Origin of the sequence: Novosphingobium sp. NBM11 (assembly GCF_015390225.1) — a bacterium.
In the GTDB taxonomy this organism is placed as follows: domain Bacteria; phylum Pseudomonadota; class Alphaproteobacteria; order Sphingomonadales; family Sphingomonadaceae; genus Novosphingobium.
On sequence record NZ_VUOG01000001.1, the window covers coordinates 1 to 56,388 of the forward strand.

The window sequence follows — 56,388 nt, forward strand, 5'->3', positions numbered from 1 at the left end:
CCACCACGATCTGTCGCCCATGCTCGCCTCGTCGAGATTGGCGACCGCGCGGCGCAGCACGAACCGATCGGGCAGGTGATAGGCGATATCGCGCACGCGCGTCAGCGCGAGGCGCTCCAGCGGACGGGCCAGCCCCGGCCCCACGCCTTTCAGGCTGGCGGCCTCGGCAAACAGCGGGTTGAGCAGATCGGGGCGCATCGCTGCCGACATAGTCGGCGTGAAGCCGGAGCGCCAGCGCGGCGGCAGGCCTTCCGCCGGACCGGTCGGCTTTTGCCCCCAGTCCGCGCAATTTTGACCCAGCGCATGGAAACGATCGCGATCTGCGCGCTTGTTCACTCCCGATAACAAAGGGAGTCGAAAACCAATGCTGCTTCCCCATGGTGCCGTGATCGTGCTTGCCGATGGCAAGGCATGGGAGATTTACCGCAACGCCGGGAACGAGGCCGCGCCGGAGCTCACTGCCCTGCCCGTGCCGCATCTGGTGGAGCAGAATCACGGCTCCGGCACCCGGCACGGTTCCAGTTCCGGCAATCCTTCGGGCCACCAGTTGGACGAGGACGCCCACGCTGCCGCCGTCGCCGCATGGCTCAACGCCAAAGTAGCCAGCCGTCAGATCGAACACGCCGTGGTAATCGCCGCACCGCGTACGCTGGGCGAACTGCGCCACCACTATTCGCCCCAGACCCGGCAGGTTCTGACGGGCGAATTGTCGAAAGACCTGATCGGCAGGCAGCCGGGCGACATCCTGGCGGCGCTGCGCGCCCGCTGAAGCCCACATTCGCACCCTTCCAGATCACGGGGGCAAGGACCCGTGTGGCACCCGGCGGTATGGGGGAAGGACGCCGCCGGGTGCTTTCGTGCGCGAACATGCATCGATCGCCGGGATTCTTTTCCAGCATTGGCCGAATACGGCGCTCAAAACGCCCGCCGCGCTTGAGTCCTACGCGGCGATGGCCTAACCGCCCGCATCATGACTGACGACGCCCGCCTCCGCCGCCTGCAGTTCCGCGCCTGGCATCGCGGCACGCGCGAGGCCGATTACATGATCGGCTGCTTCTTCGATCGCTTCCACGCCAGCTGGAGCGAAACCGAAATCGCCCTGTTCGAGCGCCTGATCGACGAGGACGACGTGGACATCATGGCCTGGGCGCTGGGCACGCAGATCATTCCGGACGAATACGCCGGCCCCATGATGGAAGCCATGCGCAAGCTCGACTACGTCGACATTCCGCGCTGATCCGCTCTTCCCCTAGCGCCGCTGCTCTTCCATGCCCGATCTGAACCGCATCCTTTCCGCCACCTTTCCGCTGACGCTCGCCTCGGTCGCGCGCGGGGCGCAGCCGCTGGTGCTGGGCGATCTGGCGCGCGCGGCGAAGGGCCGCGCGGTGTTCATCGCGCCGGACGACGCGGCGATGCGCGCGATCGCCGAAAGCGCGCCGTTCTTCGCGCCCGACCTTGAAGTCGTCGAATACCCGGCGTGGGACTGCCTGCCATTCGATCGCGCGTCGCCCGCGCTATCGGTCAGCGCGCGGCGGCTGGCGGCATTGCAGAAGTTGCAGCAGAAACGCGGCGGGCCGCAGCTGATCGTCACCACGATCAACGCCGTCCTGCAACGCGCGCTGACGCCTTTCCGCATCCGCGAATCCACCCGCCTGTTGACGCCGGGCGTGGAGATCGGGCGCGAGAGCCTGATCGCGCTGCTCCAGCGGCAGGGCTATTCGCGCACCGATACGGTCGTCGATGCCGGCGAATATGCCGTGCGCGGATCGATCTTCGACATTTTCCCGAGCGGGCTCGACCACGGGCTGCGGCTCGATTTCTTCGGCGACGAGCTGGAAACGCTGCGGCTGTTCGATCCGAACACGCAGCGCAGTGTGCAGCCGGTGGAAACGCACCTGCTGCTGCCCGCCAGCGAGGCGCTGCTCGACGAGGACAGCATCAAGCGTTTTCGCGGGCGCTATCGCGAACTGTTCGGCGCCAACGCCACCGGCGATCCGCTCTATCAGGCGGTCAGCGAAGGCCGGCGGCTGGCCGGCATGGAGCACTGGCTGCCGCTGTTCGAAGACCGGCTGGTCACGCTGTTCGATCATCTGGGCGACGATGATCTCGTGCTGATCGACGGAGCGGCGGCCAAGGCTGCGGAAACGCGGCTGGCCGACATCGCCGACTACCACCAGGCGCGGATCGATAGCGCCCAGCGCAGCCCCGGCACCTATCGCCCGCTGGCCGAGGACGCGCTGTACCTGACGCGCGACGAGTTCGACCGCGCGCTGGCCGGCTGGCCGGTGCACCGCACCTCGATCTTTGCCGAACCGGAATCGGGGCAGGTCGTCGATTTCGGCTTTTCTAGCTCGCGCGATTTCACCCCGGAACGGGCGCAGGCTAGCTCTGGTCAAGCGGGCGCGGCATCGAGCGGCAACATCTACGAGGCGGCGGCGAAGCACCTGGCCGCGCTGGGCACGCGCGGGCTGAAGCCGGTCATCGCCGCCTATACCGCCGGATCGCGCGCGCGTCTGGCCTCGCTGCTGGGCGAAGCCGGCAAGGCGCCGCCCGCGCTGGCGGAAAGCTGGCAGGAAGCGCTGGGCATTGCCGCCTCCGGCCGCCCCGTCGCCGTGGTGCTGCCGCTGGAGCAGGGCTTCGCCAACGCCGAACTGGAGCTGCTGACCGAGCAGGACATCCTCGGCGACCGGCTCGTGCGCCGCAAGAAAAAGCGCAAGGACGCCGACGCGTTCCTGGCCGAACTGTCCGCGCTCAATCCCGGCGATCTGGTGGTCCATATGGACCACGGCATCGGCCGCTATGAAGGGCTGGAAGCGATCAAGGTGGGCGACAGCCCGCACGATTGCGTGCAGCTCACTTACGCCGGCGGTGACAAGCTCTATATCCCGGTCGAGAACCTCGACGTCCTTTCGCGCTATGGCAATGAAAGCGACGGCGTCGCGCTCGACAAGCTGGGCGGCGAGGCGTGGCAGCGGCGCAAGGCGCGGATGCGCGAGCGCATTCTGGAGATGGCCGGGCAGCTGATGGCCACCGCTGCGGCGCGCGCCCTGCGGCAGGCGGACGTGCTGCCGACCGATCCCGCCAGCTACGGTCCCTTCGTCGACCGCTTCCCGTGGGACGAGACCGAGGACCAGGAACGCGCCATCGACGACGTGCTGGGCGATCTGGTGGAAGGCAAGCCGATGGACCGGCTGGTCTGCGGCGACGTGGGCTTCGGCAAGACCGAAGTCGCGCTGCGCGCCGCCTTCGTCGCGGCGATGGCGGGCAAGCAGGTCGCCGTGATCGCGCCGACCACGCTGCTGGCGCGCCAGCACTATGCCAATTTCGTCGAACGCTTTTCCGGCTTCCCGCTCAACATCGGCCGCCTTTCGCGCCTCGTTCCCGAAAAGGAAGCGCGCGAGACCCGCGCCGGGCTGGCAGACGGCACGACCGATATCGTGATCGGCACCCACGCGCTGCTGTCCAAGCAGGTGCAGTTCAAGCGGCTGGGCCTGGTGATCGTGGACGAGGAACAGCGCTTCGGCGTGGGCCACAAGGAAAAGCTCAAGGAGCTGAAGACCGACGTCCACGTCCTCACGCTGACCGCCACGCCCATCCCGCGCACCCTGCAGATGGCAATGTCGGGCCTGCGCGAACTGTCCACGATCCAGACCCCGCCGGTCGATCGCCTGGCCGTGCGAACCTATGTGATGCCGTGGGACGACGTGGTGATGCGCGAGGCGCTGATGCGCGAACACCAGCGCGGCGGGCAGAGCTTTATCGTGGTGCCGCGCATCGCCGACATGCCCGAGCTGGAGGAGTGGCTGCGGCTGAACGTGCCCGAGATCCGCTTCGTCACCGCGCACGGCCAGATGAGCCCGACCGAGGTCGAGGACCGGATGGGCGCGTTCTACGAAAAGAAGTACGAAGTGCTGCTTTCGACCACCATCGTCGAAAGCGGGATCGACATTCCCAGCGCCAACACCATCGTCCTGCACCGCGCCGACCGCTTCGGACTGGCGCAGCTGTACCAGCTTCGTGGCCGGGTGGGGCGCGGCAAGCTGCGCGCCTATGCCTATCTCACCTACCCGGAAGACATGGCGCTGTCCGAAGTCGCGGAAAAGCGGCTGAAGGTACTGGGCGATCTCGATTCGCTCGGCGCCGGCTTCCAGCTCGCCAGCCACGATCTGGACCTGCGCGGCGCGGGCAACCTGCTGGGCGACGAGCAATCGGGCCATATCAAGGAAGTGGGCTTCGAACTCTACCAGTCGATGCTGGAAGACGCGATCCTGGCCGCCAAGGCGGGCGACATCGGCCTGGCGCGCGAACGCGAGGCGCTCTCCCCGCAGATCACGGTCGATGCGCCGATCATGATCCCCGAGGACTACGTGCCCGATCTGGCGGTGCGCATGGCGCTCTATCGCCGGATGAACGACGCTGAAGGTGCGGACGCGGTGGAAGCACTGGCGGCCGAAATGATCGACCGCTTCGGCCCCCTGCCTGGCCCCACACAGAACCTGCTCAAGCTGATCGAGATCAAGCGGCAGGCGATCGCGGCGCAGATCGCCAAGATCGACGTCGGCCAGAAGGGCGCGCTCGTCTCGTTCCACAACGACAGCTTCCCCGATCCGGCGGGCCTTGTCGCCTATGTGGAGCGGTTGAAGGGCACCGCCAAGCTGCGGCCGGACATGAAGCTGGTGATTTCGCGCGCATGGGGCAACGCCGAAGCGCGGCTGAACGGGTTGGTGCAACTGACCAAAGGCCTGTCCGCGATCGCCCGGCGCGGCGCGAAGGGCTGAAGCCCTGCGTCAGTCGCGTGCCATGGCCACCAGCGCCGCGCCATCGACCGGGCCGGAGCGCAGAAAGCCCTGGAACACCGCGCAGCCTTCCTCATTCAGCACGGCCAGTTGCGCCGCGTCCTCCACGCCTTCGGCCACGACCTTGAGGTCCAGCGCGCGGGCCATCGCCACGATAGCGCGCAGGATCGCCCGGTCGCGCGGGTCCTGCGCGATATCGCGCACCAGCGACTGATCGAGCTTCAGCGCATCGAGCGGCAGCGCGCGCAGGGTGCGGAAATTGGCGAAGCCGGTGCCGAAGTCATCCAGCGCGACGCGCATGCCCATCCCGGCCAGATCGCGCAGCGTTTCGGCGCAGGCCTCGAAGTCGGCGATCAGCGTCTGTTCGGTGATCTCCAGCGTCAGCCGTTCCGCCGGGAAGCCCGATGCGGCGACAAGCGCGCGCATCGCGGCGGCCAGATCGCCCACCGCGAAGTCCTCGGCCGTCACGTTGAGCGAGAGGCGCAAGTCGTCCGGCCAGTCCGCGGCCTCGGCCAGCGCGCGTTCGGCGATGTGGTGGGAAAGCTGGCTGATGTGATCGCCCCTCTCGGCGATCGCGAACAGCGTTTCGGCGCCGACGAGTCCGAGTTCCGGATGGCGCCAGCGCGCCAGCGCCTCCGCGCCGATAAGGCGGCCATCGGCCACGGTGAACTGCGGCTGGAACAGCAGCGATATCTCCGACCGGTCGAGCGCGCCGATAAGGTCCGCTTCCAGCCGCGCGGCGCTGCGGCCACGCACCGCGTGGGAGCCATCCGCCCACAGGATGCGTCGCCCCGCCCCGCGTTGCAGGCTGAGCAGGGCCTGATCGAGCCGGTCGAGCATCGGTGCGCCGCGTTCGCCCGGCTGCCCGCGCAGCAGCGCCGTGCGCGGGGCGAGCCGCAACTGGTCGCCGGCCAGCGGGATCGGCCGCGCGATCGATCGCGCCAGGGCTTCGGCCTGCCATTGCCAGCGCTCCCGGCTGGCGGCGACGGTGGAAGCCACCAGGAACTCGCCGCCGCCCATCCGCGCAACGAAGCTCTGCGCCCCCAGTTCCTCGCGCGCGAAATCAACGATCCGCCGCGCGATCTCCGCCAGCACGCGATCGCCCGCCGCCTTGCCATAGGCCAGGTTCACCGACTGAAACCGGTGCAGGCCCACCAGCATGGCCTGGGCAAAGCCATCCTGCCCCGTGCGATCAAGCCACGCGCAGGCTGCATCGACGCCGGGCAGTCCGGTCAGCATGTCGCGATCGTCGACCGGTGCGGGAAGCGGTTTGGGAAAAGCGTCCATTGCCCGGCTTGTGCCCGAACAATCTTGCCAAACCGTTCCGATCCTGCGGCGACCCGTCCGTTTTGCATTGCAACAAGAGGCCGCGCTCCATATCACGCGCAGCGAGAGAAACCGGGGATCGAGGACCAATGTCGGAATCCGCTCGACTCGCGCTTTGCGCGTCGCCTACCGACCGCGCTCAGGAAGCGGAACGCGATCTGCGCGCGCTGTGCGAATGGGTACCCTTCGAGGAAGCGGACACGGTCGTCGTGCTTGGCGGCGATGGCTTCATGCTCCAGACGCTGCATCACATGCTCGATACCGGCCGCGTCGTTCCGGCCTATGGCATGAACCTGGGCACCGTCGGCTTCCTAATGAACCGCTACAAGAGCAGCCGCCCGCTGGAGGAACGCATCGCCCGCGCGCGCCGCATCGCGGTCTCCCCGCTGAAGACGAAGGCCATCACCAACGCCGGTACCGAACACGAATTCTGCGCCATCAACGAAGTCTCGCTGTTGCGCGAAACGCGCCAGACCGCGAAGCTGGAAGTGACCGTGAACGGCAAGGTGCGGATGCAGGAACTGGCGTGCGACGGCGTGCTGGTGGCCACGCCCGCCGGCTCCACCGCTTACAACCTTTCCGCCAACGGCCCCATCCTGCCGCTCGGCTCGAACATGCTGGCGCTTACCCCGATCAGCCCGTTCCGGCCTCGCCGCTGGCGCGGCGCGATCCTGCCCGACAACGCCCGGATTTCGTTCCGCGTGCTCGAATCCGTGAAGCGCCCGGTGGCCGTGGTGGCCGACCAGAAGGAACTGCGCGACGTGGCCCACGTAGAGGTGCGCGCCTGGCCCGAACACCAGTTGACCCTGCTGTTCGACCGGGGCCGATCGCTCGACGAACGAATTTTCGCGGAGCAGTTTCTCGCCTGAAAAAACATCAATCGAGCGCTTGCAAAACCGGGATCGCCTGCTATTAGCGCGCTCCTGCCCCGGGCAACCGGGGCTGCTCCCTGATAGCTCAGCGGTAGAGCTCTCGACTGTTAATCGAGCGGCCGTAGGTTCGAATCCTACTCAGGGAGCCATTTCGGATTGAAACTGCGAAAGCCGATTCCCGCAGTTTCCACTCTACGGTTTCCTCCAGACGCCACGAGCGTCTGGAGGAGCGTGGGTTTCGAGCCTTTGATCCTTATTTCGTCAGCTCCGACCTCGACACGCTGGACAAGCGTCTGAACGTGGTGCCGTCGGAAGCTCCCATCTTTCGCCCTGATCTGACGCCGGGCCTCGCTTGCGAAGGCTTCCAGTAGCTCAGGTGTGATCTGGTTCGTCTTTCCTTCGCCGCGATCCTCAGCCCTGTCGGCGTCGGCGCGCGCCGAGTCTCGCATCCGCTTCAATTCCGCGATTCGTCCCTTGAGGTTGGAATCGTCCAGTTCCGCGAGTCCGTTCTCGATGGCCTCGTATAGACGGGTCAGCTTGGCCTCAGCGTCCGCAGCCTGCTTCCGAAGGGCGACGATTCGATCCTTGAGATTGTCGGCGTGCGCCTCCCGACGCTCCAGCACGCCAGCGAGCAGCTTTTCGAGGTGCCCCTTTTCAAGAAGCAACTCCTCTAGGCAGCCCACAACTTTGTCATCTAGGACGTCCATCGGGATGGTTCGGCCCTTGCAGCCCGTCTTCCCCTGTCGGGCGGTCGTGCAGCACGTGTAGTAGCGGTATTGATTCCCCTTGCCTGACGTCCGCAGTGTCATCGCTCCACCGCAGTCGGCGCAATAGCAAACGCCGCCCAGGAGCGTGCCGGCCGCTACAAAGCGCGGAGCCTTCAGTTGGGGGCTGCGAGACCGCATGATCGCCTGAACTTCGGCAAATTCGTCGGCATCGATGATCGGATCGACCTCGACATCGACGATCTCGTCCTCCGACTTGCGCTCTCCCCGACGCTTTCCGGATACATTGAAGCGGTGCCGACCGATGTAGGTCTCGCGCGTCAGGATCTGGTGAACTGCGCCAACACCCCAGCGGCCTCCCGTCTGGGTGCGTATCCCTCGAATGTTGAGATAGTCCGCAATCTGCCGGGACCCCATGGGCCCGTCTTCTCCCCCGAGGCGCGCCAGCCGGAACATGAGCCGCACCGTCTCCAACTGCATGGGATCGGGCTCGATGCGCTTCTTGACCCTGATGCCTCTCTGTTCCGCGGAGACAATACGATATCCGAACGGAGGACGTGAGCCGTTCCAAAAGCCTTGCCGCGCATTCTCACGCATCGCCCGCAGCGTATGCTTCGCGTTCTCTTTCGACTGATATTCGTCAAAGAGCGCCATGATCTGGCGCATCATCACGCTCATCGGATCGTCGCCGAGATCCTGCGTGATCGAAACGAGGCGGACACCGTTCTTCGCCAAACGGCGGAAATGAAATTCCAGTTGGAACTGATCGCGAAAAAAGCGGGAGAAGGAGTGGACGATGATCGTATCGAACAGCGCCGGCTTTTGCGTGGCTGCGTCCATCATCTTTTGGAACTCGGGACGGCGGTCGTCGGTGGCGGAGGCCCCCGGCTCCACGAACTCCGCCGCGACAGCCAGACCCTTCGCCTGACAATACGACTGAAGCTGCCGGCGCTGGTCCGGGATCGAAAGGTCATTCTCGGCCTGCCGCCCCGTCGAAACCCTCAAATACAAGGCGGCGCGTCCTGTCGACGCCAAGGCAGGTGTCGCGTTGGCGTTCATGACAATCCTCCGTTCAAGATTTCAGTCTTGCGGCCCCAGCAGATCATCAAGGAACGGGCCGAAATGCGCTTCGAACACATCCAGCTCGGCCTCCGTGACCGGCATCCCTGCGGTCCAGTCGTGGGTGACTTTCGTATTCCGCTCCAGAGCGCGCGGGCGGCGAACAGCGGCGGCCGACGAACGGCGCCGCTTCCTGGGCTCGACGTCGTCAGAACCAACAGGATAGTAGTCGTGGAGACTGACGATGATGGCCGATGCCAGATGTTCTCTTTCGTTTGACATAAGCGCATAATCGCATACTCCTATCTAAACTTCACCGATATCAATGATTTACTGGCATTCTTAGCATCGGGAATTTGGATACTCCGGACGCCATGCGGTTACGCCTGCCGTCGTTTTCGGGCTCTGGAATAGTGCAAATTCCAAGAATCGGCGACGTTTGGCCTCGGTCTGCGTCGGTGATTGAAGTTTCCATTTTCATGAGATATATATAGCAGGACAATTGAACATTCTCAAGGGATCTCATCTCATGACGCCTCCCGCTTCAGCCGGTACTCAGCGTCGTCGCAGCCGCGCAACGAACTTCACCGGCGAACCAACCTCTGCCGCGTCGACGCGTGTCCGGCGCCCCGAACCCGGATCAAGTGAGGATCTCGTAGCGGCTTTCGTGCTGCGTAGCGGCAGGGCCCTCGCGCGCATCGCCGAGCGCATGCCGCGTGATCGGCTCCTGGCGGCGGTCGGCGCGTCAACGGACACGGACGTTCTCTTCAGCTCACTTCACGAGGCGGCAGCCATCGGCGCCGAGATTCTGCCCGATCGGCCCGACCCATTGACCGAAGCGCTATTGCGCGGCTCCGAAATGAAGCGGGAAATGCTCAAAGCCGAAGGCGGTGTTCTTTCCGCGCAGCAGCTCGCTGAGCACCTTGGCATCACGCCGCAGGGTCTCGGCCGTAAGCGCGAGCGCAGCCAAGTGTTCTGGCTCGATGTAGGCGACGGCTATGTCTACCCCGCGTTTCAGATCGGCAAGAATGGGCTATTGCGGGGCATCCGCGACGTGCTGGACGCCTTCACCGTCGAAGATGCCTGGATGCGAGTCAACTTCATGCTGACTGGCGACGCCAGGCTCGAAGGCCAGCGACCGATCGATCTGCTCCGCAAAGGTCAGACAGATGAGGTTGTCAGGGCGGCAGCGGCTTACGGCGAACATGGCGCCGCCTGATCCGAGACCGCTGCCGCCCGCCGATTTCGCCGCCCGCGATCTGCCCATAGAGATCATCGATAAAGGCGCTCGGCTGGTCCGCATCCATCGCACGGAACTTAGCCCGATCTTTTTCGGGTCCTCTGGCGGCAACCGCTTTGATGATCCGACACGCCAGTATGGCGTCTCCTACCTCTCACAAACGATTGAAGGCGCGTTCGCCGAAACGTGCCTTCGCTCTATCGGCGCCCGTTTCGTTGCACTGAGCTTTCTTGAGGCCCGATCATTCTGCGAGATCGAGGTCACATCGCCTTTGCGGGTCGTCTCGGTTCACGGCCCTGGCCTGGCTCGCATCGGTGCTACAGGCATTGTAACCAGCGGTCCGCACTCGGTTGCGCAGGAGTGGTCGCGCGCCATCCATGATCATTCGGCTGGCGCCGATGGCGTCGTTTACCGCTCCAACCACGACAACGGGGAACTCTGCGTCGCGCTGTTCGAGCGGGCGCACGACCGTCTGGCTGTGATCGCTTCCACGCCCATACTATCAAACCGCGACCGTCTCGGCGAACTGTTTGCCCGATATAAGGTCGGTCTGGGATAGCTCCCTCACCCGTGATCGGAAACGTGATCGAATCCGCGACCACCTTGACTCTTCCAATCGAAAAGTAGAACAAATAGCGAACATGCTTGTCAACCCGCCCTTGGAGGTCAGGAACGAACTTGCGGCCCGAGCCCGCCATAGAATCCTTGCGCGCGCAGATCGAGAAGATCGAAGGCAAAAGCCGGCGCGTCAAATCGGTGCTTCCCTTTGGAATTGCCGAGGTGGATTCACGACTCCCCGGCGAAGGCCTGGCGCTCGGCGCGCTGCACGAGATCGCGGGCGGCGGTAACGGCGCGATCGACGGTGCCGCCGCCGCGCTCTTTGCCGCCGGAATTGCTGCGCGCACCAAGGGCAAGGTGCTGTGGTGCGTCACCCGTCCCGACCTCTTCGCACCGGCGTTGGCCCAAGCCGGCCTCCCGCCAGATCGCGTGATCTATGTTGAGGCCGGGGACGACAAGACCGTCCTGGCCTGTGTCGAGGAAGGCCTGCGTCATGGCGGACTCGGCGCCGTCGTCGCAGAAATCGGCCGCCTGTCGATGACCGCCTCGCGTCGCCTTCAACTCGCCGCCGAGGGCACCGGTGCAATCGGCCTGGCGCTACGCCGCTGGCGGCGACAAACGGAGGCCACGGACTTCGGCCAGCCAACCGCCGCCATGACCCGCTGGCGGGTCTCGGCCCTGCCTTCACCCACTTTGCCCGTTCCGGGAGTCGGCCGACACCGCTGGCTTGTCGAGCTGATCCGCGCTCGCGCGGGCGAGAGTGCTGATTTCGAATTGGAGGCGTGCGATGACACGGGTCGTCTCGCTCTTCCTGCCCACATGGTCGACAGATCGCGTGCGCAGGACGGCCGGCGACGCGGCGCCTCCGGCTGAGGCGCCGCTCGTCCTGATCGGCCATGACGGGAGAAGGCGGGTGGTGGTCGCGGCCGATGGCGCGGCCCAGTCCGCCGGCCTGCGCGTGGGGATGCCGGCGACCAGGGCCCAGGTCCTCGTCCCGGGCCTCCTCGTTCAGGACGCCGCTCCCACGGCCGACGCCGAGGCGCTCGACCGCCTCGCGCTCTGGGTCCTGCAACGCTACGCCCCGATCGTCGCCGCCTGCCTGCCTGACGGCATCGTCATCGACACGACCGGCGCCGATCATCTGCACGGCGGCGAACACGCCATGCTGTCGGGCATGGTCGACCGCCTAGCGGGCTCGGGGATCGTCGCCCGCGCCGCCGTCGCCGACACCTGGGGCGCGGCGCACGCCCTCGCGCGATACGCCGGCCGGTCGCCCCTGATCTCCCCGCCGAGAGCCGTCGAAGCCGCGATCGCGCCGCTGCCGATCGCGGCGCTCCGGCTGCCGCCGGCCCTGGTCCACAATCTGCGGACGCTGGGCTTCGACCGCATTGGCGATCTAGTCGCGCAGCCGCGCGCCCCGCTCACGCTTCGCTTCGGACCCGAGCTAGGCCGCCGGATCGACCAGGCGCTCGGCCTCGCGCCCGAACTCATCGACCCGATCCGGCCGGACGACCTGATCGAGGTCCGCCGCAGCTTTCCTGAACCGATCGGCGCGGCCGAGACCATCGCCCGCTATATCGGCAAGCTGGTGGTCCAGCTCTGCGCGGCGCTCGAAGAACGCGGCCTCGGCGCGCGGCGCCTCGACCTGCTCTGCCATCGCGTCGACAACATCATGCAGGCGGTCCGCGTCGGCACGGCCTTGCCGGTGCGCGACGTCAAGCGCCTGACCCGGCTTCTGTGCGACAAGATCGAGACCATCGAACCCGGCTTCGGTATCGAAATCCTGACGCTCACAGCGACAATCGCCGAACCGATCGACGGCAAGCAGACCATCACCTCCCTTATCGACGACACCGTGCCGGACGTCTCCGATCTCGTCGATACGCTCGCCAACCGGGTTGGCGGCAGTCGCATCTATCGCGCCGCGCCGGTCGCCAGCGACGTCCCCGAGCGCTCCGTCTGTCGCGTGCCCGCCATGTCGCCCGAGACCGGGGCGACATGGTCCGGCGACTGGCCGCGACCGCCGCGTCTGCTCGATCGTCCCGAATTGATCGAGATCGTCGCGCTGCTGCCCGATCATCCTCCGGTGTCCTTCACCTGGCGCGGTGTCCGGCGACGCGTGAAGCGCGCCGACGGCCCCGAGCGCTTGTTCGGAGAATGGTGGAAGCGCGACGCCGAACTGGTCGCCGTGCGGGACTATTTCCGGATCGAGGATGACGCCGGCGAACGCTACTGGATCTACCGCGCCGGCGATGGTGAGGATGCGGCCACTGGATCGCACCGCTGGTTCCTGCATGGGGTGTTCGGATGAACGGCCCCCGCTATGCCGAACTCCAGGTCACCTCCCATTTCAGCTTCCTGCGGGGCGCGAGCGGCTGCGACGAGCTGTTCGCCACCGCAGCCCTGCTCGGCATCGAGGCGCTGGCCATCGTCGACCGCAACTCGCTGGCCGGCATCGTCCGCGCCCATGAGGCGGCAAAGACGACGGGCGTACGCCTCGTCGTCGGCTGCCGTCTCGACCTCGCCGACGGCATGTCGGTGCTGGTCTATCCGACCGACCGACCAGCCTATTCGCGGCTCTGCCGTCTGCTGTCGCTCGGCAAGAAGCGCGGCGGCAAGGCGAAATGTCATCTCGAATGGGCTGATCTCGTCGCCTATCGCGAGGGCCTACTTGCCGTTCTCTTGCCGGACCACGCCGACGACGGATGCGGCCTGCGCCTGCGGCGGTTGCGCGAGGCCTTTGGCGACCGGGCCTATATGGCACTGTCGCTGCGCCGCCGGCCGAACGACCAGCTCCGTCTGCACGAACTGTCCAACCTCGCGACCCGGATGCGGGTGCCGACCATCGTCACCAACGACGTGCTGTTCCACGCGCCCGACCGCCGCATCCTTCAGGACGTCGTCACCTGTATCCGTCACAACGTCACCATCGATGCGCTGGGCGAACGGCGTGAGCGGCACGCCGATCGCTACCTCAAACCGCCGGAGGAGATGCACCGGCTGTTCGGCCGCTATCCCGAGGCCCTGGCCCGCACGTTGCAGATCGCGGAGCGTTGCCGCTTCTCGCTCGACGAGCTGGCCTACCAATACCCCGAGGAACGCGACGACCCGGCGCTGACGCCACAAGAGACGCTGGCCAAGCTGACCTGGGAAGGTGCCGCAGAACGCTACCCCGAGGGCCTGCCGGACAGCGTCCGCGCCGCGCTCGAGCACGAGCTGAGGCTTATCGAGAAGCTGCAATACGCCCCTTATTTCCTGACGGTGAACAGCATCGTGCGGTTCGCGCGCTCCAAGGACATCCTGTGCCAGGGCCGCGGCTCGGCCGCGAATTCGGCCGTCTGCTATGTGCTCGGCATCACCTCGATCGATCCCGGCCGTAACGACCTCCTGTTCGAGCGCTTTGTCAGCGAGGAGCGGCGCGAACCGCCCGACATCGACGTCGACTTCGAACATGAGCGGCGCGAGATCGTTATGCAGTGGGTCTTCGAGACCTATGGCCGCGACCATGCCGCGCTCTGCTCGACCGTCATCCGCTACCGCTCAAAGGGTGCGCTGCGTGACGTCGGCAAGGCGCTCGGCCTCACCGAGGACCTGATCAAGACCCTGTCCTCGCAGGTCTGGGGCTGGTCGGAGGAAGGCGTCGAGCCCAAGCACGTCGAAGAGCTGAACCTCAACCTCGGCGATCGCCGGCTTCGCCTCGCTCTCGATCTCGCCCGCCAGCTCATGGGCGCGCCACGCCATCTCTCCCAGCATCCCGGCGGCTTCGTGCTGACCCATGACCGACTCGATGAGCTGGTGCCGATCGAACCCGCCGCCATGGTCGATCGCCAGGTTATCGAGTGGGACAAGGACGACATCGATGCGCTGAAATTCATGAAGGTCGACGTCTTGGCCTTGGGCATGCTGACCTGCATGAAGCGCGGCCTCGACCTCCTGGCCGACCACAAGGGGGTCCAACTCGATCTTGCGACCATCCCGGCTGAGGACCCGCGCACCTATGCGATGATCAGGAAGGCGGACACCCTCGGCACCTTCCAGATCGAGTCCCGCGCGCAGATGTCGATGTTGCCGCGCCTCAGGCCGCGGACCTTTTACGATCTCGTCGTGCAGGTCGCCATCGTCCGGCCCGGCCCAATCCAGGGCGACATGGTGCATCCCTATCTGCGCCGCCGCGAGGGGCTGGAGCCGGTCCACTATCCCAAGCCCGAACTGGAGAAGGTGCTCGGCAAGACGCTCGGCGTCCCGCTGTTTCAGGAACAGGCGATGCGCGTCGCGATCGAATGCGCCGGCTTCACGCCCGGCGAGGCCGACATGCTGCGCAAGTCGATGGCGACCTTCAAGTTCACCGGCGGCGTCTCCCACTTCCGGGACAAGCTCATCAACGGCATGGTCGACAACGGCTATGAACCGGAGTTCGCCGAACACACCTTCAAGCAGCTCGAAGGCTTCGGCAGTTACGGGTTTCCGGAAAGCCACGCAGCCTCTTTTGCGCTAATCGCCTACGCCTCGGCGTGGCTCAAATGCTGGCACCCCGACATCTTCTGCGCGGCGCTGCTCAATTCCCAGCCGATGGGCTTCTATGCCCCCGCTCAAATCGTGCGCGACGCCCAGGACCATCACGTCGAGGTCCGGCCGGTCTGCATCAACGCCTCGCGCTGGGACTGCACCTTGGAGCCGACCGGCGACGATGGCCGCTTCGCGGTCCGTCTCGGCCTGCGCATGGTCAAGGGGCTGGCGAACGCCAACGCCGCCGCCATCGTCAGCGCGCGGGCTGATACGCCCTTTGCCTCGATCGACGATCTATGGCGCCGCGCCGGCGTGCCGGTCGCCGCCCTGGTGCAAATCGCCGAGGGCGACGGCTTCCGCCCGTCACTCAGCATGGCGCGGCGTGAGGCGCTCTGGGCAATAAAAGCGCTACGCGATGAACCCTTGCCCCTCTTCGCGGCCGCCACCGCCCATGAACAGCAGCTCGTGCCCGAGATCAGCGAGGCCGCCGTCAGCCTTCGGCCCATGACGGCAGGCTCGGAGGTGGTGGAGGACTACGGCCATATCGGGCTGTCGCTGCGCAGCCACCCGGTCGCCTTCCTGCGCGACGATCTGCGCCGACGGCGAATCTTCACCTGTCAGCAGGCGATGGATGCCCGCGACGGCCGTTGGCTGGAGGCCGCCGGCATCGTGCTGGTCCGGCAGCGGCCCGGCAGCGCGAAGGGCGTGATGTTCATAACCCTCGAAGACGAAACCGGCATCGCCAACCTCGTCGTCTGGCCGCAGGTCTTCGAGAAGAACCGCCGTATCATCCTGTCGGCCGGAATGTTCGCCGTGCGCGGACGCATCCAGCGCGAGGGCGAAGTCGTGCATCTGGTCGCGCAGCGCCTCACCGATCTCTCGGCCGACCTGGCCAGCGTCGGTGATCGGGATGCGGCCTTTCCGCTGCCGCACGGACGCGGCGATGAATTCCATCACGGCTCGCCGACGCCCGATCCGCGTGGACTGGCGCCAAAGGGCCTGCGCACGCGCGACATCTACATTCCCGACCTCCACATCGACTCGATCAAAGTGAAGACACGGGATTTCCGGTAGAACGCGTCATCCAACCTGCTCCACTTGCAGCGTGCCGGCCGCCAACGGACGGATCAGTGATTGAGCCGGAACCGAGGGGTCAAGCCAATCGGCCCAGGCGTCGCGTTCGAGGATGACGATCTGCCGATCATGGTAGGGCGCGATGTCGGGTCCGGGCTCCATCGTGAGCATGGTGAAGGCCTCGCCGACATCCTTCGTGGCGCGCCAGATGCCGGCGATGCAGATGATCGGCTGGCCGCGCTTGGTGAACAGCCACTTGTCCTTCCGCTTCTTTCCCTTCTCGGCGGGGTCCGTGAACTCGTAGAAGCCATCAGCCACGATCAGGCAGCGGTTCGAGGTGAATTCGCGGTCGTCAGAGCGGAAATTGTAGACCGGGCGCTTGTTCTGGCCTGGCCAGCTCCATCGCCGCTGCAGCATGTCGCCGTCACCCCGAACGCCCTCGACCGTTCGGACGATCGGACCCATGTCGGTGATCTTGATGTCCTCACGCGCTTCAATGTTCGGCGTGCCTTCGCCGAAGCGGATCTTGATCTTGAGGTCGGCGAAGTCCTCAACGATCGACGCCACGTCCACCATAAGTCGGTAGTCATTGCACATGTGTCCTCCGCTTCGACCGCTCTTGTCCGGCCGCTGTGTTCTGGCTATGTTCACAGATCATGAGCGCGACGGTATTCGATTCCGAAGCATCCCTCAGCGAACGCCGGGTAATCATAAGGCGCGACGGCGGCGATGTTGAGATGGTGGAGCTGCCGTGGGGACTTCAGCCCCGCGAGAATGGCGGGCGGCCGTTCACCGTCACCCGGGCGGAGAGTCGGACTTTCCGAGCCATCGCTGCCTCATCCCTGCGTCCGAATTCCGCCATCGCAGCCGGGGTAAGCACTACAGTTTCTCGCTGACGAGTGGCGACTGGTTCTATTTCGCGGGCATCTGGCGGCCGGTGACGCAGGATTGGCCGGAGGCCTATGCGATCCTGACGACCACGGCGAACGACGATGTCGCGCTCTATCATGATCGGCAGATGGCCGTCCTACGACGCGATCAGCGCTTGGCCTGGCTCGATCTCACCACGCGGGAAGAGGACTTGCTGAAGCCGCTGCCGGCAGGGGCTTTCGCCGTTTCGCGGCTGCGGGAAAAATCGGCGCAAGCCACCTTTGCAATCTGAACGATCAGCTTTTCGAAGCGGCCGAAGGGGGAAAGCCTTCCCCTGCGTCCGAGCCCTCGGTCTCGGCCGACCCCTTCTGCGGGGCGGCTGCCCCGCAACGCCCCGCTGAGAGTGAGAGAGTGGACCGGTTTTCCGTGACGGGTGGAAGGTTGGAGAAGAGGTCTCCGACGCCCGTCATGGAGATTGATCCCATGAACATGCAAGTCCTCGACGCTCGCCGCGACTCGAACGGCGGTTACAAGGTCGATGTCAGCCGGGGGGAGCGGATCGGCCGCGTCTCTTCGGAGTGGTTCTCGCGTCCGGCCGACGAGCGCTACCTCTCCCTGTCGGAGCTGGCCCATACGGTTCGTGACCGTACCGAACGCAGCCGGACGCGGGTGGTGGAGAGCGCGCTCATCCACGTCGAGGCGAACCGCAACGATTCAGAGCGGCTGGCGCTGATCCTGCCGGGCACCGATGCGGCAATCGCGCCTACACACTGGTCCTTCGGCCAGCTCGCCAGCCTGGTCGGTGCGCCCGCCGCCTATTTGCGACAGCTCCCTGCCGCACTTGCCGCCATCAACCTGCAGTATGGCCTCACCTCCAATCGGGCCGAGCAGATCAAGACACTCGAAACCGACAACGGCCGGGTCGAGCTGCGCGCCGTCACCGGGCCGGATTATGGGCGCATCTTCGACCACGAGCTGGTCGAGGCCGTGCAGCGCATCGCCGGCAACGGCACGGGCGACACCCGCTGGAAAGTGCCGGGCGTGCTCGACTGGTCGACCGGCATCTACAATCCGCGCGTGGACATCACCAAGGATACGACGACCCTCTATGCCTCCGACCGCGACGTCTTCCTGTTCCTGGTCGACGACTTGAATCCGATCGAGGCCGGGCGCCTGCCAGACGGCTCGCCGGATTTCTACTTCCGGGGTTTCTACTGCTGGAACTCCGAGGTCGGCGCCAAGACGCTCGGCATGGCGAGCTTCTATCTCCGCGCGGTCTGCCAGAATCGGAATTTGTGGGGCGTGGAGGACTTCGAGGAGATCACCATCCGCCACAGCAAATATGCAGCCAACCGTTTCGCCCATGAGGCGGCGCCAGCGCTGGCGAACTTCGCCAATTCCTCACCCCTGCCTTTCGTCAATGGCATCAAGGCCGCCCGCGAGCGGATCGTCGCCAGGACGGACGAAGACCGCACCGACTTCCTGCGCCGACGCGGTTTCTCCAAGGCCGAGACCGGCAAGATCATCGACACAGTCCTGGCAGAGGAAGGCCGTCCGCCCGAGAGCATCTTCGATTTCGTGCAGGGCATCACTGCCGTCGCGCGCGACAAGCCGCATCAGGACGCCCGCCTCGACATGGAAGGCAAGGCCAAGAAGCTGCTCGATCGAGCGGCCTGATTTCCGCGAAGTCGGGGATGCGGTTTTCCGTGTCTCCGGCTTTGCGCTTCCGTCTCTTTCCGGTTTGCCGGTCCGTGGCGCTGCCCCCTTTAGAGGAAGAGGGCGGCGCTTCGCTTTGTGACGGGTTGGAGGCTGAGAGAGAGTCTTTCGGCCGCCCGTCGTGGAGTATCCCGACATGGCAACCGCTGTTCAGAAGATCGCGTCCCTTGGCGAGCGTCGCGACATCCCCTTCAACAAGCTCATCCTGAGCCAGGCCAACGTCCGCAAGACCAAGGCCGGCGTCTCGATCCCGGAACTGGCCGAGGATATCGGCCACCGCGGCCTTCTTCAGAACCTCAACGTCCGCCCTGTGCTCGATGGCGAGGGCGTGGAAACCGGCATCTTCGAGGTCCCGGCCGGCGGTCGCCGGTTCCGGGCGCTCGAACTACTGGTCAAGGCCAAGCGACTGGCCAAGACCGCGCCGGTCCCCTGCAACGTCCGCGACGCTGGCTCCGCGATCCCCGCCGAGGAAGACAGCCTCGCCGAGAACGTCCACCGCGAGGCGCTGCATCCGCTCGATCAGTTCAAAGCCTTCCAGGCCCTGATGGAACGCGGCATGGGCGAGGAGGATATCGCCGCCCGCTTCTACGTCACCCCGGCCGTGGTCCGTCAGCGGCTGCGCCTCGCTTCGGTCGCCCCGGCGCTGCTCGACGTCTATGCTGAGGACGGCATAGCGCTCGACCAGCTCATGGCCTTCACCGTGTCGCACGACCATGCGCGGCAGATGGAGGTGTGGGAGACGATCCAGCGATCCTACAGCCGCCAGCCCTACGAAATCCGCCGCATGTTGACCGAAGGTGCGGTGCGCGCTTCCGATCGCCGTGCGCAGTTCGTCGGGATCGAAGCCTATGAGGCAGCCGGCGGCGCAACGCTGCGCGACCTGTTTCTGGCCGACGACGGAGGATGGCTGCAGGACCCGGCTCTTCTCGACACCCTCGCCACCTCGAAACTCGGCGCAGCGGCCGAGGAAATCGCGGCCGAGGGCTGGCGCTGGATCGATGCCGCGCTGGACTTCCCCTACGGCCACACCACCGGTTTGCGCAGGATCGCGGGCGAACGCCCCGAACTCTCCGCCGACGAACAGGCCGCCTATGAGGCCCTGACCGAGGAACTGGACCGGCTCTACGCCGAGCATGACGATGGCGAGGACCTGCCGGAGGCGGTCGATCTGCGGCTCGAGGAGATCGAGACGGGGATCGCCGCCTTCCAGAACCGGCCGACCCTCTACGATCCGGCCGAGATCGTGCGCGCTGGCGCCTTCGTCAGCATCGACAGCTCGGGCCGGCTGACCGTCGAGCGCGGCTATGTCCGTCCCGAAGACGAGGCGCCGATCGAGCCCCGGACCGATGGCGACGGCGAAGCCGAAGGAACGACGACGACCTCGGAACCTATGCGAGCGGTCATCACCATCGGTGGCAAGCCCGAACCGGAGGATGACGAGGACGATGTCGTTAAGCCGTTGCCCGAACGCCTGGTCAGTGAGCTGACGGCCCACCGCACCCTCGCGCTGCGGGATGCGCTGGCACGCAACCCGCACGTCGCCATCACGGCGCTGCTGCACAAGCTGGTGCTCGACACCTTCCACCGCACCTCGTCTTCCGGCGGGTGCCTGGAGGTCTCGGTCCGTCACGTCTTCTTCTCTGTCCAGGCCGCCGACCTGAAGGACAGCACGTCCGCCAAGTCGGTGGCGGAACGGCAGGAAGGCTGGGAGGCCGACATCCCGCAGGATGAGGATGCCTTGTGGAACTGGCTGGTCGATCTTGACGACGCCAGCCGGACGGCCCTGCTGGCGCATTGCGTCTCTTACGGCGTCAATGCCCTCTCCGAGAAGGTCGACCGCTACGGCGGCTCCGGCATCTCTCAGCACGGGTTGGAGCGCCGGCTGAAGCAGGCCGATCGGATCGCACGCGCTGTCGGTCTCGACATGGCGGAAGCGGGATGGCGCCCGACCGTCGACAATTATCTCAGCCGGGTGACCAAGCCGCGCATCCTCGAAGCGGTGCGTGAAGCCAAGGGCGACGCGTCAGCGCAGCTTATCGATCATCTGAAGAAGGGCGACATGGCCAAGGAGGCCGAGCGGCTGTTGGTCGACACCGGCTGGCTGCCCGAACCGCTTCGACTCGCTGATCTCGCAGCCGATCCTGCATCGGATGCTCAGAGCGGCGGGGAAGCCGAGGTGGCCGAGCTGCCCGACTTCCTGAGCACTGACGAAGATCCGGAAACGCCGGCCAACGGCGAGGACGACGAACGTCACCTTGTCGCCGCCGAATGATGGGCTCGCGGGGCGGTTTCGGCCGCTCCGCACCTTCCTCCAATTGAAGGACCTTCCGCATGGCGCAATCCAGCCCTACGCCAACCCGGCACGTCGTCTTCCAGTACCTCGTGCCGGTCCATGTCGAGGTCGAGGATGACCTCGTTGTCCGAGTGACCGTCATCGACGAGACGCCTGTCCGCGACCCCACCGTGGTCGAGGGCAATCCCGAGTACCTGGCTCAAGCCGTGGCGGCCGCCGATGACGGCCAATCCTGGCCGTCCTGGCAGTTCGGCTACTGACCCTTCCAACCACCATCCCGACCCATCCGAGCCCGGCCCAGCGCCGGGCTCTTTTCGTTTCAGGAGCCCGACATGCCCGATTTTCTCACCCGCTTCTCCTGCCTGCTCGACGTCGGCTCGGTCGCCAATGTCGCGCGGGCCTTCGACCTCTACATCGCGCTGATGGCCGAGAACGGTCACGAGGACCCGCCCGCCGAGCCGTTCCTGCTCTCCCTGACACCCAAGCACGGCGCGACGCGCCTCTGGCTTCGCGACCCCGGAACCGCCGATCCGCAATTGCTGATCACCTTCGTCACCCGCTGCGCGGAGACGTTCGGGCTCACCGGCACCTGGGGCTTTCAGTGGGCCGGCGTCGCCTCGGAACCTGTCGTCGACGGTTTCTCCGGCGGCGCCCATCTGCTCGATCTCTCCACCGGCCGCACGATCGAGTGGATCAGCACCGGCCGCTGGCTCGCCGAAGGAGATGCGCGATGATCCCCGACCATGCGCGCGCCAATTTCCAAACCCTGCTGCGCGCCGCGGAAAGTGGCGATCTGGCGTTGATGGAATGCACGGACGCCGCGACCGGCGAGCCGCGCTATGTCATCTGTGCGGTCGGCCGTGACGGTGGCGACTATATATTCACGCCGTTCGGCCATCTGGCAGATGGCAATCCCTACGACTCCTACCTTCCGCCCAATACGGGCGGCGAAATAGCTGCCTGAATTCTACCAGACAGCCACTTCCCATTGCCCGTTGACGCGCGCGAAGCCGACTGGCCGGTTCTGCGGCGTAGCGTTCGCCCGCGTGGCATCCATCGTGAGCTGCGTCATGCACGTCACGCCAGGTCCAACACCGCCCGGCGAACATTCCCCGAGCTTGAGCGTCGCATTGGCCAGCGACGTCCCCGTGAAAAGGCGATGGCGGCGGACGGCCGCGATGGCCTCGTCCTCGGTCGGCTGTGCGACACCAGCGACAGCGGCGGCCGATGCGCCGCCGGGCGTGATCACCGGGCGGAGCAAGAAGCCTACGCCAAAGCCCACTACGAGGCATCCTCCGGCCACCATGCCGATCACACTTCCCTTCATCACCGTCTCCCTTCGGGGCCTCGCTCGGTCGGGCGGACATGCGTCCCCGATCGCCGGGGCCGAGTTTCGCCATGTGCTGGATGGAGGAGTGTAGCGCCGCGCCGCCCACCTCGGAAGGCCGCGCGGTCAGGCGGTCATACCGCGCGCCAGAGCGAGAGGTTGGCCGGGACGGGTTCGAGCCGGTCCGGTCGAGAGAGAGCGCCGCCGGTTCGTCCCGATCCGCTCTCCGAGGTTCTTCCCATGACGATGATCCCTGCATCAGCGGCAGCTCCGCTGGCCGCGCCGCTTCCCCTCAGCGGTCTCCCTGATCCTTCTGCTGCTATTTTCCGAGCCGCACAGCTCTTGCTTCCCCATCTCGAACGCGGTCAGCGCGTCGATGCGCAGATCCTGCGCGCCGCCATGGAAGCGGAGTTCGGTGCCTCCGATACCACGGGCGCCTGGGACTGGAAGTCAGCCTACGAGGCCTGCGAGGTCGCGACGGTCCTCTTCCTCCGCAAGTACGGCAATGCGCTTTTCCGCAAAGCCGGCTCTCCGGCCGCCGCGCTGCCGATGCTGGCGAAGATCGCCACCATTCTTCCCACCCACACACGGCGATCGGAGGAGAGCCAGTCATTCCAGCAGTTCTCGACGCCGCTTCCTCTCGGCGTCGCCGCGCTAACCGCTGCGGCGATCACGCCTGCTGATCGCGTGCTGGAGCCGTCCGCTGGCACCGGCCTTCTCGCTGTCCTGGCCGAGATCGCCGGCGGCGCGCTCATGCTGAACGAGTTGGCCGACACCCGCGCCGACCTCCTGGCCTCCCTCTTTCCGGATATCGCCGTCACCCGCTTCGACGCGGCCCAGATCGACGATCATCTCGCGCCGGACAGCGTGCCCAGCATCATCCTAATGAACCCGCCGTTCTCGGTGATGGCGAACGTGACGGGCCGGATGGCCGACGCCGCCTATCGCCATATCGCCTCCGCGCTGGCGCGACTGGCCAATGGCGGGCGGCTGGTGACGATCACCGGATCGAGCTTCTCACCGGATGCGCCCGCCTGGCGCGACGCCTTCGTCCGACTTCAGGAACATGGCCGCGTGGTATTCACCGCCGCGATCGACGGTGCGGTCTATGCCAAGCATGGCACGACCATCGACACTCGCCTGACCGTGATCGACAAGGCCCCGGCGGAAAACGCCGTCGCATTCCCAGCATCACCAGGCGCTGCCCCCGACGTCGCCACCGTGATCAGCTGGATCGGCGAGCATGTTCCGGGACGTTTGCCGGTCGATACCGGCATCTCGGTTCCCGCCGCCGTCCCGGCAGCCGCGCCGAGTACCGTTCGCGGCTATCTCGCGCGCGCCGCCGTATCTTCTCCCCTCCGCACTGTTAGCGAACCCGAAGGCGTCGAACTCGCTTATGAGATCGTGGACTGGACGCCTGCCGAAGATGGCCGGATCACCGACGCGATCTATGAAGACTACGGGTTGCAGGCGATCCGTATCCCCGGTGCTCAGCCCCATCCGACCAAGCTGGTACAATCCGTGGCGATGGCCTCGGTCGCGCCGCCCAAGCCGAGCTATCGGCCCCGGCTGCCGGCGAACATCGTCAATGATGGGCTCCTCTCCGACGCCCAGCTCGAAACCCTCATCTACGCCGGCGAGGCGCATGCGGACTTCCTCGCCGGTTCGTGGACGCTCGATGAGACCTTCGACGTCGTCTCGGCCGCGCCCGACGATGCGCCGAACGCCGTGCGCTTCCGCCGAGGCTTCATGCTCGGTGACGGCACCGGTGCCGGCAAAGGCCGCCAGTCTGCCGGCATCATCCTCGACAACTGGATGCAGGGGCGCCGCAAAGCGGTGTGGATCTCCAAATCCGACAAGCTGCTGGAGGACGCGCAACGTGACTGGTCGGCGCTCGGCATGGAACGGCTGCTGGTCACGCCGCTATCGCGTTTCCCGCAGGGCAAGGACATCACGCTATCGGAAGCCGTCCTATTCACCACCTATGCCACGCTACGGTCCGACGATCGCGGCGAGAAGCTTTCCCGCGTCAAGCAGATCGTCGAATGGTTGGGCTCCGACTTCGATGGAGTGATCATCTTCGACGAAAGCCACGCCATGCAGAACGCCGCTGGTGGAAAAGGCGAACGCGGCGACGTCGCCGCCTCGCAGCAGGGCCGTGCGGGCCTCCGGCTCCAGCACGCCCTGCCGAACGCACGCGTGGTCTATGTCTCGGCGACCGGCGCGACCACAGTCCACAATCTCGCCTATGCCCAGCGGCTCGGCCTGTGGGGTGGCGAGGACTTCCCGTTCTCGACCCGCGCCGAATTCGTCGAGGCGATCGAGGACGGCGGCGTCGCGGCGATGGAAGTCCTGGCCCGCGACCTGCGCTCGCTCGGTCTCTACACCGCGCGGTCGCTCTCCTATGACGGCGTCGAATACGAACTGGTCGAACACCAGCTCACCCCCGAGCAGACTGGCATCTACGACTCCTATGCCGGCGCCTTCGCGATCTTATGCGCAGCTGCGCATAAGATCGCTTATCGCGAGGTCGCGATAATGCGCAGGAACGTGGCGAAGGCCCGCAAAGCTGCTGAGCATTTCGCCACGTCCTTCACATTATTTCACAAGGCATCGAGCCACTCCATCAGGCTGGCTTCTCGTTTCCACGAAGGTGGCACGTTGCTCGCCGCCGGCGCCCCTACCTGCTCGAGCGCCTTTCGTTTGGTCTCCAGATTGGCCTGTGCGTAGTGGTTGGTTGTATCGAGGCTGACGTGTCCCAGCCAACTGCGGATGACGGTGATGTCGACCCCGGCAGCGACAAGGTGAACGGCAGTCGCGTGCCGGAAGCTGTGCGGCGTCACATTTTTGGACCGAAGCGACGGCACGGTTTCTGACGCCTTTCCTACATAGGAGGCGAGTTTGAACCGCACTCCCGAGGCGCCCAGCGGCTCACCATATCGATTGACGAAGATCCGCTGATCTGGCGCGCGCGGGTGACGTTCCAACAACTTCCTGAGCAACGTCACGGTTTCCGGCCAGAGTGGACAGATACGTTCCTTGCGACCCTTGCCGTAAAGACGCACGAAGTTCGGTGCGTCGAACCGGATCGCCTCGGGACAGAGGTCGAGGGCCTCCTGGATGCGCGCGCCGCTGTTATATAGGAACGAGAGTAGCACGTGGTCGCGCATTCCCTCGATTGTCGACCGGTCGGGCTGAGCAAGGATCGCTTCGACCTCCTCCGGCTCGAGATAGCAGGGTGCAACGGTAGGCTCCCGCTTGAGCGGGACGGTCAGGATCTCGGCGCATTGCGCGATGTATTCGGGATCCTTGTCAGCCACGAAGCTGAAGAAGCTGCGGATCGCGGCGAGCCGGCAGTTGCGTGTACCGATCGTGCCCCTGCGCCCATGCTCGGTGTGGTGGAGGAACGCGCGAACCTCTCCGGCCGAGACGTCGGCCAGCATGATCCGCGCGACCCCGCCGCCCTTTCGCTCCGCGATGAACCGAAGCAACAACCGCCAGGTGTCGCGGTAAGACCGGATCGTATGGACAGATGCACTGCGTTGCTCAGCCAACCATTCCTGAAAGAACGCCCGCAACAATGCGGGGAAGAGATTGCCCTTCGTCATGACCGCGCCTCCATCGTGAGGCATCGGGCGCCGACGGTCCGGAACCGCTCGCTTGCTTCCTGCAGCAGGTCCTGCGTGACGGTGATGTAGACCAGCGTGGAGTTGATGTCCCGGTGGCCCATGTAGGTGGAGAGGAAGCGCAGTTTGTCCTGCGGATTGACGCCGGATCGATACCATTGAAGGATCCGGTTCACGACCATCGAGTGGCGCAGGTCATGAACACGCGGCCCTGTCCGCCCGGTCGGGGCCTTGAACCCGGCACGGCGCATGACGTTGGTGATCATCGTTGAGACCGTCACCGGGGTATAGCGATCATTGAAGTGCTCGTGCCAGAAGAGCCCGGACCGAGGATCCTGTGGGGCGCCAGCGCGCCGCCTTGCATCGATATAGGCCCGTAATTCGGCCATGACGCTGCCGGTTAGCGGCAATATCCTGGTCTTGTAGAACTTCGTTTCCCGCACTGTGATCGTGTCTGATTGAAGATCGACGTCACCCAGATCGAGCCCGGCGAGTTCACTACGGCGCAGTCCGGCACAATAGGCCAGAACCACCATGGTGTAGAGAACCATCGGCCGCAGCGGCGCGTCCGGCGACGGATAGGAGCGGGCAACGTCGAGCATCTGCCGAACGTCGGCCGGGCTGAAGATGTGCGGTCGTCGATGCTCTCGTGCCACTTCCCGCTCGGGACGGGCGTTGAAGCGTTTCGGTGGGATGCTGGGATCAAGGCGATACCGCGCCTTAGTCAGGAGGCGCCCGAGCTTCTGGCATTCAGCCGCGTGATTGCGGGTCAGCTTGGCAGTTGCCCAGCGCGCCAGCATCGTCTCAAGCGATGCCCCTGTCAGTTCCGGGGTCGCCTGGAGGAACCGATCGAACCGCAATAACCAGTGAGCCTGAGTCTCATACTGATACCCCCGGCTCCGCATCAACGCGACATGCTCACGCATGAAGTCCCCCAGCGAGCTGCCGAAGGGCGCGGGGCGTCGCAATGCGGCCAAGGCTCCGTCGGGATTTGCGGAAGCCAGCGCTCGCCAGATCGGCTTGCTTTGTTTGACGTTGTATTGACGGCGAAGCACGGCAACGGGATTATCTGCGATCAGCCCGATTTCGACGAGGTGGTCGAGGAAGCGATCGACAATGCAGACCTGGTTGAGCAGCGTCGGCATTCGCCAACGTTTTTCCATTTCCTTCAGCCAGACTTCGAGCATCTGCCGGTCGACCGCCGGATGACGCTGGGCTACATTCTCGAAGCTGCGAAGGAACCAGCGATAAGTCGGCCTGCTTCCCTGCCGGAACTGCGATTTTTCCAGGAAGGCGTCGATGACCGTGCGATCGGGATCGTGCCAGGCGCTCATGGCAGCACCTCCGATCCGGGCACGTCGAGCGCCACGGCTCGGAGATCATCTGTCGCCAGCTTGAGATAGGCGTTGGTGGATTCGGTGGATCGATGTCCGAGCACGTCGCCGATGATCTTTTGCGGGACCGACGCCCGCAGCATTTCGACCGCCCGCGCGTGGCGAAAGACATGCGCTCCTCGCTTTCCCGGCGGCTCGACGCCAGCGGCTGACAACCGCCCGCGGATCATGCCATACAGGTTTGTCATTGCGATATAGGGCGCGCAGGACCGGATGAAGATTTCCCGCCCCTCAACCTGGGGGCGCCCATTACGCAGATAGTCGAGGAGCGCCTCACCAACGGGCGCCAATAGCGGCAAGTAGGAGTACGCATTGGTCTTGGTGTGACGGATACGCAGGGCTTCTCCGCGCCAGTTCACGTCTTCAAGCCGAAGGCGACAGATCTCACCTTCGCGCAACCCATATGTGGCAAGCAGTTGAAGTACCGCAAAATCGCGCAGTCCCCGCGGCGATCCATCCTTCTTCGTCGCCGCCAGCACCGCGGCGATTTGGCGCCTGTCCAGCGTCGAGGGCACGTCTTCATAGGCGTAGAGCATGGGGCCGATGATGTGCGGCGTGAGATCCATCGGGATGCGCCTCGTCCGATGCAGATACCGCACCACCGACCGGAGCCGCTCAGCGACATCGGCCAATGATTTGCGCCGTAATCCAGGGGCGCGCATGTCCATGTAGAGATCGACCTCCCCGATGCTCAAGGTGTCGAGGCTGGCCGCCCCGCCCCGTTCGAACTGCCATCGCAGGAAGTTCCGTGCCTCCCACAGAAGCGCCGAGATGGAAGCGCTTGCCAGACCGCGCTCGTCGCGCAGCCATGCCTCGTATTCGCAGCAGATCGCCTGCCGATACGCGGTTTCCGGTTCGGTCATCTCTGGCTCGGGCGGCCATTTGCCTTGGGCAAGCCGGAGCAGTTTGTTGATCGATGTGCGGGGCAACATCTGCCAGCGCGCACAGGGAGGCCGCCCGTACTGGGCTTCGAAATCCTGAACTGCATAGGCAAGATACTGATCGACCTGCGCCAGCGTCACAGTTTCCACCTGCACGCCGCACTCGGCCAGATAATCGAGAAACGCGCGGGCGTACAGGCGATGGTTCGCTACGACCACCGGGTTATAATTCTGCGTCGTGAGCAAATTCGAGAGTTCGGCGATCAACTCGTCGTGCAATTTCAACATGCTTTTATCCTCAGCTGGTCCAGAGACCGCCGAGGTTCGCAATCAAAATAATGCGCAGCAACATCGCCCCGCATTAGGAGAATCCACGTCGCTGCCGCGTTCCTTCACATTATCGCGACCTCGTGATAAGCCGTCATTCATAATAATCTCGACGCCGCCATGCAGGCCGCCAACATCACCGGCGACAGCGGCACACTGAATCGGCAGGCCAAGTCCGCCGCCCGCTCGGCCTTCGAATCCGCCAAGCAGCGGTTAGGTCCTCTCCGAGAGACTGTCTCCTTTGGTCGCGATGAGGGGCGGGCCGACCGCCGCGCTAACCCAAAGAGCTGGCGGTGGTCGGCCCGTCCCTCGCGTCGCGCAGCGACGCATGGAAGCCATCGCTTAGCCGCCTGAGGCGAACCGAGGGAGCGCCGCCGGCGTCTTAGTCAAGGTCGTACTGCCGCTCCCGCGCTGAACCACCCGCAATCTCAATCAATCAATCCAGCCCGCGCGACCGCGCGCGGCTGCGTGGAGTCACGCCCATGGCACAGTTCCAAATCCTGTATCCGCACTCGGCTACCGAGTGGCGGCCGATAACGATCGAGTTCTGCTTGGCGCCGACCGGTGACCAGCAATATCTCTGGCCATCGTTCGAAGATGCCGAGGCTGCTCGGCAACGACTGCTCCAACGCTCGCCCGAATCCCAACTTCGCATAGCGGTCGCCGGATCGTGTGCGGACGATATCGACTGGCAGGTCCGCGAGAAGCTGCGTTTTGCCGACGGCACTTACGCGCAGACCCCCTGGCACGACGAGCCCTGGTATCAGGCACGGCATGACGAGCATTTTTGCCACGTCTCCACCGAGCAGGCGGGGAAGATCGCGTTCACCGAAAACGCAGCGAAGGGGCAGATCGACCGCCAGCTGGTGATGTCGCCCGGTCGCTACCTCAATCGCTTCTTCTCCGACCATCTCGACAACAATGCGATCGAGGGTTGGTGCGCCAGGCTGTCGGTGCAGTTGGAGGAAGATACCCTCAAGATCACCCAGGACGCCGACGAAATCGAAGACGTCTATGTCGGCGGTCCCAGCAGCTGCATGGCCCATGAGGCGAGCGACTTCGAAAGTTCATGCCATCCTGTCCGGGTCTATGCCGGTCCGGACACGGCGCTCGCCTATATCGGTTCCCGCGAAGATGCGAAGGCCCGCAGCATCGTCTGGCCGAGCCGCAAGATCTACACGAGCATTTATGGCGACGTCTCGCGTCTGAGGCTGCTCCTCGAGAACGCCGGCTACACCGAGGGCGGTCTGAACGGCGCCCGCGTTCGGCGGATCGAGGATGATGACAACTTCGTCGTCCCGTATATCGATGCAGGCGACGACCTCGCCGACGATGGCAAATACCTCGTTGTCGGCCGCGGGAGCATCTCGTCCGAGAACACCAATGGGCTGGGTCATAGCCCTTGGTACTGTCCGCGCTGCGACGACGACACCAGGTCGCATGACGAGGTCTATTACGCCGACGGCTCATCTGAAGAGTGGTGCTACAGTTGCTATAACAACCATACGACCTTCTGCGACCACAACGAGCGTTCCTATAGCGACGTCGAGACCTTCGTCACCGTCTATGCCGACAATGCCTCGCATACTGTCCTTGAAGAGGATGCGGGGGATTTTGGCGCCGTCTATCTCGAAGATCGCTGCGAATGGTGGGTCAGCGGCTGCTGTCGCCAATGCGATGGTTCCGCCGAATGGTTCCACATAGAGGATCTCACCGAATATCACGGTGAATGGCTGTCGGAGGATCAGCTTCCCGAGCCGTTCGACGATGACGATGCCGCTCTCGCCAATGCCCATATCCTTGCTTACCGGCAGTTCCACGAAGAAATGGCGGCGATCCATGCGGAGGTTGCCAAATGGCAAGCCGCTGGAGAGCGAGCCCGAGAGGCGCGGCTGAAGCGCGAGCGGGACGAGGCAGAGCGGCGCCGCCTCGAAGAACTTCGGCACGATGTCCGTGAGCCGGGCGATGCTGCTTGTTCGCAAGGTGGTCTCGATCAGTCGCCTTGCACCCCCGAAAACTTCCTTCCCGCCATCGCGATGACGGCGCCGCACTTGGCGGCAGCCGCTTCCCTCGCAGGAGCCTGATCCCATGATCTACCATGATGTCGCGGGCCGCACCGGCCTGCTCGAAATCCTGTCGTGGGCCCGGCCTCATGACAGCGCGATCGAACGCGCCTTCTGCCGGGAGTATCTCGACCGGGTTCCCGGCATGACGGCCGACGCCTTCGGCAATCGGATGATCGCTATCGGCGACCAGCCTCACGTGATGTGGAGCTGCCACGTCGACACGGTGGCGGCGCGCGGCGGACAGCAGGACGTGGGCATCGACCAGCTCGGAATCGCGGGCTTGTGCAACGGCAAGGCCGGGATGTCGCTTGGCGCCGATGATGGTGCTGGTGTCTAGATCATGCTCAACATGATCGCGGCAGGCCGGCCCGGCCTTTACCTGTTCCATCGCGGCGAGGAGCAAGGCTGCCTCGGTTCCCGCTGGATCCAGCGCCATACGCCGGACCTGTTGAAGGATATCGATGCGGCCATCGCCTTCGACCGTGCCGGCTCGGGCGACGTCATCACGCATCAAAGCTACGGGCGGACATGCTCGGACGCTTTTGCGATTAGCCTGGCGTCCGCGCTCAACGGCCTGAACCCGGGCTTCCGCTACAGACCCGACGACACGGGCGTCTATACCGACACCAACGAATATGCGGGCCTTATACCCGAATGTACCAACCTGTCGGTGGGCTATCAGGGGCAGCACGGCCCCAGGGAAACGCTCGACGTCGATCATTGCGAGAAGTTGCTTGCCGCGATGCTACGCCTCGATGCTTCCTTGCTGGTGATCGAGCGCGATCCCTCGAAGCAGGAAGACGATCGGTGGGGCTGGCACGACCACTATTACGGCCATCGTGATGACTTTGCGGATGCGATTGCGGAATATCCGTTGCTGGCCGCGCAGATGCTGGAAGAATGCGGCCTCACGCTGGACGATTTTAGGATGGCCATCTGGGCCGAGGAAATGGGTGGCGACGCTGACTATCGCCCGCTCATGGCATCATGAGGCGCGCTAACTACCCTGAATAGTGATCTACGCATCGCACGCGCGACCTTATAGTGTCTTCATTCTGCTATAGTGGTTCTCGATCCTCATGAGCGGAGGAGACGCGCGCCATGGTCTCAATTATCCGCGCTGTCGCCGGCGTGCCGGGAATACCTCTCGGGTTCCCGATCCTGTTCGATGCCAGGATGGCGATCATCGAACCGGCCTTTGCGTGGCTGCTGGAGCACGCCTCGCTTCGCGGCTGCGCGCCAGATACGGTGCGAACTTACGCCGAACACATCTACGACTGGTTCGACACGCTCGAGCAGTCCGATCTTGACTGGCAATCGGTCGATGAAGGCGTCATCGGCGCATATCGCGACCGCATGATCGCAAACCCGAGTTCGCACACGGACAGGGCCTATGAGCGGGCGACGATCAATGCGCGCGTAATGAGCGTCTGCCGCTTCTATGAATGGGCGCTGGAGGAGGGGCTGATCGGCGAGCTTCCCTTCCGGCGGCGCGAGCGCGTCATCGTGACCTTCAAGGAAGAAGGGCATGGTCCTCGTCTTGCGGCGACCAATATGCTGACGCTGTCGCAGCCCGAGAAGCTGCCGCGACCGCTGCGTGCCGCCGAACTCGATCGGCTCTTCGCGCACCTTGGTCCTACGCCGCACCTTGCGGCCGAGTGGGCTCTTACAGCGGGGCTTCGTCGCAAGGAAATCTGCGGGATGACCCTCGACATGGTGCCCGACAGCCATCAGCTATCCGCCGAAGATCAGCCGCTCGTCGGCATCCCGCTGCGCATCACCAAGGGGGACCGCCCCCGCACGGTCTATCCGCCGATCCGCTTGATCGACCGCACCGACTGGTATGCGGGCGAGGACCGCGCGCGCGTTGTCCGCCGCGCCCGTGCCCGCGACCGGCGCTATCAGCCACCTGCCAATCTTCTCCTCACGACCCACGGGACGGCTCTATCGCCGAAACGGCTCACGGCGCTGTTCGCCAAAGGCTTCGCCGACGCCAAGCTCAAGGGCAGCTTCCACTGGCTGAGGCACACGTTCGCGATGGTGATGCTGGCGCGCCTTCAGCAGCAGGCGCGCGACAACCCCGATCTCAATCCGTTGAAGGTCCTGCAAGTGCTGATGGGTCATCGCTCGATCGCGACGACCGCCATTTATCTGCGGTGTGTCGAGGTCCACGAACGCGATCTCTCCGAGAGCCTTGCATGGCTTTACGGCGAACTCATTCCCGATGCCGAATAGCCGGAAACTCGATCGGCGTATCCGGCGCCCGACAGCGACATCCGATCCCGTCGCCTCGACAGAGATCGTCATCTTCCGCGATGCTCGCGATGGCAGCGTGCAGCGCTTCGACCCCGCCACGCTGTCTCTACCACCAGATATGGTGGGTCCGCTGATGGCCGCCTTCCGCCTGAACGATGCAGGGACAACGGTTCGCACGCGCCCGACCCCGATGGCGTGCGCTGCGCCGCTTCGCCGGGTTCCTCGCGAGCGAGGGCGTGACCAGCGCCGCTCAGGTGAATGCCGGCACGATGAAGCGTTATCTGGCCTTCCTCGCCCGACCCGACGAGGCAGGAAAACGGCTCAAGCGGCCGACGATAGCCACGCAGTAGGCATTGATCCGTCCGCTACTCGAGCGTGCCGAGCAGGCTGATCCGCACCTCTTCGGTTCGCCTCTCGCGATCCCTTACAATCCGGTTCCCGGCAGTCGCCACCATGACTCCAAGGCGCGACTGTCGAAGGAGGATCTGCAGGCCATCCTCATGGCCTGTTACGAAGAGATCGATGCCGCATGGGCGACGTTCCAGCGGGGACAGGTGATTATCGCTGCGGCAGAGGCGCCTGCGCGTGCCGAACGCGGGGAGAGCCTGGACAGCGCGATCTGGCGGCTTCATCGCCTGACAGGAGGTCTTGCGCCGACCTGGAACCAGTTGAAGGAAGCTCGCGTGCCGCACAGCCGGCTTCTGCGCTGGGGCTGGCGCAGCGGCATCGCGGAGCATTATCACCTGACCACGCGAACGGTCGTTCCGTTCTATATCGCCCTGGCTATCCAGCTCGCCGCCAACCCGGACCCGCTTCGCGAGATCCGCCGCGACTGTCTTGTCGCTCACCCGATCGACGACAACCGGGTGCTGGTCGAGTGGCTAAAGCACAAGACCGCGCCCAATCCGAAGATGCAGCGCCGCTCGTTCGATGTTCGACGGCCGCGCTCCGCGCCGCGCCTCATTGAAATGCTGTTGGCGATGACGGCGCCCCTCGTGCTCCACGTTCCTGACCAGCATCGCGAACGTCTCTTCCTCGTATATTATCTGACGGGCGCACCACAAAGGCAGCATGGCAGTCCTGCCGGGCTGATCTCGTTCAGCACACTCCTCGGCCGTCTCGATCGGTTCATAAAGGGAGCTAACCGGAGGATCGCCAAATGGAATCTCGATCATCCCGATCGCCCTCGGCGATCCTTGCCTCGCTTCTCACCGGGCCAGTTGAGAGGGAGTGTCGCGACACAGCATTACCTGGCCTCGGGTGGCGATCTCCTGGCGACGGCCGCCATCCTCAATCATCGCGACCCGGTGACGACCGACGCCTATGTGGAAGGACCGGCAGCGCGTCGGCTTGAGCGCGAGACCATTGTCCGCCTCCAGCGGATGATGGTCGCCTGGGTCATGACGCCGGAACCGGAAGAAGGTGATACGTCGCTGCCCGGTCCAGGCGCCGTGACGGCCTTGTTCGGGCACCGCTGCATGATGCCGGTCGAGAGCGATGGCGCGGGCGGCAAGCGTGTCTGTCGGCACCTGGGTGGTTGTCTTACATGTCCTGGCCTGATCGTTCCGCTCGATATCGACCATTGCGCGCGCGTTGTTCAGGCTCACCGCCATTTACTGGCATCCCGGGATCGGATCGATGCCGAGAGGTGGAATATCTTCTACGCCCCGAGCCTGCGCGTTCTTGAGCAGGATCTGCTGCCTGCGTTCCCGGCAAAACTGCACAAGGATGCCGAACAGCTCGCCGACAGCCTTCCCGCATTACCGGATATCGAATGAACATCGTTCCACAGATCGCGGCAACGCCCGGCCTTCCGGTCCGCGTATCCCCGGAATCGGACTTTGCCGACGATCAGTGGCAACTCGCCCGTGATGTGCCGGGCCATCGGGATCATGCCTTCAGGATCGACTGGTCGTTCAGGATGCCGGACGGTAGCCGGTTCAACGAGGATAAATGGCGTCGACTACGACAGCCGGCCAAGCAGCTCATCTGGTCGCTGCATGCCGATCCACCTGACGGCCGCAAAGCGGTCGCGCTCCATACTCTTGCCCGCTATGCAGATTATCTGCGTGTCGTCCTTCAGTGGATGGTGGCAAACCGGGTTGAAAGCTGGGCCGGGCTTGACCGCCGGGCAATCGAGCGCTTGTTCTACGACTTCGGCGAACGCGGGCTCTCCTATAGCACCGTACGCAACTACCACAGGATCATCAGAGCCTTCTATGAGCAGCGCTTCAAGCTGGCGGAAGCTCCGCCGCAACCGTTGCCAATGCTCACACGCCTCGGCACCTGGCACGACGGGACGAAGAAGCCGCATACGCCGGATGCGGTCGCGGTCCCGCTGATATCTGCTGCGCTCCATCTGATCGGCGAGCCCGCTGACCAGATCATCGAAATGCGCGAAGCGGCGCAGGCAATCTATGATGAAGCCAAGCAGCAGGGGGGCACGTATGACGCACAAACATACCGAGCCTCGGCTTATCTCCGATCGCAGCCGCCCATAGAGATGTGTCCAGGCCGGCCCGAGACACTGACCCACAGGCCCATCGACGGGCTGAACGATCGTATCCTTAGGCTCTATGACGCCTGCTTCATCGTCATCGCATATCTGGTGGGTGCCCGAGCATCGGAGATCCTCGCCCTCGAAACAGGCTGCATCGAGTGGCATGAGGGGGACGACGGTGAGGCCTATGCCTATCTGACAGGGGCCATCCGCAAAGGCGCGCCGGGTCCCGAGGGGCTTGCGCACCGATGGGTGGTTCCCGATCCTGTCGTCCGAGCCATCGCTGTCCTTGATCAGCTATCCGCGCTCTGGCGGGCAATCCATGGTGGGCGGCAACTGTGGCTGGTGCAGGAGAAACCCGGCACCGCATTGCGAGCATCGGCCTTGCCTATCCACACGGTCAGCATCGCTGCCGTGAATATGCGGTTGAACAAGAGCTTCATCCCGATGCTAGATCTGCCGGAACATGAAGGCGAGCGCTGGCGTGTGACCTCGCATCAAGGGCGCAAGACGTTCGCGCGGTTCGTCGGCCGCCGCGATCGTACGGCGCTGGCGGCGCTCAGCAAACACCTTGGTCACATCACCCGCGCCATGACGGACCGCAGCTACGTCGGCACCGACTTCGATCTGGCGGAGCTGATCGATGACCAGGTCATGGCCGATACGCGCACGGCGCTTGAGGATCTTCTGGTCGCCCCCCGGCTCGCGGGAAAGGCCGGCAAGATGCTCGCGGAGCGCTCCCCGTTCCGCGGTCGCACTCAGGGTGGCGACCTTGACGCCTACATTACGCAACTTCTGGCCGAAACCGATATGCGCCTTGGCGTCTGCGACTGGGGTTACTGCCTCTATCGGCGAGAAACCTCGGCGTGCCTTGGGTCCGAGCGCGAACCCAATCCCGTGCTTCGCACCCAGAGCGTCTGTGTCACCTGCGCCAACTTCGTCATCACCGAAAAGCATCGGCCGATATGGGCGGGACGGTTGAGCAGGAACCTTGCCCTTCTCGAAAGGAGCGACCTCGACCTGGAGAGCCGAACGCTGGCGATGTCGCGCGCCGACGAGTGCAAACGCCTCCTTGCGATGCTCGATGAAACGGACCTTGCCGATGGGGGAGGTTGAAGCCCCGACACCGCAGCAGCGTCGCCACGCTCGGACAAAGGCCAAGCTGCGCGCTGCCCTCGAGGCGCTATCCTCCAGCACATCTTCGGCGCCCATCACCGCCGCTGCGGTCGCACGCGAAGCCGGCGTCGGGCGCAATGTTCTCTACGTCGGCCATACCGACATACTCGAAGACATCCGCGCGATATCTGCCGCGCGCACCGCCGTTCGCGAAAAGCGGGAGGATGCCGCTCGCACGGATGCCATGAAGATCCGCGATCTTGAAAGCCAGCTCGCATCCTTGGCGACCGAAAATGCAGGTCTGCTTCGACGCGCCCGCGAGGCGGAGAGCCGGTTGGAGCGCGCGGAAAAACAGAACGCCGGGTTGCTTCGGCAGCTCGTGGACGCACGGCGTCCGGTTCGCTTGCGGCCTGAAGACCCCGACAACCCGGCCTGATCCCACTTGGCCCATCACGGCCCCCGCTTCCCGGTGGCCAGAGGGAGAGTGCTGCCGGTCATCAACGAGGCTGCTGCGGCCAGAGAGAGAAGCCCCTCCGAGCAGAGCGCGGCCTAATAATGCGCCCTCTTAGCCCGGACAGGGAATCCTTGTGATTTATCAATCTATTACCGCAAATGATACACCTCGCGATGAGACAGAACAACGGTTCTTCGGCCATCTGCTGACCTCGATGAAGACGCCGACACTGATCCGCTCGGTCGAGCAGGACCTGGTCGACGGCCACTCCGCCGTGATCCAGATCGTTTCCACCGGCGAGGCGCTGATGGAGCGCCGTCTCGCGGAAATTCCGACGGAGGAATGGAACGACGTCCGGGTGGACATCACCCCGCGCGAGTATGTGTAATGTGGAGCTCCACATTACACATATTCTTTGCAGTCGCAGTTTATGTCGAGCGTGGCGGCGAGAGACGCAGGTTTCCTTCGGTTTTCCATGATTTCACTCCAGATAATTACGGTTCCCTCGACCTGAACAAGTCGAAGGAACCAACATGCGATCAAGATCATTATTGTCGTTTCGAGCGGCCCGGCTCCGGGTCGAAGACCCGCCCAGTCACGACGCTCTACTCACCGCATTCCTCTCCTCTCTGTCGCTCGACGAGAGGTCAGGCAGTGCGATTCTGTTTGGCGCTGCGGCCCGTCATTTCCTGCATTGGATGGAACTGCATGGGATCGCGATCCGCACGATCGACGATCGGACCGTTCGGCGGTTCGAGAAGCATCGGTGCCGTTGCCACCGGTATTCGGCGCAGCAGCCAGTCTATAAGGCGGACATTGCAGCGCGAGTCAGGCGCTTCGTCCGCTTCCTGGAGGATCAAGGCTACGTCGGTGTCGACGACGGGATCGACGATCTGCCACGGCACCTCGCCGACTATTTCGATGGGATCGATCGCTTGCAACTCGCGCAAGGACCGGCCCAGTCCTATCGATCCGAGGCCGAGCATTTCGCGGCCTGGCTTCGCATTGCGCGACGACAATGGGCCGATATCGATGACACGATCATCGACCAGTACGGCGCGCATGATTGTCGATGTCCGGTCTGGCGCAAGCGAGGCAAGCTTGTTGCCTCGGGCGCGAAGCGGCGGCGGCGAGGCGCTCGGCACTTCGTCGAGTTCTTGCGCGACCGCGGTGTCATCCCTTCAGTCGAACTGGTGTCGGATGACGACCCGCACATGGCGGCATATCTGGCATGGCTCAAGCAACACCGCGGCGCGACCGATGAGACGATCCGGCGCTACCGGGCCGATATCAGGCGGCTCGCGCCTATGCTCGGCGAGCCTTCACAATGGGATGCAGCCGTCCTCAGACGGGCGTTTCAACAACGAAGCAAGGAGACGCCGGGTTCGGCATCACTGCTCGTCACGATAATACGGAGCTATATTCGGTTCCTGGTCGTGCAGGGTATTTGCCGTCCAGCTTTGTTGCACGCGATCCCATCAGTGCAACGCTACCGTCTTTCGACGCTGCCCCGGCACGTTAACCCGGCAACGATCGAGCAGATCATCGGCGCATGTCCGACTGATCGCCCGGTGGAAGTTCGGGACAAGGCCATCATTCTCCTGCTCGCCCGGCTTGGCCTGCGTGCCGGTGATATTCGGGATATGCACCTCGACGATATCGACTGGCGCTCGGGCCACCTGACGGTCAAGGGCAAGACGCGTCGGCCTGATCGCCTGCCATTGCCTCAGGACGTCGGTGACGCGATCCTGGACTACATTGCCACGGCGCGTCCCAAGACCGCCGATCCGCATCTGTTCGTGCGCGCGCAAGCCCCGTTCCGTTCGTTCCGCTCATCGGCGGAGATCGCCGGCATCGTTGCACGCACGCATGAGCGCGGCGGGATCGAAGGCGTGCCGACCGGATCGCACATTTTCCGGCATTCGCTTGCCACCAACTTGCTGCGCGCGGGCGCAGGGCTGGAGTCCGTTGGAACGATCCTGCGCCACAGCTCGCCCGAGACCACCGCCATCTACGCCAAGGTCGACCTGCCGATGCTCATGAAAATCGCGCAGCCATGGCCGGGAGAACCGTCATGCTGAGCACGCAGATTGCCAGATACGTCTCGCTGTATCGCAGCTTGGGGCGGAAGTTCTCGGAACAGGAACGACTGCTGCGCCAATACGCCGCTTTCGCTGAACGCTTCGGTGACCGGCACACCCGAGTGCAGCGCATCTACGACTGGTGCCACACGGCAAGCTCGCAAAACGTGGCTCGCCATAGGTACGACGCTGCTCGTAACTTCAGCCTTTTCGCTCATGCCGAGGACCCAGACAACGAAGTCCCGCCTGTCGGCGTTTTCGGCCGGGGGAAGCGGCCACGTCCCACTCCGACCATAATCGAAGCGGACCAGGTGCGGGCGATCATGGCGGCGGCATTGAACGTTCCGCCCCATGGCACGATTAGCCCATACACGTACCATTACCTGTTCGGCCTGCTCGCGGCGACAGGTCTCCGGATTTCCGAGGCTCTCGCGCTACAGTGCAACGATCTGGTCGAGGATGGGCTGGTCGTCCGCAACGGCAAGTTCGGCAAGCAGCGACTGATCGCCTTGCAGCCATCGACGCGCCAAGCACTCGAAGCCTACATTGCGATCCGCGCGAAGCACCCGGCCAAGTGTAATGACCTGTTCGTCACTATCCGGGGGCGGGCGCCGCACAAGGTGCGCGCCCACGTCGTGTTCGTCAGGTTGGCCCGGCTTCTCGGATATCGTGGAGCAACCGGTACGGCAGGCATGCGACTCCACGATCTGCGACATACGTTCGCTGTTCGCTCGCTTGAGTCCTGCCCGCGTGACAGGGAGGCCATTGCCCACCACATGGCCGGTCTCAGTGTCTACCTGGGGCACGCGTCGATCGCCAACACGTACTGGTATCTCGAAGCCACGCCAGTGCTGCTGCGCGACATTGCGGCTGCAAGCGAGCAACTTTTTCAAGGAGAAGCGGCATGACGGCGCTTGCTCTCCATCTCTCGGCATATCTGCGGGAACATCTGCCGCGCGAACGCGCCGTCAGCCCGCACACGGTGAAGACCTATGCCAACTGCTTCGTCCTCCTCGTCCAGTTCGCTGCCGATCGGCTGAAGCGCCGACCGACCGATCTCGAGGTTGAGGATCTCGGCACAGACATGATCATGGCCTTCCTCGATCATGTGGAGATCGGCCGCGGCAGCTGCGTGCGGACCCGCAATGGCAGGCTCGCCGCGATCCGATCCTTCTTCCGATACATCGAGTACCGGATTCCAGCCTGCCTCGATCAGGCACTCCGTGTCAGAGCAATCCCGACCAAGAAGACAGACAAGGCGCTGATCGATTACCTCGACCGGGCCGAGATCAAGGCTTTGCTCGATACACCCGATCCCCGGACACGCCTCGGCACCCGTGATCGCGCGATGCTGCATCTTACCTATGCTGGCGGACTGAGGGTGTCGGAACTCGTAACGCTGCAACTGGGCGATTTCCCGGACCGCTCCCTGTCCACCATGCACATCATGGGCAAAGGGCGACGTGAACGGGTCCTGCCGCTGTGGAAGGAGACCCAGATCGCATTGCGCGCATGGCTTGCGATCCGGCCTCAAGTTGAGGTCACCGAGATTTTCCTCAATGCCAACGGGCAGCCGATGACCCGCGACGGATTTGCGTTCCGATTGGCCGAGCACGTCAAGACGGCAGCGACGAAGCAGCCGTCGATCCTTGGGAAGCGCGTCACACCCCACGTGCTTCGTCATTCTTGCGCGATGCACACGCTCGCGGCGACGGGGGACATTCGCAAGGTCGCATTATGGCTCGGCCACGCCAGTATCCAGAGCACCGAGACCTACTTGCGCGCCGATCCCGAAGAGAAGCTGCAGATTCTCGCAGCCCACGGTGCCCCTGCGATCAAGCCGGGGCGCTTCAAGCCGCCTTCCGACGCCTTGATCACAATGCTCACCGACGTTCGAAGGCGGGCCTGACCCGTCTTCGAACACTCCCTCTAACCCGCATATTATCTGGAGTGAAATCATGGAAAACCGAAGGAAACCTGCGTCTCTCGCCGCCACGCTCGACATAAACTGCGACTGCAAAGAATACGTTCTGGATTATCTCGCCCATTCCTTCCCGGTGCAGCTCTATGAGCCGTTCACCGACAGCGACGGCAATCTGTCGTCGCGACCAGTGTTTCGCGATGGCCAGCCGGTCGAGAGCCGTGACGCCGTCGCCCGTCGCGACCGCCTGATCGAGAGGCTAGCTTCCCTACCTCCGGTCCCCGGCGCGCTCGACCAGATCGTCCAGCGCTTCGGCACCGATGTCGTGGCGGAGGTGACGGGACGTTCGCGCCGCATCGTCCGCAGGACTAGCCCCGGCGGCATCGACCGCCTCGCCGTGGAGAACCGCGCCGCCTCGGCCAATCTGGCCGAAACGCAGACCTTCATGGACGATCAGAAGCGCATCCTGATCTTCTCCGACGCCGGCGGCACCGGGCGCAGCTACCACGCCGACCTGTCGGCGCGGAACCAGCGGCTACGCGTCCACTATCTGCTGGAGCCGGGCTGGAAGGCCGACGCCGCCATTCAGGGCCTGGGCCGCACCAACCGGACCAACCAGGCGCAGCCACCGCTGTTCCGGCCGATCTCGACGGACGTGAAGGCCGAGAAGCGGTTCCTATCGACCATCGCCCGCCGCCTCGACACGCTGGGCGCGATCACGCGCGGCCAGCGCCAGACCGGCGGTCAGGGTCTGTTCCGGCCCGAGGACAATCTGGAATCGCACTATGCCCGCGATGCACTGCGCCAGCTCTATCTCCTGCTGGTGCGGGGCAAGGTCGATGGGTGCTCGCTCCAGATGTTCGAGGACGCCACCGGCCTGTCGCTGATGGATTCCACCGGCATCAAGGATGAACTGCCGCCGATCACCACCTTTCTTAACCGGCTGCTGGCGCTGACCATCGAACTCCAGGGCGTCCTGTTCACGGCGTTCGAGCGGCTTCTGAACGCCAAGATCGAAGGCGCCATCGCGTCGGGCAGCTACGACGTCGGGTTGGAGACGCTGCAGGCCGAGAGTTTCATCGTCACCGACCGCCGAACGATCCACGTTCATCCCGGCACCGGCGCCGAGGCTCGGCTGCTGACCATCACCCGGCGCCAGCGCAACCGCCCCGTGACGCTGGCCGAGGCGCTCGATCATCTCAACGACCCGGGCACCAGGCTGCTGATCAACGAGCGCTCGGGCCGCGCCGCCGTGCAGATACCGACCACCAGCATCATGCTGGACGATGGCGAGATCGAACGGCGCGCGCGGCTGATCCGGCCGATGGAGGCGCACAACATCCCCATCAAGATGATGGACGAGACCCATTGGGTGCAGGCCGAGCGGATCGCCTTCAAAGCAGCCTGGGATGCCGAGGCCGCCGAGGTGCCTGAATATGCCGACAGCACCATCCATGTCGTCAGCGGGCTCTTGCTGCCGATCTGGAAGCGGCTGCCCAAAGAATCGACGCGGGTCTATCGGCTCCAGACAGATGACGGCGAGCGCATCGTCGGCCGCCGCGTCTCGCCCGCCTGGGTTGCCGGCGCGCTCGCGACCGGCACGTCAACCCTGACGCCCGACGATGCCTTCATGGCGCTGATGGACGGAAAGACCATCCTCGATCTGACCGAGGGTCTTCAGCTTCGCCGCGTCAGGGTCATGGGCGCCAACCGCATCGAGCTGTCCGGTTTCACCGACGCCATGCGCGACCGCCTGCGGGCCTATGGCTTGTTTCACGAGATCATCTCGTGGAAGCTGCGGATGTTCGTGCCGACCGATACGACCGGCGCTGCGATCATCGCCAAGGTGCTGGAGCGCTACCCTGTCGAACGCATCGGCGAGCGGGAGGCGGCGTGATGGCACGGCTGGACGCTTCCGATCTGGCGATCCGTCTCGGCCGGCAGGCCTATGCGGTCTGCCGTCATTATCTCTCCGCCGGTCACCGGGAGGGACATTATTGGCTGGTCGGCGATGTGCGCAACACGCCCGGCCGGTCGATGTTCGTGCGCCTGAAGGGTGGCGAAACCGGCAAAGGCGCGGCCGGCAAATGGACGGACGCCGCCACCGGCGAGCATGGCGACCTGCTCGACGTCATCCGCGAAAGCTGCGGTCTGGTCGACTTCAAGGACGTTGCCGATGAGGCGCGCACCTTCCTGTCGATGCCACATCCCGAACCGGACCGTCCGCATGGTGGCGAGCGCAAATCACCAGCCCCGACCGGATCACCGGAAGCGGCACGGCGGCTCTTTGCCATGGCGCAGCCGATCTCGGGCACGCTCGTAAAGACGTATCTGCGTACACGCGGCATTACGGATTTGCACGGAACCGGAAGCCTGCGCTTCCATCCCCGCTGCTATTACCGGCCTGACGAATATTCCCCGACCGAGACCTGGCCGGCGATGATCGCATCGGTCACCGATCTCGACGAGCGTCAGACCGGCGCACATCGCACCTGGCTCGCCCCTGACGGCTCGGACAAAGCCCCGATCGACACGCCGAGACGGGCGATGGGCGACCTCCTGGGACACGCCGTTCGCTTCGGTGTGGCGGGAGAAGTGATGGCGGCCGGCGAAGGCATCGAGACGATGCTGTCGCTCAGAATGGCGCTGCCCACCATGCCGATGGCGGCGGCGCTCTCGGCGGCGCATCTCTCGGCCATCCTGTTCCCCGACACCTTGCGCCGGCTCTACATCGCCCGCGACAACGATCCGGCCGGCGACGGTGCGATGGCGACGTTGATCGAACGGGCGAACGCGGCCGGGATCGAGGCGGTCGTAGTGTCTCCGAGACTGGGCGACTTCAACGAGGATCTCCGCTTGTCTGGTCTGGACAGCCTCCGTGCAGCGGCACGAGTGCAGATCGCGCCACAGGACGTCGCACGCTTCATGGCGCTGGCGGCATAGGCCGACAGGAGAATGCAGTCGGCGGGAGCGCCGTCGTCGGCGTCGCTCGGATGATCCCCAGGTCGGAGAGAACCGCGCCCCGGCCTTCGAGAGGGCGATCGGCCAGCAAACGGCCCGGACCCGCAATGCCTGCGGCGGACTATTTTCCGGCGCGGCCAGAGGCCGCTTTCCATCGCGAGGCAAAATAGCCCGCCTTCGTCCTCCTCCGCTATGCTCCGGCCCTCCGCTTCGCTGCGGATGCAGGTCCGGCCCGCCCGCAGGCTTTCGTCGCCATGAAGGCCGCGAGGGTCGCGGTCGAACCGACGGAGCATCCCGATGAGCGAGCACGACGACTACGAACCGCACCACGCCTCTTCCCCCACCGACCATGTCCTCAGCGAACTCCAGCTTTACGGCTACCGTCCCTTCACGGACGAACCCGATCCCCGACCACTTCCGGAGGGCGACCATGTCGCCGGCGCCATCGCCGACATCTTCGACGCCCTGATCGTCACTTTGGAGGACACCCGCCTCGAGCCCGACCTCGACGATCTCCTCTGGTCGACGGTCAACGTCTTCCACCGGGCCAACGAACGGATCGAGCGCGAGCTGGACGACAACGAGCAGGCGCAGCGCCGCGGCCAACGCGAACAGGACGGCAGCGAAGTGAAGGCCGTCGAGCTGGAACGCCTGACGGCCGAGGGCCAGACCATGATCGAACGCCGCAACGCCTTCGAGCTGATGCGCGACCAGGCGGCCGAGCACTACGAGCGCCACACCGGATCGAACTGGCGACCGCGCAGCGGATCGATGGTCAACCATCGCAACCTGACCTCGGCGATGATCGACAGCCGGGACTTCCTCGCTGCCAAGAAGCGGGCCGACAATCAGTTGCTACTACCTGCCGGTCCAAAGATCGCCTTTACCGGCGGGCTCGACTTCAACGATCACCACCTGATCTGGGCCAAGCTCGATCAGGTCCACGCCAAGCACCCCGACATGGTGCTGCTGCACGGCAAGTCGCCGAAGGGCGCCGAGAAGATCGCGGCCAAATGGGCCGACGCCCGCAAGGTGCCGCAGGTCGGCTTCGCCCCCGACTGGACGAAACACGCCAAGGCCGCACCGTTCAAGCGCAACGATCAGATGCTGGACGTCCTGCCGATCGGGGTCATCGTCTTCCCCGGCACCGGCATTCAGGACAATCTCGCCGACAAGGCGAGGAAGCTCGGCATCCCGCTGTTCGACTTCCGCCCGAAGGGAGGTGGCGCGTAAGCGCCGCCTCTCACAGCATCTCGGGTCGAAACAGCGATCTGCGGCTGATGACCTTGCCGGACACCACGAACACGCCATCGCCGGTGTAATGCAGCGTCTCGGGATGCTTAGGCGACGTGGCGACATGCGCCTTCACCACCTCGAAGATAAAGAAATTGTACTTGTCGACCAGCGCGTCGTCGTGAAGGCGGCATTCGAAGCTGGCATGGCATTCGCCGATCAACGGCGCATCGACCTTGCTCGCCTCTTGCTGCGTGAGATTGAACTTGGCGAACTTGTCGATCTCGGCCCCCGACGTGTTGCCGATCCCCACCACGGTATCGGTCAGCGCCGTCGTCGGCAGGTTGACCACGCATTCCCGGCTTTCGCGGATCATGCGGTGGCTGTGATTGCCGCCGGAGATCATCAGGCCGACGAGAGACGGCGAGAATTCCAGGATCGTGTGCCAGCCGAGCGTCATGATGTTGATCGCGCCCTGCCACTTTGATGACACCAGCACGATCGGACCGGGCTCCAGATAGCGCCGCACCTGGCTGACGGGGAAGTCGGTCTTCTCAGGCACCTTCGGCATGGGCGTTCTCTTCGACAACTGCGCTTTGCATGATCATACCCGGCCATGTCGGCAGCATCACGACCGGCAGCATGGCGGCGATGCTTTGGCGCGAAAGCATTGAACGGGCGTTACCATGGTGGCCCCGGTCATGGCGGAAAACCATCCCCCGCTTCCAATGCGCTGATCCTTGGTCCAGCCGCTGGCCTGACGCCATCAACCCGTAAAGGGTCGGACTACGCAAAGCGTGCCGCCGCTCCGGCTTCGCCTGCGCGGTGATCGCGGCCATCGGCCGGACACATCGGGCGCCTGTCGCGCGGGAGATGGTCTCCCGCCTCCAAGACAGGAGCCGGTCAGATGACCCTCAATCAAGCTCACGCCTTCGCCTTCAGCCTCGCTACGACCCTCATGGTCACCATCGTCATCTTCCAGGCCGGCGACGGCTCCATGGGCGTCATGCCGGCCGGCGAATATGACGGCGAACTCGCCGCCATCGTTCACGAGATCGATCCCTTCGCCCGCTGACCGCGGGCAAGGCGTCGCGACCGCAAGCGGGAATCCTACTGGATTTCCGCTCCCGTCCCGCCTTCTCTTTGGCTATACTGGCGACGCGCCGTGGTGGTGGTGGTGGAGGCGCGACCGTCAGACCTCTATCTCACGGAGAACACCACCATGGTTTTCATCGGCATCCTCTCCAGCATCGCGGCGATCGGCGCCCTGTGCTGGCTTCTATTCACACTGGCTGTCTTCGCGCTGCCGTTCTTCGCGGGCGTCAGCGCCGGGACTTGGGCCTTCCAGACCGGCGCCGGTTGGCTCGGGGCGATCCTCGTCGGCCTCGCCGCCGCCGCGCTGACGCTCGGCCTCGGGCAGTTCCTGCTCGCCTTCATCCGTCCGCTCTGGATACGGCTCGCGATCGCACTCGCCTTCGTCGCGCCTGCGGCGCTCGCCGGCTACCATGCGACACATGGCATCGTGAAACACACCATGCCCTCCGACACCTGGCAGATCATCTTCTCCGTCATCGGCGCAGTCGCCGTTGGCGTCACGGCGCTGATTCGGGTGACAGCAATGGCCGTGCCCGGGCCAACCGTGCAGAATGTTGCGCGCGCCTGACATCGTTGCCGGCGGCGGGACGGTGGGTTGATGTCTTACGTGTCGCGCTCCTCGTCGGCAGGGTCGTTCTCAATCGCGTTGATCGGATCAACGGCTAACCCAATTGACGCGCCATGCCCTCGGTGACGGTGCTGGGGGCAATGCCCTGACGGCGCGCCCAACGACGGTGCGAGTGCCGAGAGGGGGCGATCGCGTGGGCGACGGGCAGGAGTCGGCGGAACGGAGCGTCTGCCGGAGCTGGTTTGAACCGCGGTGCCAGGCGTCGTCACGGTCCATCGGTTCGGGGTGGTCGCCACGTTCTCCTGTGATGCGTCTCTGTCAGGTCGACCGCTCCAAAACGGCCTCTTCAATGGGCTGATCTGGCCGAAGGTCGGCTGCGCCTCGATCGCCTATGCCGCAACAGCGGCGTCGAAACTTTCTTCCCCTGCCGGCTGCGCCGTCATTCCTCGCGAGCCAAGAAAGCCCCTCCTTTGCTGTCAGGCCCCTGCGGGGTGCGCCGTCAATCGCCTCCGGCCTGTCGATCGCCATCGAGGCCGCAATGGTGCGGGCTCGGAACAGAGTTCAAGGAGAACTACCATGGCGACCATCGGCACCTTCAAGAAGACCGGCAACAACGAGTACACCGGCGAAATCGTCACCCTCAGCCTGCAGACCAAGAACGTCCGCATCGTCTCCGAGGCCCGCGCTACCGGAGAGAACGCCCCCAGCCACCGCGTCTTCGTCGGCCGCGCCGAGATCGGCGCCGCCTGGTCCAAGACCTCCAACGAGGGGCGCGCCTATCTGGGCCTGAAGCTCGACGATCCCAGCTTCAATGCCCCGATCTACGCCAACCTCTTCGACGACGAGGAAGGCGAAGGCTTCAGCCTCATCTGGTCCCGCCCTAGCGGCCGCCGCAACGGCGAGTAAGGCCAGCGCGACGCCCCGCCCGGACAATCCGGGCGGGGCCAAACGCCTGACGGTGGAGCGAATCACCTCTGGTTCTGGACACCGGAATCGCGCCCGCTAAAGCCAGAACCGCTGGTCTTTTCTAGCAAGAACGACTATTATAGCCGTAGTTCTGGCGTACGCGTAGGTCCGAGTGGGAGGTGATCATGCATGATCACCGCCCGACAATCACGGGCCGCACGCGCGTTGCTCGGCTGGACACAGGAGACGCTCGCTGACAAGGCCCGGGTATCACTGACCGCGTTGAAGCGCCTTGAATCCGACAGCGGGCTCGAGGTGTATGAATCAACACGCGATCAGGTCCGTCGAGCCTTTGAAGGCGGTGGCATCGTCCTGCTCAACTCCGGCCAAAGCGTGGGAGTGATGCTGGTTGGTGACAAGGACAACCCTTGACGACTTTTTCGGGCGAACCCGCCCGACCATCCTGATTTTGCGTCAAACCGCGGCGGTGTGGCGCGGGATATCATTACGGTTAACAAACCGCTCCAAATTGGATACGAATGACTCGTGGGGCTCATCGTGACCAACGCAGAATATCTGGACGAACCGCCGCTCGGCGCGGCGCTCACCGCCTATGACCAGGCGCATCTGAAGCTGTACCTGAGGCTGCTCGACGCCGAGGCGGACGGCGCGACCTGGGAGGAAGTCGTGGAGCTTCTCTTCGGCCTCGATCCCGCAGCGGACCCCAACCGCGCAGCGAAAATTCATGCCGCTCACCTCGCTCGCGCGAAATGGATGACCGAAAACGGCTTTTGCGAGCTTCTCGGCCCCCGCCTCCATTGAGGTGATGCAGAACCTGCATCACGTTGATCCGACTTCGTTCTTCCCACGCCACGCTCAACTTGGGATCGTGACCGCTGCTTGACTCGCGTTGCGTCATAATTTCGCGGAGGCGGTGGAGGATGTCCGAAGATGAAAGTTGGCGGTCTGAGACCGCCTACAACTATATCGACAATCTAACTCCGGGTGACCTTGCCTGGGAATTCCTGCGCCGAAACCCCAACTACCGGAAAGCCTATCAGGAGCTTGTGTCCAGCGGCCGACTCTCACCCGAAACGGCCGAAGAATTTGCGAACCTATGGGGGTTGCGATTTCGGCGCCGACCCTCTCATCGCGGCTCATGCCCAGCAGATTTTTTGGACCCCTCAAGTCGATCCGTCAGCAATAATGTTCGCCGCAGGTCCGCGCCCTGAAGGGTTTTCCATCACTGCCGACGAGTTACGCCTCCGTACCATATTCCAGCACGACCCTGCTCATCTCAGGCTCGATATCCGCGGCGAGCAGTATGACGTCACGCTCGCAGACCCGCAGGACGAGAACCCGCTCGCGGCGATGGTCATGTTCGATGACCTCACACCGGATCGACAGACCGCGCTGACCCGGTTCTGGAGCGCGATCAAAGGCAAGCGCGTCCCGAACGACCCTCGAATGACGCCGCAGCGCCGCGAGCGCGCGCGCCAAATGCTGCGTGCGGTCGATGGACGTCGTGCCGGCGCGACATATCGATCGATCGGGGAGGTTCTGTTCCCTAGTCATAAAATCGACGCCGCCTCCTGGGCCGGGGACGCGCTGCGCGAAATCACGATCCGGCTGGCGCGCGACGGCGTGAAACTCGTTGAAGGCGGCTACCGCTCCCTCCTGCGCCGACCCCGCCGATCATAGCCCGCCATCGTCCGCCTGCGGCGTGTCGAAACTAGATTCCTATCTCCGACATCGTCCGACCCACCGTCTTCACGCCACCGTGCTCTCGAACCGCCGCCTGACGGCAGCGGCCCCCGATGAGAGCACGGAGGCTCGACAATGGCCGATACGACCGCCGGCATCCCGCCACGCTACCTGCGCACGCAGGAGGCCGCTCGCTTCCTCGGACTGTCCGAGCGCACACTGGAGAAGCACCGCACCTACGGCACCGGCCCGGCTTACAGGAAGCTCGGCGGCCGAGTCGTCTACGCCATAGAGGATCTCCAGACGTGGGCCGATCGCGGCCTCGTCAGTTCGACCTCTGATCCGCGCGGCACTGTGCTCCCCGCCAAGCGGCAGGAGCCGTCGGATCGCCGCTTCGCCGGCCGCCAGCCGCGCTGAGACGACACGCCATGTCGTCCCGTCACACACAGCACGACGAGCGTGCGCAGCTCGATCTGTTCCGGGCGCTGCCCGGCGATCTCGCGCCGCGCGACGCGCAGGACCTCATGGCCTATCCGTTCTTCTCGCTTGCCAAGTCGAAGCGCCTGACGCCGATCGACTTCAAGGCGGGTTCGGTGAAAATCCGTGTCGAAGCCGTGCCCGAGCACGGCATGGCGACGATCTGGGACGCGGACGTTCTGATCTGGGCGGCCTCGCAAATCGTCGAGGCCCGTGACGTCGGCCTGCGCCCGTCACGCCTGATGGCGACCACGCCTTACGAGATTCTGAACTTCATTGGACGCGGTGTCTCGCTGCGCGATTACGACCGGCTTAAGGCCGCGCTCGACCGCCTCCAGTCCACCACCATAGCGACCTCAATCCGCCAGCCGACCGAGCGGCGGATGCACCGCTTCTCCTGGATCAACGAATGGAAGGAGCGAGCCGATCACCGCGGCCGCCCGCTCGGGCTCGAACTGATCGTGCCGGACTGGTTCTACGCCGCTGTCCTCGATGACGCGCTAGTCCTGACGATCGACCGCAACTATTTCAGGCTGACCGGCGGTCTGGAGCGCTGGCTCTACCGCCTCGTGCGCAAGCACGGCGGCAAGCAGGAACACGGCTGGAGCTTCGGCTTCCCGCATCTCCACGCGAAGTCCGGCAGTCTCTCGCCGCTCAAGCATTTCGCCTACGACCTGCGCGACATCGTGCGCCGCCAGCCGCTGCCGGGCTATCGCCTGACCATCGAGCAGTGCCTCGGCGGCCCCGAAATCCTGTCCTTCGTACCCACCAATCCCGACGCGCTCGGCATCCCGCGCCGCCGTCGCCGCTCGACAACTCGACCTGGGGATAAGCTGTGAATCATCTCGTGCTATCAGGGACCGGCGCTATCGTGCCATCGGGGACCGGACTCTCGTGCTATCGGGGACCGGAATCGTCGATTCATCGCGCTGAATCAGCAGCTTGCGAGCCCCGTAACTTATCTAACCTAGATTCCTACGGAATCTTTCTAACGGACCCCGCTTTTTCGACCGCTGTGGACGAGTCCCCGATCGCCGGGAGACCGTCATGATCGTCGCGTTCCTCAACCAGAAGGGCGGCGTCGGAAAGACGACGCTCGCCCTCCATCTCGCCGGTGAATGGGCTCGGCATGGGCAGCGCATCACGCTGATCGACGCCGACCCACAGGGATCGGCGCTCGACTGGTCACAGCAGCGCGGCCGGGAGGGATTGGAGCGGCTTTTCGGTGTTGTCGGCCTGGCTCGCGACACGCTCCACCGCGAAGCGCCGGAGCTGGCGCGCGACGTCGATCATGTCGTCATCGACGGACCGCCGCGTGTTGCCGGTCTTATGCGTTCGGCGCTGCTGGCTGCCGATCTTGTACTGATCCCGGTGCAGCCGTCACCGCTCGACGGCTGGGCGTCGGCCGAGATGCTGACGCTGCTCAGCGAAGCGCGGATCTATCGACCGGACCTCAAGGCGCGGTTCGTACTCAACCGCTGTGCAGCCCGCACGATCCTCGCCCGCGAAACCGCTGAGACGCTCGCGGAACACGATCCCCCGCCGCTCCTCACTACCATCGGTCAGCGCATCGCCTTCGCCGATGTCGTGCAGACCGGACGGCTCGCGGCCGAGCAGGACGATACATCGCCCGCCGCGCGGGAGATTGCCGCGCTCGCCGCCGAAGTCACGAGGATCGGGGCATGAGCGAGCGGTCCTCGAAACGCAGTTTCGCGTCCCGGCCGGCCGATCCGGAAAGCTGGATCAAGGCGCCAGACTGTCCATCGCCGCGCGCGGACCCCGCCGCCGAATTTACCGCCAGGCTGACGATCGACGTCACCGCCGACATGCGCGGCCGGATCAAGATTGCCGCCTTCCAGCGCGGACAGACGGTCGCCGAGATGCTGCGCGCGCTGTTCGAGCGCGAGTTCCCCACCAGCGAAGGAGAGCCGCGATGATCGGTGTCGCCGACCCGTCGCTGCGCAGCGGCTTGCCGCCAGCGCCAGCGGCCGATGCACTGACCCATGTCGAGTTGACGTGGGTCGAGAAGAAGATCGAATTCTGGATCAGGTTCGGCCGCGAGATCGCCGAACAGATCCTCGACCGCCGCCGACGCGTCGTGTCGTTCGCACCGGACAGTGTTTTCACCTTCGTTCGCTGGACCTCCAACGACTACGGCACCGCACTTTCTCGGCTCGACATCGTGCGCGCCGTCGGTGCGGGCGAGCGCTGCCAGACTCTGCCATCCGTGCGCCCCGGCGGCGACATCCTGTTGCGCGCCGATGGCTGGCCGAAGGTCGAGCGCGTGCTCCAGCTCATCGATGCGATCGAGGCGCGGGGCATCGAAGCGATCGACGTTTCGCCCGATCACTGGCGACACGTTCACAACCGTCTGACGGCCGGTGAAACACCGCGCGCCTACGACGCGCAGCAGCATCGCGCCTTCCTCTTGCGCCGGAGGATCATGCCATGAGCCGCTTTGGATACGTCATGACGACGTACTTCGCGGTGATGCTGATGGGCGTCCTGTCGATCGTCTCCTTCGCGCCAAAGCTGATCTGGAATGCCTCCGCGAGCACGCCGATCGGCCTCTATGCGATCAGCGCCAGCGACGGATTGGAAGCGACCGACCTCGTCGCCGTAGCGGCGCCGGAGCCGATCGCCACGTTCCTTGCCGATGGCGGATATCTGCCACGCGGCGCGCCGCTGCTGAAGCGGGTAGCAGGCCTTCCCGGTCAACGTGTGTGCCGATCCGGCCGCACGATCACCGTCGACGGCCACGCCATCGGCGACGCGCTCGACCGTGATCGTCGGGGCCGCGAACTGCCGATCTGGCAGGGGTGTCGCGTCATCGCCGACGACGAGCTGTTCCTGATGAACTGGCAGGTCCGCGACAGCCTCGACGGCCGTTACTTCGGCCCGCTCCCCGCCAGCTCGCTCATCGGCCGGGCCACCCCCCTCTACACCGACGAGGACGGCGATGACCGCTTCGTCTGGCGCGCGCCGACGCGGTGACGGCACGCCCATGACCCCGTCCACCGCACAGCCAAGGAGAAACCCATGTCCCTCATCGGTCAATTCACGAGCGAAAATGACGGCTTCATCGGCCACCTGATGACGCTGACATTGCACCAGGACATCATCATCGTTCCGGCCGAACCGTCCGATGCCGAGAACGCGCCAGACTTCCGCGTCCATGTTCTCGACAGCATGAACAACGAAACCGGCGCGGAGATCGGTGCGGGCTGGAAGCGCACTGGCGAGAAGGCCGGCGACTACGTCTCGCTGCAGATCGACGATCCGACCTTCGGTCATCCGATCCGCGCTAACCTCTTCCAGTCCGCCGACGACAAGTCCGCCTGGGGCTTGCACTGGAATCGTCCGCCCAAGCGCGCAGAGCGGGACTGAACGATGTCGGTCCCGCTCCCCAAAGCTGTCGCCGGGCGGTCAAACACCGCCCGGCGCACAGTCCTCCTTCTCCTTTCCGGCCTTCTGCTTTCCGCACCGCTTTGCGCCAATGCGAATGCGCAGACGGTGTCCGCCGAGCGCCCCTCTCGCGTCGCTCCCTACGCCACATTCATCACCGAGGCCGCGCAACGCTTCGGCATTCCCGAGCACTGGATACGCGCCGTCATGCGCGTCGAAAGCGCTGGCAACGTGCGGGCGATCTCGTCGGCCGGCGCGATGGGCCTGATGCAAGTCATGCCCGCCACATGGGCTGATCTGCGCGCCCGTCACCGGCTCGGCGCGAATCCTTACGATCCACGCGACAACATTCTGGCAGGCGCCGCCTACCTGCGCGAGATGCACGACCGCTACGGTTCGCCGGGCTTTCTCGCGGCCTATAATGCTGGTCCCGGCCGCTATGAAGAGTATCTTGCTGGCCGTCCGTTGCCCGCTGAAACCCGCGCCTATGTCGCCGCGCTCGCGCCCATTATCGGCGGCGCAGACGCGCTTGCTCCCGTCACGGTCGCGGCCGCCGATCCCAACGCCTGGACGCGCTCGCCGCTGTTCATCGTGCAATCCGAGCGCGCCGCCACCGCTGTTTCGACGACCGGCGATCGCGCGTCGAATGAGACCCCGGCTGCAACTCCGGTGCGCGATGCCACAGCCATCGCTCCGCAATCCGCAGGCCTGTTTGTCGCCCGAAACGGCGATGGGGGGCCGCGATGACGGTGCTCGCAGCATTTCGCGGAATAGCGTGCTCTGGCGGAAGGATGGCGGTCCGAGGAGGGAGAGCAGGCAACACAACCGCACGATGGCGAGATAAAAGCGCGCGAGGTGCGGCTTGGTGCGGTCGTGTGTTTTCAGGGACTTATGGCGCATTGGCGCGAGGTGCGCCTGATCGGCGCAGCCTGCGCATCCGCCATTTCGCCAAGGATTACCGCGCGATTGCGCGATGTGCGGGGCCTCGGCCATGAGCAGCGAGGACGATTTCCGCATCCGGCCAGGCCGCATCCGCTCGACCCGCGCGCAGCAGGCGCGACCCTTCATCGCCCAAGCGCTGGCGGCCGCGCAGCGCGCCGGCGGCAGCGTCTCGCGGTCCGGCACGATCAGTTCGGGCAACCGCTCGCGTTTCGGGCGCGGCCAGCGCGCGACGGTGCAGGCCAACCGGCTGCTCACCAGCCGATCGCGCAACACCGTAATCAAGACGCGCGTCGTCCGTCGTAGCGCGCGGGCCACGCCGCTTTCCGCCCACCTTAGCTACCTGCGGCGCGAGGGTGTCACCCGGGACGGGGAGAAGGCGCGGCTGTTCGGTCCCGAGACCGAGGACGCCGATCCCAAGGCCTTCGCCGAGCGGACCCAGGATGATCGGCATCATTTCCGGTTCATCGTCTCGCCCGAGGACGCGACGGAGATGTCCGACCTCAAGACCTATGCCCGCGACCTGATGGGGCAGATGGAAAAGGATCTCGGCACCAAGCTCGACTGGGTCGGTGTCGATCACTGGAACACGGATAATCCGCACGTCCACATCATCCTGCGCGGGCGCACCGATGACGGCCAGGACCTCGTCATCTCGCGCGACTACATCAAGGAAGGCATGCGCGCCCGCGCGCAGGATCTCGTCACCCAAGAGTTGGGGCCGCGCACCGATCACGAGATGCGCCGCAATCTCGAACGCCAGATCGAGTCGGAACGCTGGACCAATCTCGACCGCCAGCTTTCGCGCGACGCCTATCGCACCGGCATCGTCGATCTCGCCCCGCATCCCGATCGCCAGCCCGACGAGTTCCACGCGATGAAGGTCGGCCGGCTGCGGAAGCTGGAGACGCTCGGCCTTGCGGATCAGGTCGGCCCCGGCCAATGGGTCGTATCGGAGAATGCCGAGGCGACGCTGCGCGAACTGGGCGAGCGTGGCGACATCATCAAACGCATTCATCGCGGCCTGACGGAACGCGGTATCGAGCGCGGCGCCGCCAGCTATGTGCTCGCCGGCGAGAGCCTCAACGATCCTGTCGTTGGCCGGCTGGTCGATCGTGGTCTCGACGATGAGCTGAAGGGCACCGCCTACGCCGTGGTCGATGGCACGGACGGACGGACCCATCATATCAAGCTGCCCGACCTCGACGCGGCCGGCGATAGCGCGCCGGGCTCGATCGTCGAGCTGCGCAAATTCGACGACGCGCAGGGACGCAGACGGGTCGCGCTCGCCGTCCGCTCCGATCTCGACATCGAGAGGCAAGTCCATGCAACCGGCGCGACCTGGCTCGACCGGCAGGCGATCGCCCGTGAGCCCGTTCCGCTCGGCGGCGGCGGCTTCGGCGCCGAGGTACGCCAGGCTATGGACCGCCGTGCCGACCATCTCGTTGGTCAAGGTCTCGCCGAGCGACAAACACGGGGCGTCAGCTTCTCACCCGGGCTGATCGACATGCTGCGGCAGCGCGAGGTCGACGCCCTTGGCGACAAGCTCGCGGCCGAGACCGGCCGACAATTCTCCAAGGTCGCAACGGGCGAGTATGTGGCGGGCACCTATCGCCAGCGCTTCGCGCTCGCTTCCGGCCGCTTCGCCATGATCGACGACGGCCTCGGCTTCCAGCTCGTGCCCTGGTCGCCGTCCCTCGAACGCCAGATCGGTCAGCACGTCTCCGGCGTGTCGCGCGGTGCCGGTGGCGTCGACTGGAGCTTCGGCCGCAACCGCGGCCTCGGCATGTAGCCCAACCAAGAAAGGAGTGCCCGCCATGTCGGCGACCAAAATCCTCTGGGGCCAGATCCTCACCGTCTTTCTGATCGTGCTCATGACGACCTGGGCGGCGACGCAGTGGACAGCCTATCGGCTCGGCTTCCAGCCCCAGCTCGGACTTCCGTGGTTCGAACTGGCCGGCTGGCCGATCTACTATCCACCGGCCTTCTTCTGGTGGTGGTATTTCTACGATGCCTATTCGCCGCCGATCTTCATCGAGGGCGCCTATATCGCGGCGTCCGGCGGCTTCATTTCCATCGCCGTCGCGATCGGCATGTCCGTCTGGCGGGCGCGTGA

At 64.8% G+C, this 56,388-nt stretch carries 55 protein-coding genes, 1 tRNA gene, 3 pseudogenes and 1 riboswitch (1 of these 60 only partly in view); of the genes and pseudogenes, 48 read left to right on the plus strand and 11 right to left on the minus strand.

The features are described from left to right. A partial coding sequence (locus tag F1640_RS00005) for a hypothetical protein (RefSeq protein WP_255530422.1) occupies positions 1-246 on the minus strand: 246 nt, incomplete at its 3' end. A gap of 118 nt (positions 247-364) precedes the next feature. Here F1640_RS00005 and F1640_RS00010 point away from each other — a divergent pair. The 3 genes from F1640_RS00010 to mfd all read left to right on the plus strand — a co-directional run bounded on the left by F1640_RS00010 (position 365) and on the right by mfd (position 4,778). Further along, positions 365-769: a host attachment protein gene (locus F1640_RS00010; RefSeq protein ID WP_124807323.1), complete on the plus strand. Its 405-nt coding sequence runs from the start codon at positions 365-367 to the stop codon at positions 767-769. A 201-nt stretch (positions 770-970) separates the two neighbouring features. After that, entirely contained in the window at positions 971-1,237 is a 267-nt protein-coding gene (locus F1640_RS00015; RefSeq protein ID WP_124807322.1) for a succinate dehydrogenase assembly factor 2, read from the plus strand. Between the two features lie 31 nt (positions 1,238-1,268). Then, positions 1,269-4,778, plus strand: coding sequence for a transcription-repair coupling factor (gene mfd, locus F1640_RS00020; RefSeq protein WP_194917201.1), 3,510 nt, complete (start codon positions 1,269-1,271; stop codon positions 4,776-4,778). Positions 4,779-4,787: 9 nt separating this feature from the next. Here the strand turns inward: mfd and F1640_RS00025 are convergent, their stop codons facing one another. Then, positions 4,788-6,083, minus strand: coding sequence for a bifunctional diguanylate cyclase/phosphodiesterase (locus F1640_RS00025; protein ID WP_194917202.1), 1,296 nt, complete (start codon positions 6,081-6,083; stop codon positions 4,788-4,790). A gap of 128 nt (positions 6,084-6,211) precedes the next feature. Here F1640_RS00025 and F1640_RS00030 point away from each other — a divergent pair, with 128 nt between their 5' ends. After that, positions 6,212-6,991 carry an NAD kinase gene (locus tag F1640_RS00030; protein WP_125955689.1) on the plus strand — a complete coding sequence of 260 codons (780 nt, stop codon included), beginning with the start codon at positions 6,212-6,214 and terminating at the stop codon, positions 6,989-6,991. 77 nt (positions 6,992-7,068) lie between these two features. Continuing rightward, positions 7,069-7,143, plus strand: a tRNA-Asn gene (locus tag F1640_RS00035). On the opposite strand, the gene F1640_RS00040 is transcribed toward F1640_RS00035, so the two are convergent. Further along, complete coding sequence (locus F1640_RS00040; protein WP_194917204.1) at positions 7,129-8,778, minus strand: recombinase family protein; 1,650 nt, start codon at positions 8,776-8,778, stop codon at positions 7,129-7,131. The genes F1640_RS00035 and F1640_RS00040 overlap by 15 nt on opposite strands. 21 nt (positions 8,779-8,799) lie before the next feature. Beyond that, complete coding sequence (locus F1640_RS00045; RefSeq protein WP_066117412.1) at positions 8,800-9,060, minus strand: hypothetical protein; 261 nt, start codon at positions 9,058-9,060, stop codon at positions 8,800-8,802. Between the two features lie 247 nt (positions 9,061-9,307). Between F1640_RS00045 and F1640_RS00050 the strand changes: the two genes are divergently transcribed. The 5 genes from F1640_RS00050 (at position 9,308) to F1640_RS00070 (ending at position 16,156) form a co-directional block, all read left to right on the plus strand. Continuing rightward, positions 9,308-9,997: an Rv2175c family DNA-binding protein gene (locus F1640_RS00050; RefSeq protein ID WP_206694593.1), complete on the plus strand. Its 690-nt coding sequence runs from the start codon at positions 9,308-9,310 to the stop codon at positions 9,995-9,997. Next, positions 9,984-10,577: an RES family NAD+ phosphorylase gene (locus F1640_RS00055; protein WP_066117407.1), complete on the plus strand. Its 594-nt coding sequence runs from the start codon at positions 9,984-9,986 to the stop codon at positions 10,575-10,577. Before F1640_RS00050 ends, F1640_RS00055 begins: the two co-directional genes overlap by 14 nt. A 119-nt stretch (positions 10,578-10,696) precedes the next feature. Then, positions 10,697-11,449: an ImuA family protein gene (locus F1640_RS00060; RefSeq protein WP_066117405.1), complete on the plus strand. Its 753-nt coding sequence runs from the start codon at positions 10,697-10,699 to the stop codon at positions 11,447-11,449. Continuing rightward, positions 11,364-12,887: a DUF6504 family protein gene (locus F1640_RS00065; RefSeq protein ID WP_194917206.1), complete on the plus strand. Its 1,524-nt coding sequence runs from the start codon at positions 11,364-11,366 to the stop codon at positions 12,885-12,887. Before F1640_RS00060 ends, F1640_RS00065 begins: the two co-directional genes overlap by 86 nt. Next, the gene (locus tag F1640_RS00070; protein WP_066117401.1) at positions 12,884-16,156 is read left to right on the plus strand and encodes an error-prone DNA polymerase; all 3,273 of its coding nucleotides are present in this window, start codon (positions 12,884-12,886) and stop codon (positions 16,154-16,156) included. The genes F1640_RS00065 and F1640_RS00070 overlap by 4 nt, the downstream gene beginning before the upstream one ends. 6 nt (positions 16,157-16,162) lie before the next feature. Here F1640_RS00070 and F1640_RS24980 read toward each other — a convergent pair whose 3' ends face one another. Continuing rightward, entirely contained in the window at positions 16,163-16,474 is a 312-nt protein-coding gene (locus F1640_RS24980; protein WP_237681160.1) for an SOS response-associated peptidase family protein, read from the minus strand. Then, positions 16,451-16,572: riboswitch (Fluoride riboswitch) on the minus strand. It overlaps the preceding gene by 24 nt. A 335-nt stretch (positions 16,573-16,907) precedes the next feature. Here F1640_RS24980 and F1640_RS00080 point away from each other — a divergent pair. The 6 genes from F1640_RS00080 (at position 16,908) to F1640_RS00105 (ending at position 21,999) form a co-directional block, all read left to right on the plus strand. Continuing rightward, a complete protein-coding gene (locus tag F1640_RS00080; protein ID WP_206694594.1) occupies positions 16,908-17,318 on the plus strand; it encodes an SOS response-associated peptidase family protein in 411 nt (136 codons plus the stop codon). 191 nt (positions 17,319-17,509) lie between these two features. Further along, positions 17,510-18,703 (plus strand): hypothetical protein, encoded by a 1,194-nt coding sequence (locus tag F1640_RS00085; protein WP_066118900.1) that lies wholly within the window; start codon positions 17,510-17,512, stop codon positions 18,701-18,703. A gap of 175 nt (positions 18,704-18,878) precedes the next feature. After that, positions 18,879-21,014: a ParB/RepB/Spo0J family partition protein gene (locus F1640_RS00090; protein WP_142172109.1), complete on the plus strand. Its 2,136-nt coding sequence runs from the start codon at positions 18,879-18,881 to the stop codon at positions 21,012-21,014. Between the two features lie 59 nt (positions 21,015-21,073). Beyond that, entirely contained in the window at positions 21,074-21,295 is a 222-nt protein-coding gene (locus tag F1640_RS00095) for a hypothetical protein (protein ID WP_066115893.1), read from the plus strand. Positions 21,296-21,367: 72 nt separating this feature from the next. Then, positions 21,368-21,769, plus strand: coding sequence for a hypothetical protein (locus F1640_RS00100; RefSeq protein ID WP_066115895.1), 402 nt, complete (start codon positions 21,368-21,370; stop codon positions 21,767-21,769). Continuing rightward, positions 21,766-21,999, plus strand: a complete 234-nt coding sequence (locus tag F1640_RS00105) for a DUF6117 family protein (RefSeq protein WP_066115897.1) — start codon at positions 21,766-21,768, stop codon at positions 21,997-21,999. Before F1640_RS00100 ends, F1640_RS00105 begins: the two co-directional genes overlap by 4 nt. A 3-nt stretch (positions 22,000-22,002) precedes the next feature. Here F1640_RS00105 and F1640_RS00110 read toward each other — a convergent pair whose 3' ends face one another. After that, the gene (locus tag F1640_RS00110) at positions 22,003-22,362 is read right to left on the minus strand and encodes a hypothetical protein (protein ID WP_198149154.1); all 360 of its coding nucleotides are present in this window, start codon (positions 22,360-22,362) and stop codon (positions 22,003-22,005) included. A gap of 240 nt (positions 22,363-22,602) precedes the next feature. Between F1640_RS00110 and F1640_RS00115 the strand changes: the two are divergent. After that, positions 22,603-24,858, plus strand: a pseudogene (locus tag F1640_RS00115) (strawberry notch-like NTP hydrolase domain-containing protein); the annotation flags it as partial. 107 nt (positions 24,859-24,965) lie between these two features. On the opposite strand, the gene F1640_RS24985 reads toward F1640_RS00115, so the two are convergent. The 3 genes from F1640_RS24985 to F1640_RS00125 are packed head-to-tail and all read right to left on the minus strand — an operon-like array spanning position 24,966 to position 28,551. Next, the gene (locus F1640_RS24985) at positions 24,966-25,970 is read right to left on the minus strand and encodes a site-specific integrase (RefSeq protein ID WP_095687245.1); all 1,005 of its coding nucleotides are present in this window, start codon (positions 25,968-25,970) and stop codon (positions 24,966-24,968) included. Continuing rightward, positions 25,967-27,322 (minus strand): tyrosine-type recombinase/integrase, encoded by a 1,356-nt coding sequence (locus F1640_RS00120; RefSeq protein ID WP_008832422.1) that lies wholly within the window; start codon positions 27,320-27,322, stop codon positions 25,967-25,969. The genes F1640_RS24985 and F1640_RS00120 overlap by 4 nt, the downstream gene beginning before the upstream one ends. Beyond that, complete coding sequence (locus F1640_RS00125; protein WP_008832423.1) at positions 27,319-28,551, minus strand: site-specific integrase; 1,233 nt, start codon at positions 28,549-28,551, stop codon at positions 27,319-27,321. The genes F1640_RS00120 and F1640_RS00125 overlap by 4 nt, the downstream gene beginning before the upstream one ends. A gap of 521 nt (positions 28,552-29,072) precedes the next feature. Between F1640_RS00125 and F1640_RS00130 the strand changes: the two genes are divergently transcribed. The 14 genes and pseudogenes from F1640_RS00130 (at position 29,073) to F1640_RS00195 (ending at position 45,178) form a co-directional block, all read left to right on the plus strand. Beyond that, entirely contained in the window at positions 29,073-30,674 is a 1,602-nt protein-coding gene (locus tag F1640_RS00130) for a hypothetical protein (protein WP_070158091.1), read from the plus strand. Between the two features lie 4 nt (positions 30,675-30,678). Continuing rightward, positions 30,679-30,993, plus strand: coding sequence for a hypothetical protein (locus F1640_RS00135; RefSeq protein WP_194917208.1), 315 nt, complete (start codon positions 30,679-30,681; stop codon positions 30,991-30,993). Between the two features lie 3 nt (positions 30,994-30,996). Next, positions 30,997-31,647 (plus strand): hypothetical protein, encoded by a 651-nt coding sequence (locus tag F1640_RS00140; protein ID WP_194917210.1) that lies wholly within the window; start codon positions 30,997-30,999, stop codon positions 31,645-31,647. Between the two features lie 110 nt (positions 31,648-31,757). Then, positions 31,758-32,891 carry a tyrosine-type recombinase/integrase gene (locus F1640_RS00145; protein WP_070158093.1) on the plus strand — a complete coding sequence of 378 codons (1,134 nt, stop codon included), beginning with the start codon at positions 31,758-31,760 and terminating at the stop codon, positions 32,889-32,891. A gap of 374 nt (positions 32,892-33,265) precedes the next feature. Next, positions 33,266-34,690 (plus strand): site-specific integrase, encoded by a 1,425-nt coding sequence (locus F1640_RS00150; protein ID WP_194917212.1) that lies wholly within the window; start codon positions 33,266-33,268, stop codon positions 34,688-34,690. Next, on the plus strand, positions 34,687-36,528 hold the full coding sequence (locus F1640_RS00155) for a hypothetical protein (RefSeq protein ID WP_070158095.1): 1,842 nt from the start codon (positions 34,687-34,689) through the stop codon (positions 36,526-36,528). The genes F1640_RS00150 and F1640_RS00155 overlap by 4 nt, the downstream gene beginning before the upstream one ends. Continuing rightward, positions 36,497-36,964: a hypothetical protein gene (locus tag F1640_RS00160; protein WP_139139449.1), complete on the plus strand. Its 468-nt coding sequence runs from the start codon at positions 36,497-36,499 to the stop codon at positions 36,962-36,964. The genes F1640_RS00155 and F1640_RS00160 overlap by 32 nt, the downstream gene beginning before the upstream one ends. Positions 36,965-37,163: 199 nt before the next feature. Then, positions 37,164-37,367 (plus strand): annotated as a pseudogene (locus F1640_RS00165) (hypothetical protein); the annotation flags it as partial. 148 nt (positions 37,368-37,515) lie between these two features. Beyond that, entirely contained in the window at positions 37,516-39,063 is a 1,548-nt protein-coding gene (locus tag F1640_RS00170) for a tyrosine-type recombinase/integrase (RefSeq protein WP_011540750.1), read from the plus strand. Beyond that, complete coding sequence (locus tag F1640_RS00175) at positions 39,057-39,971, plus strand: tyrosine-type recombinase/integrase (RefSeq protein ID WP_011540751.1); 915 nt, start codon at positions 39,057-39,059, stop codon at positions 39,969-39,971. Before F1640_RS00170 ends, F1640_RS00175 begins: the two co-directional genes overlap by 7 nt. Continuing rightward, positions 39,968-40,972: a tyrosine-type recombinase/integrase gene (locus F1640_RS00180; RefSeq protein WP_011540752.1), complete on the plus strand. Its 1,005-nt coding sequence runs from the start codon at positions 39,968-39,970 to the stop codon at positions 40,970-40,972. The genes F1640_RS00175 and F1640_RS00180 overlap by 4 nt, the downstream gene beginning before the upstream one ends. Before the next feature lie 109 nt (positions 40,973-41,081). Beyond that, positions 41,082-42,881: pseudogene (locus F1640_RS00185) on the plus strand (strawberry notch C-terminal domain-containing protein); the annotation flags it as partial. Then, positions 42,881-43,927, plus strand: coding sequence for a toprim domain-containing protein (locus tag F1640_RS00190; RefSeq protein ID WP_066115902.1), 1,047 nt, complete (start codon positions 42,881-42,883; stop codon positions 43,925-43,927). The pseudogene F1640_RS00185 and the gene F1640_RS00190, both read left to right, overlap by 1 nt. Before the next feature lie 315 nt (positions 43,928-44,242). Next, entirely contained in the window at positions 44,243-45,178 is a 936-nt protein-coding gene (locus F1640_RS00195; protein WP_066115904.1) for a DUF2493 domain-containing protein, read from the plus strand. A 10-nt stretch (positions 45,179-45,188) separates the two neighbouring features. Here F1640_RS00195 and F1640_RS00200 read toward each other — a convergent pair whose 3' ends face one another. Then, on the minus strand, positions 45,189-45,749 hold the full coding sequence (locus tag F1640_RS00200; RefSeq protein WP_066115906.1) for a flavin reductase family protein: 561 nt from the start codon (positions 45,747-45,749) through the stop codon (positions 45,189-45,191). Further along, positions 45,733-46,017, minus strand: a complete 285-nt coding sequence (locus F1640_RS00205) for a hypothetical protein (RefSeq protein WP_066115908.1) — start codon at positions 46,015-46,017, stop codon at positions 45,733-45,735. Before F1640_RS00205 ends, F1640_RS00200 begins: the two co-directional genes overlap by 17 nt. Positions 46,018-46,085: 68 nt before the next feature. Here F1640_RS00205 and F1640_RS00210 point away from each other — a divergent pair, with 68 nt between their 5' ends. The 17 genes from F1640_RS00210 to F1640_RS00285 form a co-directional block, all read left to right on the plus strand. Continuing rightward, complete coding sequence (locus F1640_RS00210) at positions 46,086-46,253, plus strand: hypothetical protein (RefSeq protein WP_174076593.1); 168 nt, start codon at positions 46,086-46,088, stop codon at positions 46,251-46,253. A 147-nt stretch (positions 46,254-46,400) separates the two neighbouring features. After that, positions 46,401-46,841 carry a hypothetical protein gene (locus F1640_RS00215; protein ID WP_066115952.1) on the plus strand — a complete coding sequence of 147 codons (441 nt, stop codon included), beginning with the start codon at positions 46,401-46,403 and terminating at the stop codon, positions 46,839-46,841. 576 nt (positions 46,842-47,417) lie between these two features. Continuing rightward, on the plus strand, positions 47,418-47,747 hold the full coding sequence (locus F1640_RS00220; RefSeq protein ID WP_018429585.1) for a DUF736 domain-containing protein: 330 nt from the start codon (positions 47,418-47,420) through the stop codon (positions 47,745-47,747). A gap of 189 nt (positions 47,748-47,936) precedes the next feature. Next, on the plus strand, positions 47,937-48,179 hold the full coding sequence (locus tag F1640_RS00225) for a helix-turn-helix transcriptional regulator (RefSeq protein ID WP_026227536.1): 243 nt from the start codon (positions 47,937-47,939) through the stop codon (positions 48,177-48,179). A 114-nt stretch (positions 48,180-48,293) separates the two neighbouring features. Further along, positions 48,294-48,569 carry a DNA -binding domain-containing protein gene (locus tag F1640_RS00230; RefSeq protein WP_018429587.1) on the plus strand — a complete coding sequence of 92 codons (276 nt, stop codon included), beginning with the start codon at positions 48,294-48,296 and terminating at the stop codon, positions 48,567-48,569. Between the two features lie 119 nt (positions 48,570-48,688). Beyond that, positions 48,689-48,979 (plus strand): transcriptional regulator domain-containing protein, encoded by a 291-nt coding sequence (locus F1640_RS25940; RefSeq protein ID WP_219730918.1) that lies wholly within the window; start codon positions 48,689-48,691, stop codon positions 48,977-48,979. After that, the gene (locus F1640_RS00235; RefSeq protein ID WP_066115911.1) at positions 48,954-49,448 is read left to right on the plus strand and encodes a DUF2285 domain-containing protein; all 495 of its coding nucleotides are present in this window, start codon (positions 48,954-48,956) and stop codon (positions 49,446-49,448) included. Before F1640_RS25940 ends, F1640_RS00235 begins: the two co-directional genes overlap by 26 nt. Positions 49,449-49,586: 138 nt before the next feature. Further along, complete coding sequence (locus F1640_RS00240; RefSeq protein ID WP_066115913.1) at positions 49,587-49,868, plus strand: AlpA family transcriptional regulator; 282 nt, start codon at positions 49,587-49,589, stop codon at positions 49,866-49,868. Positions 49,869-49,879: 11 nt separating this feature from the next. Then, on the plus strand, positions 49,880-50,767 hold the full coding sequence (locus F1640_RS00245) for a replication initiator protein A (protein WP_066115915.1): 888 nt from the start codon (positions 49,880-49,882) through the stop codon (positions 50,765-50,767). A 208-nt stretch (positions 50,768-50,975) separates the two neighbouring features. Further along, complete coding sequence (gene parA, locus F1640_RS00250; RefSeq protein WP_066115917.1) at positions 50,976-51,614, plus strand: ParA family partition ATPase; 639 nt, start codon at positions 50,976-50,978, stop codon at positions 51,612-51,614. Beyond that, the gene (locus F1640_RS00255; RefSeq protein ID WP_066115919.1) at positions 51,611-51,865 is read left to right on the plus strand and encodes a hypothetical protein; all 255 of its coding nucleotides are present in this window, start codon (positions 51,611-51,613) and stop codon (positions 51,863-51,865) included. Before parA ends, F1640_RS00255 begins: the two co-directional genes overlap by 4 nt. Then, positions 51,862-52,380, plus strand: a complete 519-nt coding sequence (locus tag F1640_RS00260) for a DUF2840 domain-containing protein (RefSeq protein WP_066115921.1) — start codon at positions 51,862-51,864, stop codon at positions 52,378-52,380. The genes F1640_RS00255 and F1640_RS00260 overlap by 4 nt, the downstream gene beginning before the upstream one ends. After that, entirely contained in the window at positions 52,377-52,922 is a 546-nt protein-coding gene (locus F1640_RS00265) for a S26 family signal peptidase (protein ID WP_066115923.1), read from the plus strand. The genes F1640_RS00260 and F1640_RS00265 overlap by 4 nt, the downstream gene beginning before the upstream one ends. A 45-nt stretch (positions 52,923-52,967) precedes the next feature. Next, positions 52,968-53,315, plus strand: coding sequence for a DUF736 domain-containing protein (locus F1640_RS00270; protein WP_066115925.1), 348 nt, complete (start codon positions 52,968-52,970; stop codon positions 53,313-53,315). A gap of 3 nt (positions 53,316-53,318) precedes the next feature. Continuing rightward, positions 53,319-54,080 (plus strand): lytic transglycosylase domain-containing protein, encoded by a 762-nt coding sequence (locus F1640_RS00275; RefSeq protein ID WP_066115927.1) that lies wholly within the window; start codon positions 53,319-53,321, stop codon positions 54,078-54,080. Between the two features lie 244 nt (positions 54,081-54,324). Continuing rightward, complete coding sequence (locus F1640_RS00280) at positions 54,325-56,064, plus strand: VirD2 family relaxase/mobilization nuclease (RefSeq protein WP_066115954.1); 1,740 nt, start codon at positions 54,325-54,327, stop codon at positions 56,062-56,064. Positions 56,065-56,089: 25 nt separating this feature from the next. Then, positions 56,090-56,388: the start of a conjugal transfer protein TraG gene (locus F1640_RS00285; RefSeq protein WP_066115928.1), read on the plus strand. The gene runs 1,690 nt beyond the window's last position; the window shows 299 of its 1,989 coding nt (coding positions 1-299); it begins with the start codon at positions 56,090-56,092; its stop codon lies beyond the right edge, outside the window.

Excerpts from the sequence above, each read along its gene's own strand:
- F1640_RS00010 (WP_124807323.1), top strand. The coding sequence starts at position 365 with ATGCTGCTTCCCCATGGTGCCGTGATCGTGCTTGCCGATGGCAAGGCA.
- F1640_RS00015 (WP_124807322.1), top strand. The coding sequence starts at position 971 with ATGACTGACGACGCCCGCCTCCGCCGCCTGCAGTTCCGCGCCTGGCAT.
- mfd (WP_194917201.1), top strand. The coding sequence starts at position 1,269 with ATGCCCGATCTGAACCGCATCCTTTCCGCCACCTTTCCGCTGACGCTC.
- F1640_RS00025 (WP_194917202.1), bottom strand. The coding sequence starts at position 6,083 with ATGGACGCTTTTCCCAAACCGCTTCCCGCACCGGTCGACGATCGCGAC.
- F1640_RS00030 (WP_125955689.1), top strand. The coding sequence starts at position 6,212 with ATGTCGGAATCCGCTCGACTCGCGCTTTGCGCGTCGCCTACCGACCGC.
- F1640_RS00040 (WP_194917204.1), bottom strand. The coding sequence starts at position 8,778 with ATGAACGCCAACGCGACACCTGCCTTGGCGTCGACAGGACGCGCCGCC.
- F1640_RS00045 (WP_066117412.1), bottom strand. The coding sequence starts at position 9,060 with ATGTCAAACGAAAGAGAACATCTGGCATCGGCCATCATCGTCAGTCTC.
- F1640_RS00050 (WP_206694593.1), top strand. The coding sequence starts at position 9,308 with ATGACGCCTCCCGCTTCAGCCGGTACTCAGCGTCGTCGCAGCCGCGCA.
- F1640_RS00055 (WP_066117407.1), top strand. The coding sequence starts at position 9,984 with ATGGCGCCGCCTGATCCGAGACCGCTGCCGCCCGCCGATTTCGCCGCC.
- F1640_RS00065 (WP_194917206.1), top strand. The coding sequence starts at position 11,364 with ATGACACGGGTCGTCTCGCTCTTCCTGCCCACATGGTCGACAGATCGC.
- F1640_RS00070 (WP_066117401.1), top strand. The coding sequence starts at position 12,884 with ATGAACGGCCCCCGCTATGCCGAACTCCAGGTCACCTCCCATTTCAGC.
- F1640_RS00085 (WP_066118900.1), top strand. The coding sequence starts at position 17,510 with ATGAACATGCAAGTCCTCGACGCTCGCCGCGACTCGAACGGCGGTTAC.
- F1640_RS00090 (WP_142172109.1), top strand. The coding sequence starts at position 18,879 with ATGGCAACCGCTGTTCAGAAGATCGCGTCCCTTGGCGAGCGTCGCGAC.
- F1640_RS00095 (WP_066115893.1), top strand. The coding sequence starts at position 21,074 with ATGGCGCAATCCAGCCCTACGCCAACCCGGCACGTCGTCTTCCAGTAC.
- F1640_RS00100 (WP_066115895.1), top strand. The coding sequence starts at position 21,368 with ATGCCCGATTTTCTCACCCGCTTCTCCTGCCTGCTCGACGTCGGCTCG.
- F1640_RS00105 (WP_066115897.1), top strand. The coding sequence starts at position 21,766 with ATGATCCCCGACCATGCGCGCGCCAATTTCCAAACCCTGCTGCGCGCC.
- F1640_RS00110 (WP_198149154.1), bottom strand. The coding sequence starts at position 22,362 with ATGAAGGGAAGTGTGATCGGCATGGTGGCCGGAGGATGCCTCGTAGTG.
- F1640_RS24985 (WP_095687245.1), bottom strand. The coding sequence starts at position 25,970 with ATGACGAAGGGCAATCTCTTCCCCGCATTGTTGCGGGCGTTCTTTCAG.
- F1640_RS00120 (WP_008832422.1), bottom strand. The coding sequence starts at position 27,322 with ATGAGCGCCTGGCACGATCCCGATCGCACGGTCATCGACGCCTTCCTG.
- F1640_RS00125 (WP_008832423.1), bottom strand. The coding sequence starts at position 28,551 with ATGTTGAAATTGCACGACGAGTTGATCGCCGAACTCTCGAATTTGCTC.
- F1640_RS00130 (WP_070158091.1), top strand. The coding sequence starts at position 29,073 with ATGGCACAGTTCCAAATCCTGTATCCGCACTCGGCTACCGAGTGGCGG.
- F1640_RS00135 (WP_194917208.1), top strand. The coding sequence starts at position 30,679 with ATGATCTACCATGATGTCGCGGGCCGCACCGGCCTGCTCGAAATCCTG.
- F1640_RS00140 (WP_194917210.1), top strand. The coding sequence starts at position 30,997 with ATGCTCAACATGATCGCGGCAGGCCGGCCCGGCCTTTACCTGTTCCAT.
- F1640_RS00145 (WP_070158093.1), top strand. The coding sequence starts at position 31,758 with ATGGTCTCAATTATCCGCGCTGTCGCCGGCGTGCCGGGAATACCTCTC.
- F1640_RS00155 (WP_070158095.1), top strand. The coding sequence starts at position 34,687 with ATGAACATCGTTCCACAGATCGCGGCAACGCCCGGCCTTCCGGTCCGC.
- F1640_RS00160 (WP_139139449.1), top strand. The coding sequence starts at position 36,497 with ATGAAACGGACCTTGCCGATGGGGGAGGTTGAAGCCCCGACACCGCAG.
- F1640_RS00170 (WP_011540750.1), top strand. The coding sequence starts at position 37,516 with ATGCGATCAAGATCATTATTGTCGTTTCGAGCGGCCCGGCTCCGGGTC.
- F1640_RS00175 (WP_011540751.1), top strand. The coding sequence starts at position 39,057 with ATGCTGAGCACGCAGATTGCCAGATACGTCTCGCTGTATCGCAGCTTG.
- F1640_RS00180 (WP_011540752.1), top strand. The coding sequence starts at position 39,968 with ATGACGGCGCTTGCTCTCCATCTCTCGGCATATCTGCGGGAACATCTG.
- F1640_RS00190 (WP_066115902.1), top strand. The coding sequence starts at position 42,881 with ATGGCACGGCTGGACGCTTCCGATCTGGCGATCCGTCTCGGCCGGCAG.
- F1640_RS00195 (WP_066115904.1), top strand. The coding sequence starts at position 44,243 with ATGAGCGAGCACGACGACTACGAACCGCACCACGCCTCTTCCCCCACC.
- F1640_RS00200 (WP_066115906.1), bottom strand. The coding sequence starts at position 45,749 with ATGCCGAAGGTGCCTGAGAAGACCGACTTCCCCGTCAGCCAGGTGCGG.
- F1640_RS00205 (WP_066115908.1), bottom strand. The coding sequence starts at position 46,017 with ATGGCCGCGATCACCGCGCAGGCGAAGCCGGAGCGGCGGCACGCTTTG.
- F1640_RS00210 (WP_174076593.1), top strand. The coding sequence starts at position 46,086 with ATGACCCTCAATCAAGCTCACGCCTTCGCCTTCAGCCTCGCTACGACC.
- F1640_RS00215 (WP_066115952.1), top strand. The coding sequence starts at position 46,401 with ATGGTTTTCATCGGCATCCTCTCCAGCATCGCGGCGATCGGCGCCCTG.
- F1640_RS00220 (WP_018429585.1), top strand. The coding sequence starts at position 47,418 with ATGGCGACCATCGGCACCTTCAAGAAGACCGGCAACAACGAGTACACC.
- F1640_RS00225 (WP_026227536.1), top strand. The coding sequence starts at position 47,937 with ATGATCACCGCCCGACAATCACGGGCCGCACGCGCGTTGCTCGGCTGG.
- F1640_RS25940 (WP_219730918.1), top strand. The coding sequence starts at position 48,689 with ATGTCCGAAGATGAAAGTTGGCGGTCTGAGACCGCCTACAACTATATC.
- F1640_RS00235 (WP_066115911.1), top strand. The coding sequence starts at position 48,954 with ATGTTCGCCGCAGGTCCGCGCCCTGAAGGGTTTTCCATCACTGCCGAC.
- F1640_RS00240 (WP_066115913.1), top strand. The coding sequence starts at position 49,587 with ATGGCCGATACGACCGCCGGCATCCCGCCACGCTACCTGCGCACGCAG.
- F1640_RS00245 (WP_066115915.1), top strand. The coding sequence starts at position 49,880 with ATGTCGTCCCGTCACACACAGCACGACGAGCGTGCGCAGCTCGATCTG.
- parA (WP_066115917.1), top strand. The coding sequence starts at position 50,976 with ATGATCGTCGCGTTCCTCAACCAGAAGGGCGGCGTCGGAAAGACGACG.
- F1640_RS00255 (WP_066115919.1), top strand. The coding sequence starts at position 51,611 with ATGAGCGAGCGGTCCTCGAAACGCAGTTTCGCGTCCCGGCCGGCCGAT.
- F1640_RS00260 (WP_066115921.1), top strand. The coding sequence starts at position 51,862 with ATGATCGGTGTCGCCGACCCGTCGCTGCGCAGCGGCTTGCCGCCAGCG.
- F1640_RS00265 (WP_066115923.1), top strand. The coding sequence starts at position 52,377 with ATGAGCCGCTTTGGATACGTCATGACGACGTACTTCGCGGTGATGCTG.
- F1640_RS00270 (WP_066115925.1), top strand. The coding sequence starts at position 52,968 with ATGTCCCTCATCGGTCAATTCACGAGCGAAAATGACGGCTTCATCGGC.
- F1640_RS00275 (WP_066115927.1), top strand. The coding sequence starts at position 53,319 with ATGTCGGTCCCGCTCCCCAAAGCTGTCGCCGGGCGGTCAAACACCGCC.
- F1640_RS00280 (WP_066115954.1), top strand. The coding sequence starts at position 54,325 with ATGAGCAGCGAGGACGATTTCCGCATCCGGCCAGGCCGCATCCGCTCG.